The organism is Pseudogemmobacter sonorensis (assembly GCF_042762395.1).
Taxonomy (GTDB): Bacteria; Pseudomonadota; Alphaproteobacteria; order Rhodobacterales; family Rhodobacteraceae; genus Pseudogemmobacter; species Pseudogemmobacter sonorensis.
The window spans coordinates 1-51,684 of sequence record NZ_JBEFZE010000029.1 but is presented as its reverse complement, the minus strand read 5'-3'; the positions used below and the strand labels follow the sequence as shown (position 1 = coordinate 51,684).

Here is a 51,684-nt window from a genome sequence, read left to right as displayed (position 1 = left end):
CTCGACCGTGAGCGTTACGGCAAGGGCGCAACGGTCGAGCATATGCAGACCTTGCTTCAGGCCATCGCACTTTGAGCCGCGACGATAGCGCGGGCACGGGTCAGTATATCGCCTGAGAACGCGGCTTCCGCCTGCGCCAGTTCACGGTCAAGCCGGTCGAATATTGGCGCATAAACGGCATCGTTAAGAACTAGCAGGGCAACCGTGGCATGAGCCGCCCGGAGCCTGTCCAGATCGGATTTCATGCCACGGGTCATGGTCAGAAGGCCACGCCGTTCCTTGCGGCCTCGGCAGCGTCTGCCTCCTTAACCTCAGCGGCGGTAGCAGGCCGTGCCGCGCTCAGCTTGTCGAACTGCTTGGCTTGGGCCGGGGTGGCATCGAACACCGACTTGGGCAGCACAATCACGTCATCGGGCAACACGATCTGATGCTTTGCGTAGAGTTTCGCCATTGTCTGGATCTCCTCAGAAGCCGCTCAGGCGGACGGCGACGGTTGCGGTCGAGGCGGCGGCAGCGGCGACAGCCACGCCCAGCTTGGTGTTGTCGGTGGCGGCAGCGGCGACAGCCACGCTCAGCTTGGTGTTGTCGGTGGCGGTGCTGGTTGCCAGTTCGGCTTCGTCGTCCCAATAGACAGCGGCACCGACAGCGAAGGTATTCGCCGCAACTTTCGGAAGTTCGAACACACCGACAGTTGCCACATCCACGGGGGCGCCGCTGGCCGCGTCACCCGATGCAATGCCGACGATAGCGCCCGCAATCACGGGGAAGCCCGATTCGACAGCAGCCGGGGCGGGAATGGTGAGCGTGTCACCCTTCTGGATATAGTTCTTCATCTCAGAGACCTTTCGAGGATTGCACACGGATCAGCGACAGCCGCCCGCGTTGCAGGGTTGCGATTTCGGAGTCGATCGCGGCGATTGCCCGCTCGATCTCGGATTGCGACCGATAGGTGACTTCCTCGCCATTCTGGTCGCGCACAGTGCGGACGCCCGAGAACCGGGTACCCGTGCCGAAGGCGAGAAACAGAACGAGGAAACTCGCGGTCGCGCCGGTGACGAAGGCCAGCGCCCGCGCAGCGCCATAGCGTGCGCCCGTCATCGCGCCGATGATGTTGACCGGCCCCGGCGTCGCGGATGCAGCCAGCGCAAAGCCGGACATGGCCAGAAGCGTCTCGAACGGCGGCATGGGTCAGCGCAGCAGCGGCAGCCGGCCGCAAATCCGGTCCACGGCCTTACGGGGACCGCCGAGCAGGATCGCTTGCGGCGCGTGATCGGCCAACGGCGCGGCCGCGATGCGGGCGGTGTAGTCCGCATAATCCCGCGCCTCGAACGCGGAGCGCATATAGGCGAGCCGGATCGGCAGGTCTGCGGCGGCAAGGAACAAGGCGGGCAGATCGGCGGCAGGCGCACCGAGAACCGGCAGGGCAACGCTGGTGATGCCGGATAGCGTCACGCCGTCCTGCGTGAGGGTCGCGGCCCCCACCAGCTCGGGGCGCAACTGGCCGAGGCTCATGCCGAGAACGGCGGCGAAATTGGTCTTGAGTCCTATGGGCAGGTCTTCGGCGAGGATAATGACGGGCTTGAACGACATGGAGAACGATCCTTTCTTCGGAACGCTCTGACATGGCTCGACCCTATCGGGATTGGATCAAATTGACCTTTCAGTGCCGAACCAGCGCGCCCGGCGTCACGCCGTAATGGCGGCGAAACTGCCGGATGAGATGCGCCTGATCGCAGAAGCCGGCCGCAATGGCTGCCTCTGCGGCGGGCGTGCCGTCCAACAGCATCCGGCGTGCGTGATCCACACGGACTTGCACGATATGGGCGTGGGGCGTCAGGCCGGTCGCGCGTTTGACGCTGCGGATCAGGTAGGACACGTTCAAGCCAGCCTCGCCCGCCAGCTCGGCGAGGGTCAGCGCCTCGCCGGCTTCAACCCCGGCCATGATCCGCGCCCTGACCAGCCTGACGGCGGCCGGCTCCCGGCCTGCCGCGCGCAGCTCGGCCCCGCCATAGTGGGTGAATGCCTGAACCAGAACGTCATGGGCGGCTTCTTCGACGGCGATCTGCCAATCCGCCGCTGCTTGGCTGTTGAGGCGGTGGGCCAGCGCGGCAAGGGCGTGCGTTACCTTCAACCCCCGGTCCTGCGGTGCGATAGCGGAAAACCCGCGCAGATGCCGCAAGCCGAGAATCGCGCGCACCGCGCTCTCGGAAGCATAGAGCATATTGTAGCGCACCCGGCCGGCAGCGGCATGGCCGGTGTGGGGTTCCTCGGGGTTCATGAGCGACAGCGATCCCGCCGGCAGAACCATGCTCTCGCCCCGGCAGACATAGCCGCCCGCGCCTTCGGCGATTGCGCCGATGGCGAAGCCCTCATGCGCGTGGCGTCCGAAAGTTTGGGTGCTGAACGCGGCCTCGAAAAGTTCGATGCCGTAATGCCAGCCAAGATGATGATAGAGATTTCGCTGCATGTTGAAGGATTAATACCGAGGCGCGGGATATAGGAAGACAGGCCGGAGGTTCTTTGTGTCACTCTGGCTGTATCTTTATCGGATAGTGCAACAGCAACCGATAACCGCCGCGCATCATCTTGATCCCATGCGCGACCAGGCGGCGGGCCTTGTTCTTGCGCGGATCGTTCTCGAAATCCTCCTTGGTGCCGCGAAAGCCGAGCAGGACTTCGGCAATGGTTCGGTAGCTCTCGCCGCGCAGCCGGGCGTCGAGCGCGCGCAGGGACAGGATATGCCATTGCCGGAGCTGGGCGGGAACGGCACGGAAATCAGGGCCGGGCGCGCGGCCGTTTAGGGATCGCCAGAAACGGCGCGCGGCGTGAGCGCGAAGCTCCAGAAAGGAATCCATCGGCAGGGTGACGGCATAGAAAGCTGCTGCATCCGGCACCGCCTCGGGCAGCCAGAATTGATGTCCAACGCCATCCACCTGCCAGATGTCATGCCAGCCATCGGAAGCGCGGCGCAGGTCGAGTCCGTCGAGATGCGCCAGCGTCAATATCGGCTCGGTGCCGCCATCCATGCGACCAACCGGCGACAGCATCACGGCTTGGGGTTGAAGGCTCGGCGTCCAGATTGGCGATTGCCGGTCAGGCGGCGCGTCGGGGTCGCATGGGAAATCGCAACCCCCAGCGATCCGCGAACGCTTCAAGGTCGCGGTCGGGCGGCCCTCCGGTCAGTGCGATGGTCTGGAACTCGTGACGATAATCGTCATTGCGGCGCAAATATTCCCAAGCGAAACCAGCGGCCGGAATGTGCTTCGCATGCCCGTAAGCCGCCGGTGAGCGCCAGTTGATGCGTAGCATGGCGTCTCCTCCCCATTGCGGGCGATGCAAGGCAAAGCCCGAACAGGGAGCATCCGAGACTAGGGAAAACTGCGGTAGCTACATCAAAGGTATAACTGACGTTCGTAACCCAATAAATCTCTTGGTTATTTTCTTCTTAACAGCGTTGTCGATATATGGCGAACACCTTGCCCGCAAGTAGCGGGCAAGGTGATCTGGCTTTCATCTGTTGGAAAACACATGCACCTCGCCGTGCGCCGTCTCGATGGTGAAAAGGTCGCCGCCCATCTCGGCGTCGCGCGCCATCGCGTTCCAATCGACATAGTAGCGCAGCGCCTCGGGGATCGTGACGCTTTCGGTGGTCAGTTCCTCCATATAGTGGGCAAGGCTGGCGAACTGACCATGATAGCAGTCCTCCAAGGTGGATTCGGCTTGGCCCATGTCGCCGATAGGCCTTGTTGCGCCATTCGGATTGAGGCGGCAGGTCTCCCCTTCCCGGCTATCTTCAGCGCATTCGGACAGTCTCGGGCGTGCCGAGGGATGTGAAGCGGTTCATGTGGAGCAGGTGAACGCCATTGGTTCGAGAGAACCCGCGACCCGATGCGGATCTGAACCTCTGCATCCTGCCTGTCGAAGTCTCTGGCCATGATGCGCTCGCCGAGGGGTTCGAGGCATCTCATCCTGGCCTCCACGCGGTTTCGTCGATGATATCCGGACCATTTCTTCCAGTTGGCCCGCCCGAAGCGCTTGCAGGCGCGCAGGGCCTCGTTGCGGGCCTGCAGGCCGGGATCGTGGCCCTTCCAGTCCCGGGCATTGCGTCGTGGCGGTATGATGCCATCGGCGGTGACACTGCCGATCCGCTCTTGCATCGGGATCTGCGCCAGCAGGTCGGGCGGAACGGGCGCATCGCCGATGCGGTTGCTGGTCATCTCGACGGCGCGCACCTCGAGCGTTTCAGCATCGATACCGATGGGGATCTTGCGCCATTGCCTGCGGCGGCTGGCTCCGTGCTTGCGGACCGGCCACTCGCCTTCGCCCGAGAACTGGATCCCCGTGCTGTCCATCAGCAGATGCAGCGGCCCGGGCGCGGCACGATACGGGATCTGCACCTTCAGGTGCTTCTGTCGGCGGCAGAGTGTCCGTGTAATCCGGCACCGGCCAGTCGAGCCCGCTCAGAGCCCGCAGGCTCTCCACAAACCCCGTCGTTTGACGGAGCGGCAGCCCGAACAGCACCTTGATCGAGAGGCAGAACTGTATGGCTGCTGCCGAGAACCTCTCAGGATGACCCACCTTGCCGTTCGGGGCCACAGACCATGACATCTGCAGGTCAAGCCATACCAGCAGCAAGCCGCGGCGCTTCAGAGCCTGGCCGTAGCTGGACCAGTTCGTCGTGCGGAAAAGGGGGACGGCCTTGCTCATATGCCTATCCCAAACCCCTGACCCAAAAACATGATTCCGCAAGTCAGAGGGATAGCGCAACAAAACGCGGTGCGCGGGGGGGGTGGCTCCATTGCCTCATGAAATCAGGCATGCAGCAGTCTGTCAGATGATCCAATCCATGCGCTCGGCGCTTGCGGAGGCCGGACGCGTTTCCGTCAAACGGAAGACATACATCTGTTTCACGCCCGTTGCGTGGAAGAATTCCATCGGCGGAAACGGGCCGGAGAGAAATATTGTCACTGGCCCGTTGCATCGCCGGTGTTTACACCTTTCCCGAACGACAGTTTCAGGAAAGCTGAAAATGGCACCCGACGACTTTGCTCCTTCTTCCGAACTTCTCGCCTCCGGCCCGTTGGGGCAGGCTGACCAAAGCCATGCCCTCGACACCCATGCCGCCGAGCCGATCCCGGCGGCGGCGCGGGCCGAGATCGAGCGGCTGCTGCTTTCGGGCGATCTGTTCCGCTACACCGCGCCCAAGGATGCGCCGGTCGCGCTGCTTGAGACGGAATTCGCCGAATTGATGGGGTCGCGCTATGCGCTGGCGGTCTCGTCCTGCTCGGCGGCGCTCTTCCTCTCGCTGAAGGCGCTGGACCTGCCCGAGGGCGCGAAAGTGTTGATCCCGGCCTTCACCTTCGCCGCCGTCCCCTCGGCGGTGGTCCATGCGGGCTGCGTGCCCGAGCTGGTCGAGGTCGGTGAGGATTACCGCGTCGATATCGCCGATTTCAGGGCCCGGCTGCCCGGCGCCGCGGCGGTGATCATCAGCCATATGCGCGGCCACACCTCGGACATGGATGCGATCATGGCGCTTTGCGACGCCGCCGGGGTGCCGGTGGTCGAGGATGCGGCGCATTCGCTGGGCACGCTCTGGCATGGCCGCAAGATCGGCACCATCGGGCGGGTGGGCTGCTTCAGCTTCCAGTCCTACAAGATGGTCAACGCGGGCGAGGGCGGCATCCTGGTCACCGACGATCCCGAGATCGCCGCCCGCGCCGTGATCATGTCCGGCGCCTATGAGGAGAACTGGAAGAAGCACCCCGGGCTTCAGAACAGTTTCTGCAACTGGCAGAACCGGCTGCCGCTTTACAATCTGAGGATGCAGAACCTGTCGGCGGCGGTGATCCGGCCGCAACTTCCCCTGGTCGCGGAGAGGGTGGCGCGCGGGCGGGCGGGGCATGACCATGTCGCGGCGCGGCTGAACGGCTCGGCGCTGCTGTCGGTGCCCGCGCCGCTGGCGCCCGAGGAGCGCGCGCCAGATTCGATCCAGTTCAACCTTGTCGGCGGCTGGAGTGATGCCGAGGCCCGCGCCTTTCAGCGCGCGGCCAAGGCGCGCGGCGTCTCGGTCCAGGTCTTCGGGCTGAGCGAGGGCAATGCGCGGGCCTATTGGAACTGGCGGTTCCTGGGCGATCTGCCCGACCTGCCGCGCACGCGGGCGATGCTGATGCGGGCCTGCGACGTGCGCCTGCCCACGCGGCTGAGCCGCGAGGAGCTGGATTTCATCGCCGATGCCATCCTCGCCGCGGTGGCGGATGTGAGATAGGCTCAGGCCAGCCGCATCGCGTCCTTCAGCCAGGGCCAGTCCTCCAGCGTGGGGGCAAGGATTTCCTGCCCGATCAGCCCGCGCAGATGCCCGGCGATCCGTCCGCGCAGCGCGCGGTCCAGGCCGGGGCGCGCCGAAAGCGAGAGGCTGCGCCCGAAGGGGGCGAAGGGCAGGGGGGCGACCGTGACCCTGTCGCGGAAGCGCCGCGCGCGGTGCAGCGCCAGCGGCGGCAGGATCGCCCAGCCCGCGCCCTCGGCCACCAGCGCCAGGATGGCGTGATAGCTGTCAAGCTCGAAGAGCCCGGGCCGGGCCGTTGGCGGGGCAGGGGGGCTCAGGCGCGACAGATGGGCCTCGATCTGGCGGCCCATCAGCAGCCGGGCGGAATGGCGGATCAGCGGCAGGTCCATCCCATCGGATCCCTGGGGGCGGATGGCCAGGAAGGGCTCGGTCAGCAGCGGGTGGCTGTCGCGGGGCTCGGCGGCCTGGGGTTCGGGGACGGGCTCGCCCGGAAGGTCGGCCGCGACCACCAGATCCAGCGCCCCGGCCTCCAACTGGTCGATCAGCCGGTGCGAGGGGCCGGTTTCCAGCAGAAAGCGGCAATCGGGCAGGTCGGCGGCCAGCCGCGTCAGCAGGGCCGGGGTCACATCGGCCTCGAAATCCTCGATCATGCCAAGCCGCAGGGTGCGCAGACCGGGCTTTCCGGCCAGCGAAAGCTCGGCCCGCGCCTCTTCGGCGGCGTTGAGCATGGTCTGGGCGTGGCGGCGGAACATCCGGCCCTCGGGCGTCAGCCGCACCGGGCGGCTGGCGCGATCGAAGAGCACCGTCCCGAGCGCGCCCTCCAGCGCCGAGATCTGCTGGCTGACCGTCGAGGGGCTGACGCCGAGCCGCCGCGCCGCCGCCGAGAGCGAGCCCTCGGCGGCGGCGGCAAGGAAGGTCTCGATCCCCCACAGGGTGACGCGGCCTTCCCCGGCGCCCTCGGTCATGGCTCAGAGCTTGGAGAGCTTGGCCTGAAGCTCGGCCAGTTGTTTCTTGATATCGGCGATGTCGTCCGATTTCTCGCCCTCGCTTTCGGGCGGCGCGGGGGTGGTGGTGGCGCCGGGCCAGCCCGGAACCCCGCCCATCAGGGTCTTGAGGAAAGCCTCCTGCTGCTTGCGCAGCGCATCGAACCCCGGCATCGTCGCCATCGGATTTGGCAGATGCGAGAAATTCTCGACCATCTTGGCCTGGCTTTCGCGCAGCATCTCGAAGGACGAGGCCAGGAACTGCGGCATCACCGACTGCATCCCGGTGGCGTAGGAGCGCACCAGATCGGTCAGCACATTGACCGGCAGGACGTTTTCGCCCTTCGATTCGTGCTCGGCCACGATCTGCAGCAGATATTGCCGGGTGAGGTCGTCGCCGCTCTTGAGATCGACGATCTGCACCTCGCGGCCCTTGCGGATGAAACCCGCGATATCCTCAAGCGTCACATAGTCCGAGGTCTCGGTATTGTAGAGACGGCGGCTGGCGTAACGCTTGATCAGCAGCGGCTTGTCGGTATCGGACATCTGCGGCCTCTCCCCCCTTAAGTTGCGCGTAGGAGAAAGCTTAGGCGAGGGCCGCGCGCAAAAGCAAGCGCGGCATGGCGGGCGCGGCAAGCGCGCGGCGTGGGCGGGGCGGGGGAAACGCCCGGGCGGGCTTGCAGCCCGACCGAAGGGGGACCTCGGGGGGCTTCGGGGGGCGGTGACGAAAAAGGGCGGGCCCGTGAAACGGACCCGCCCGGTCTTGACCACATGCGGCCGATCCCGTGGGAGGAGGAAAGGTCGGCGCATCGGGGCAAGGCCTTGAATGCGTTCCTGAAACCCGTGCCCTTTGAAAAGCTGTCACCCAGGGTCCGGCAGCCGCCGGATCCGCCCGGCCCGGGAAACGGGGCCGGGGCGGGGGTCGTGCGAGGGGTCGGTTGCACCGGGGGGGGGGCGGTCGCGCCCGCGGCGGGCGGGCGCCCGTTCCGCATCCCTTACTTGGTTGCGGCGGCGGCCTTTTTCGCGACCGAGGTCACTTCGCTGGTGGCCTTCTTCACCGCGGCGGTGGCGTCTTCCGACACTTCCTTGCCGGCGGCCAGCAGCAGTTCGACCGTTTCCATCTGCACCTTCTTCGCGACTTCGGCGAAGGCGGCGAGGTTTTCAGCCGCCAGCTCGGCCGAGGCCGAGGCGTAGTCCGAGAAAGCCTTGGTGTAATCGGCGGGCTCGGTCTTGGCCTTGGAGATGTCCGACAGTTTCGCCAGCGTGTCCTTGGTCCATTTCGACGAGATTTCGGTCGATTTCTCGGCGGCTTCCAGCGCGACCTTGGTGAATTTCTCGCCGAAGGCGGCCTGGGTCTTGAAGGCGTTCTGAAGCGCGGCGCCATCGACCGGGAACGAGGCCAGCACGTCCTGGAAAACTTTGGTGAAATCGGGGGTCTTGGTCATTTCGTATTCTCCTGCATCCGGGGTGTGCCCGTTTCCTGAGCATTATATACATGCTGCAGTGCAGCATTTCAAGAGGTAATTTCTGCGTTGCAGCATGATGCGCGCGGGCGGGGCCGAGCCCGAACCCTTTCGGGCGCCGGGTCGTGGGGCACGTCGCGGCCCGGGCCACGAGGCGGGCTGCGGGCTGGGGCGCAAGTCTCTGAACTTCAACCTAAAGGCGAAAGTCGGTGCCGCTTGGGGCCTGGCCCCGCCGAGGGCCTCCCGGCAGGCCATCCGGCCGCGACGGGGGAAGCGCGCGCCTGCCAGGGGCGGCCTGGTTCCGCCGTCCCCGACGCCCGCGCTTCGATCACCTGCGCCCGCCGCCGCGACCTCGGCGAATCAGCCCTGCTCGGTCACATAGCCGCCGGGGGCCGGGGCGAGGGCGGGCAGCGGCCCCTCGCCGGGGATGCGGGCCGCGACCTTCGGGCCCGAGGCCTTGGCCAGCCATTCGGCCCAGCGGGGCCACCAGCTTCCGGCGGTGAATTCCGCGCCCTCGCGCCAGGCGTCGGGCGCGCCCTCGACCGGGGCGGCGCTGATGTAATGGCCATATTTGCCCTTGGACGGCGGATTGACGATCCCGGCGATATGGCCCGATTGCGACAGGACGAAGGTCTTCTGCTTCGATCCCATCTGGCGGATGCCGTTGAAGCTGCTTTTCCAGGCGGCGATATGGTCGGTCTCGCAGGCGACGGCGAAGATCGGCAGCTTGATGTCGCGCAGCGCCACCGGCGCGCCGAAGACCTTGAACGCGCCCTTGGAAAAACCGTCGTCGCTGCACAAGCCGCGCAGGTATTCCATCGTCATCCGGGCGGGCAGGTTGGTGGAATCGCCGTTCCAGTAGAGCAGGTCGAAGGCGGGCGGCGCCTCGCCCAGCATGTAGCTGCGGATCGCGGGCGAATAGATCAGGTCGTTCGAGCGCAGGAACGAGAAGGTGCGCTGCATGAAGAGCTTCGACAGGATGCCGTCCTGGGCGACCTGCCGTTCGATCCCGCCGAGGAAATCCTCGTCGAGGAAGACGCCCACCTCGCCCGGATCCGAGAAATCGGTCAGCGTGGTCAGGAAGGTCGCGGTCTTGACCGATTTGTCGCCCGCCTTTTCCAGATGCGCCAGCGTCAGCCCCAGCGTGGTGCCCGCGATGCAATAGCCGGTGGCGTTGATCTGGGGCGCGCCGGTGATGCGCCGGGCCTCGGCCATGGCGCGCATGAAGCCGTCGCGGATATAGTCGTCCATTCCCACTTCGGCATAGGAGGCGTCGGGGTTCGCCCAGGAGACGACGAAAAGGGTGAAGCCCTGGTCCACGATCCATTTGATCAGCGAATTCTGCGGCTTGAGGTCGAGGATGTAGAACTTGTTGATCCAGGGCGGAAAGATCACCAGCGGAATCTTGTGCACCTTGTCGGTGGTGGGCGCATATTGGATCAATTCGATCAGGCGGTTGCGGTAGACCACCGATCCGGGGGTGGTGGCGAGGTTGCCGCCCACCGAAAAGGCGTTCCTGTCGGCCAGCGTGACCATCATCTCGCCGTCGTTCGCCTCCAGGTCGCGTACCAGGTTCTCAAGCCCCTGGACCAGGCTTTCGCCATCGGTTTCGACCGCGCGCTCCAGCGCATCGGGGTTGGTGCCGAGGAAATTCGTCGGCGAGAACATGTCGACGATCTGGCGGGTGAAATAATCCACCCGCTTGCGGTCGTCGGGGCCAAGCACCTCCATGTCGCCGACGGCGGTGGTGATGGCCTCGGCGTTCAACTGGTATTGCTGCTTGAGATAGTTGAAGAAGGGATGGCTTTCCCACAGCGGGTTCGAGAACCGGCGGTCCTGGGGCCCGGGGTCGGGGGGGGCCTTGAACTCGCCCCGGGCCAGCATCTGCTGGGCCTCGACGTAATGTTTCAGAGATTTGCCCCAGTAATTCACCTGATGCTCGATCACCCGGCCCGGGTCGCGCATCATCTCGGCCAGATAGGCGGCGGCGGCCTTGAGATAGACCTCGGACGAGGGGCCTTGCAGCGCGGCGGCATGGGCGCGCCTGCGCGCCAGCGCCGAGGTGAGGCGGGTGGACAACTCCTCCATGCGGGCCAGATTGGCGTTCAATCGTTCGCTGCGCTCGGCAGAGACCAGATCTTCCCTTTTTTCTGTAGTTGTCATGCGAAATTTTCCCCCCTAATCTTGCTGCCGTGCAGCATGAAGCCGTCTTCCGTTCCGGGAGGGGGCCGCGACACGGGTGCCGGGTTCCTCCGGGTTCAGGAGATGCTTTATGAAGTATATGGCCACCTACGATCTGATGGAAAGCGTCCGCAACACGAATGAGTGGCTGGGCGCCTCGGCCAGGGCCTTTGCGAGCTATCCGCTGTTCTCGCTTTCGATGAATCCCATGCTGCCCCTGATCGCCGCCTGGGGCGAGGTGACCGAGCGCAGCTTCGGCCGCATGGTCGCCAAGCCCGACTGGGGCATCCGCTCGATCGTCGGCCCCGAGGGGCAGGACCATCTGGTCGACGAGAAGATCGTGGTCGAGAAGCCCTTCGGAAATCTGGTGAAGTTCGAGGTGCGGCGGCGTGCGCCGATGGCGCGCAAGATCCTGGTGGTGGCGCCGATGTCGGGCCATTACGCGACGCTCCTGCGCTCGACCGTGGCCTCGTTGATGCCGGATGCCGACATCTATGTCACCGACTGGCACAATGCGCGCGACATTCCCGTCAGCGCGGGCAAGTTCGATGTCGAGGATTACACGCTTTACGTCGTGGATTTCCTGCGCCACCTGGGCCCCGACACCCATGTCGTCGCGGTCTGCCAGCCGGTGCCGCTGGTGCTGGCCGCCACCGCCTATCTGGCGGGCGAGGATCCCGAGGCCCAGCCCCGCACGCTGACCCTGATGGGCGGGCCGGTCGATCCCGATGCGGCGGCGACCGAGGTCACCGATTTCGGTAACCGCGTCACCATGGGGCAGTTGGAGCATCTGGCGATCCAGCGCGTCGGGTTCAAATACAAGGGCGCGGGCCGTCTGGTCTATCCGGGGCTGGCGCAGCTTGCGGGCTTCATCTCGATGAATGCCGAGCGCCATGCCAAGGCCTTCTCGGACCAGATCTTCAAGGTCGCCCAGGGCGAAGCCGGGGACCATGACGCCCACAACCGCTTCTACGACGAATATCTGGCGGTGATGGACATGACGGCGGAATTCTATCTCTCCACCGTCGAGCGGATCTTCAAGAACCGCGAGATCGCCAGGAACGAATTCACCGTGGCCGGAAAGCGCGTCGATATCGGCGCGATCACCTCGGTCGCGGTGAAGATCGTCGAGGGCGAGAAGGACGATATCTCGGCCCCCGGCCAGTGCCTGGCGGCGCTGGACCTGCTGACCGGCCTGCCGCCCGAGAAGAAGGCCCAGCATCTGGAGCCGGGCGCGGGCCATTACGGCATTTTCGCGGGCAAGGCCTGGCGGGTGAACATCCGCCCGCTGGTGCTGGACTTCATCGACGCCAATTCCGCGCCCCCCGCCAAGGCGTCTCCGGGCAAGGAGCCTGCGGTCAAGGCACCTAGGGGCGGCAAGCCTGCGGCGCCGATCCGGCTGGCTTCGGGCTGAAGGGGCGCGCCGGATCGGCTTCGGATCGGCCCGGATCGGCGTTGTGCGGCGGCGGTTGGCCGGGGAAGCCTCCGGCGGGGATATTTTTGCCAAGATGAAAGGGCGGGGTCGGGTTCCCCGGGGGCTGTTTCGCGTGGCGCGGCGTCACTTCAGCAGCATCGGGCCCGCGAGGAAGCGGCGCAGCGCGTCGTTGACGGTTTCGGGCTGTTCCAGTTGCGGCTGGTGGCCCGCATCCTCGATCACCTGCAACTGGCCGAAGGGCATCAGGCCCGCCAGGAATTCGGCGCGGCGCAGCGGCACCAGCAGGTCGGACCGTCCGGCCAGGATCAGGGCGGGCAGCTTGATCCGGCGCAGGGTTTTTTGTTGGTCGGGGCGGCGCTGCAGCGCGCGGGTCTGGCGCAGGTAGCTGTCCTGCCCGAGGCCGAGCCCCATGTCGAGGGCGAGGGCGCTGACCTCTTCGCGCCAGGGCGTAGGGGCGAGGCAATGTTCGGGCCATTCGGTGGCCAGCGCCTCGGCCAGTCGGCCCGCGCGGGCGGCGACGAGGCGGGTCTCGCGGTCGGCTGCGGCGGCGGGGGGCTCGGACAGCGGATCGGTCGCGATCAGGGCGATGCGGGTGATCCGCTCCGGCATCCGGCGCAGCAGGTCGATCGCCACCGCGCCGCCCAGGCTGTGGCCGAGCAGTGCGAATTTTTCCGGCAGGGCGGGGAGGAGGCCTGCGCTGATCGCCTCGACCGTGTCCTCGGCCCGGGTGGCCATCGGCAGCAGCACGGCGCGGTCGCGGCCCAGATCGACGATCTGGGGCATGAAGCCGCGCGCATCGGCCATGAAGCCGGGCAGGATCACCAGCGGGTCGGGGGGGATCCGGGTCATGGCCTGCCCCCGTTGTTTTGGGCCCCGTTGTTTTGGGTCCCGTCGTTTCGGCTCCGGTCGCCGCGGGCCCCATCGCTGCGGGCCCAGTCGTTGCGAGCCCAGTCGAGGATGAGGGCGATCACCGCCTCGGTCTGGCCGGGCGAGAACACGTCGCCCGCGATGACATGCGCCAGCGCGTCGTCGCCCGCGGTCATGCGGCGTTCCTCGATGCGCAGGGGGCCACCCCAATGGGCGGTGACCTCTGCCGCCGCCTCGGGCGAGATCACCCGGTCGTCGGGAGACAGGATCACCAGAAGCGGCATGCCCGCGCGGGTGTAATCCTGGGCCCGCGCCTCGCGCATCAGGGCGGCGAGGGGGAAGAGCGCGGCGGTCGGGATGCGGGTGGTCCAGTAGCGGGCATGATCGGCGTTGACGGGCGCGACCTCGCGGTGGCGGCCGAGGAGGAAGGGCGCCCAGCTTGACGCGAGCGGCAGGTCAAGGAGCGTGCCGAGGGGCGCGCGCAGGTCGAGGGCGGGCGAGACCAGCACCAGCCCCGCCATGTCGCGCGACAGTTCCGGGTCGGTCGCGGCGATGGCGGCCAGCGCGCCGCCCATGGAGCTGGCGATCACGATCACCTGGCCGCCGATGCGGCGCCCGATCGCCATGGCCTCGGCCATATCTTCGACCCAGTCGCCTGCCTCGACCCGGGCCAGCGCCTCGGGCGGGCGGCCATGGCCTGCGAGGCGGGTGTAGTAGAGATTGGCGCCCAGGGCCTTGGCCACCTCGTCGGGGACGGGGCGGATCTCTTCGGCGCTGGCCGAGAAGCCGTGGATATAGACCACCGAAAGCGGGGTTTTCGCGCCGCGTGCGCCCGCCCACTGGATGCGTTTGGCCGCGCCGGGGCGAAGATCGGCATATTGCTGTTCGGAGACTTCGAGCCAGACCTCCGGGTCGTCGCCCAGGACGCTGTCGTCGAAGGCGATCTGGCGGTCGACGCCCGGGCGCGGCGCGAAGGCGAGAAGCGCGGCCAGGGCTGCGGCGATCAGAACGGCCGGGATCAGCGCCGCGCGCATCGTTCAGACCGGCTCCGCCAGGGTGTCGGGGGGCAGTTCGTCCAGCGTCGCGGCCAGCAGGGCCAGGCATTCGGGCGAGGAGAAGCGGTGGTCCGCGCCCTTGACCAGCGTCAGGCGGATGTCGGGCCCTTCGGCATGGTCCAGAAGCCGCAGCGCGACCGATGGCGGCACGTCGGTATCCGCGGTGCCCTGCAGGAAGCGGGCCGGGAAGGGAAGGCCAAGCGGGCTTTCCAGCACCAGGTTTTGTGCGCCGTCCTCGAACAGGCGGCGGGTGAAGATATAGGGCTGGTCGGCGTAATCCGAGGCGATCTCGACCCGGCCGGTGGCGGTGACCTCGTCGCGCTCTGCCGGGGTGAGTTCCTCCTGCCAGGTGCGGGCGGTGAAATCGGGGGCGGCGGCGATCCCGACCAGCCCCGCCACCCGTTCGGGCCGCGCTCGCGCCAGAAGAAGCGCGATCCAGCCCCCCATCGAGGAGCCGACGAGGATCTGCGGGCCCCGGGTCTCGGCCTCGATCACGGCGCGGGCATCCGCCGCCCAATCGCCGATGGCGCCCTCTTCGAACGCGCCCGAGGACTGGCCGTGGCCGGAATAGTCGAAGCGCAGGAAGGCGCGGCCCCGGGCGCGGGCCCAATCCTCAAGAAACAGGGCCTTGGTGCCGGTCATGTCGGATTTGAACCCGCCGAGGAAGACGATTCCCGGCTTGGCATCCCCGGCCCGCCCCGGCAGCCGGTGATAGGCGAGGCGGCGCCCTTCGGGCGAGGTGAGGAAGCTGGGCATCTGCTCGGTCCTTTGGCGGGCGCTATTGCTGCGCCCGCGAAGCCTAGCAGAGACGCCTTGTGCCCGCCAGCATCGCGCGGCCCGGTGGGGCGGGAAATCCATGGCGCGCGGATCGGGCGGAGCGCAAAACCGCGTGAGCGGGCGGCCGGATCGCCGATGCGCCACGGGGCGCGGGTGCAAGAAGCGCCACAGGGTGCGGGGCAAAGTGCCGCCGGCGCTTGACCTCGGCGCGCAAGGGGGGCATCTGGCGGGCACCCAACCCGCAACCGGGCGCTCCGTGGGCGCCAGATCGACGAGGAGCAGGCCGATGGCCCAGATTTCCCTTACATTTCCCGATGGCAATATCCGCAGCTACGAGGCCGGGGTGACCGCGGCCGAGGTGGCGGCCTCGATCGCGCCCTCGCTGGCCAAGGCGGCGATCTCGGCGCAGATCGACGGCGCGCATTGGGATCTGGCCTGGCCGATCACCCGCGACGCGAAGATCGCGATCAACACGATGAAGGACGAGGCTCCGGCGCTGGAGCTGATCCGCCACGACCTCGCCCATATCATGGCGCGCGCGGTGCAAGAGATCTGGCCGGATGTGAAGGTGACCATCGGCCCGGTCCGCGACCAGGGCTGGTTCTACGACTTTGACCGCGCCGAGCCCTTCACGCCCGAGGATCTGGGCCGGATCGAGGCGCGGATGAAGCAGATCATCAACGCCCGCGACCCCGTCCGCACCGAGGTCTGGGACCGCGCCCGCGCGATCCGGTTCTACGAGGACAAGAACGAGCCCTTCAAGGTCGAGCTGATCAACCGCATCCCCGAGGGCGAGGATCTGCGGATGTACTGGCATGGCGATTGGCAGGACCTGTGCCGGGGGCCGCATCTGCAGCACACCGGCCAGGTGCCCGCCGACGCCTTCAAGCTGACCCATGTGGCCGGCGCCTATTGGCTGGGCGACGCCTCGCGCCCGATGCTGCAACGGATCTACGGTCTGGCCTTCCGCAGCCGCGACGATCTCAAGGCCCATCTGACCATGCTGGAAGAGGCCGCGAAACGCGATCACCGCAGGCTGGGGCGCGAGATGGACCTGTTCCACATCCAGGAAGAGGCGCCGGGCATGGTGTTCTGGCACCCCAACGGCTGGCAGATCTGGCGCGGGCTTGAGGATTTCATGCGCGGCCGCCTGCGCCAGGCCGGCTATCAGGAGATCCGCACCCCCCAGGTGGTGGACCGGGTGCTGTGGGAACGCTCGGGCCATTGGGAGGCCTATCGCGAGAACATGTTCATCGTCGAGGTCGACGAGGAGGGCGCGCGCGAAAAGCGGATCAATGCGCTGAAGCCGATGAACTGCCCCTGCCATGTGCAGGTCTTCAACCAGGGCCTGAAAAGCTATCGCGACCTGCCGTTGCGACTCGCGGAATTCGGCTCCTGCCACCGTTACGAATCGTCGGGCTCGATGCATGGGCTGATGCGGGTGCGCGGCTTTACCCAGGACGACGCCCATATCTTCTGCACCGAGGACCAGATCGAATCGGAATGCGCGGGCTTCATCGCGCTGCTCTCGGGGGTCTACCGCGATCTCGGTTTCGAGAAATTCGACATCAAGCTTTCCACCCGGCCCGAGGTGCGCGTCGGCTCGGACGAGATCTGGGACAAGGCCGAGACCGCGCTGCAGCAGGCCATCGAAAAGCTGGGCCTGCCCTATGAGGTGAACCCCGGCGACGGCGCCTTCTACGGGCCCAAGCTGGATTTCAAGCTGACCGACGCCATCGGCCGCGAATGGCAATGCGGCACCTTCCAGTGCGATTTCAACCTGCCGGTGCGGCTTGAGGCGGAATTTGTCGGCGAAGACGGGATGAAACGCCCGCCGGTCATGCTGCACCGCGCGATTCTTGGGTCTTTCGAAAGGTTTATCGGCATTCTCATCGAGAATTACGCCGGAAAGCTGCCGTTCTGGCTGGCACCGCGCCAGGTGGTCGTGGCTTCGATCGTCTCGGATGCCGATGGCTATGTGCAAGAGGTCGTGGCGCTGTTGCAAAAGGCCGGGGTGCGCGCCGAGGCCGACATCCGTAACGAAAAAATCAACTACAAGGTGCGCGAGCATTCGCTGGGCAAGGTGCCGGTGATCCTTGCCATCGGCCTGAAGGAGGTCGAGGAGCGCAGCGTCTCGGTCCGTCGCCTGGGCGAGACCCGGACCCAGACCGTCTCGCTGGACGAGGCGGTGGCGACCTTCGGCTTCGACGCGCTGCCGCCTTCGGCCTGAGCGCGCCCGGACCATGGGCGGCAGGGCTGCCGCCCATGCGCGATCCGGCGCCCGATCCCGGGGCAGGGCGGCGCGGAATCGGGCGCAAGATCCGCCCGATTCCACGCGCCTTGCGCCATGCGGCTTGATTTTCATCGAAGCCGTGGCATCCTGACCCGTAGTAACGACAGACTATCTGACTGCCTCTCGCGAACGAAAGGCCGGAAGACTGGCGGCTACGCCCGGGTGCAATTCCGCGCCCTGGGGGTTCGGATGGGAGAGACGGGAATGCCGACGGGCACCGTAAAATGGTTCAATGCGACGAAGGGCTATGGTTTCATCGCCCCCGATGACGGCGGTAAGGACGTGTTCGTCCATATCTCGGCGGTGGAACGGGCGGGCCTGAAGGGCCTGAACGACAATCAGAAGATCGGCTATGAGCTTCAGTCGGGCCGCGACGGCCGGGCCTCGGCTTCGGATCTGAAACTGCTTTGAGGCGCCTGCCTTAGGGCGCGTCCCGGGCGCGTCCGGGGGGGCTGCGGGCGGGGCCGCCCGGCTGATCGGCCCGACCGGCATGTCGTCTGCGCAGATGCGGCCTTGCCGGGGTGCCTTCCGCGCGCCCCGGCGGGTCTTCGTGACCGGGCGGGGGCTGTGTGTCCGGGCCTCGTTTTCCGCGTTCCGGCGTGACCGGGAGCGCCGCGACTGGGAGCGATCTGGGGCCTGTCGCGACTGGGGGCGCCGCGATTGGGGGGCGCCGCGATTGGAGCGATCTGAACCTGGGGCGTCCTGACCCGGCCGCCTCTCAGGATGACGAGTCTACGGCCCTTGCGGTCTTCCGCCTTTGCAGGGACACCCCCGCCTTGCTGGAGCGGGGCAGGCTTTCCCGATCCGATGGTTCGTGCGGGGCCGGGAATGCCGAACCGGGCAAGCCATGCGGGGGCGTGACGGGGCGGGGGAATGGCGGGCGGCGCGCCCGGCCCGCGCCCTTCCGGCGTCTCGCCCGTGTTCCCTCGCGGCCGAAAAATTCAGAGCAGGGTGTTCTGCACCTTTTCGTCCCAGCCCAGATACCAGCTCTCGCCATCGCGGATCACCGGGCGCTTCATCACCGTGGGCTGGGCCTTGATCTGATCCTCGGGCTCCGAGGCCTTCAGGAAATCGCTGAAGCCGCGATAGCTGGTCGACTGGCGGTTCACCGCGCGCTCGCCGAATTCGGCGACGATCTCGGCGATTTCGGCTTCGGTCAGCGGCTCGGCGCGGATGTCGCGGAAGCGGACCTCGCGCCCGGCGGCGGCGAGGGATTTGAGCGCCTTCTTGCAGGTGTCGCAGGTTGGAATGCCGTAAAGGATCATCGTCGGTTCTTTCTTCTCGGGTCGCGGGTTCTGTCCGGGGCGGTTCGAGCCAGGGTGGTTCGGGCCAGGGCGGTTCGGGCCGGGGCCGTCGGGCGGGCCCCGTTCGGGCCCGAACGTCCGGCGCGGCTCAGCGGCAGTCCACCCGCACGGCCAGCAGGATATCGGGGACCCCGTTCTCGACCACCAGATCCGCCCCGGGACCGGGTTCGGCCAGTTCCGCCACCCGTCCCTGCGCGGCGCAAAGCGGCGCGACCGCGCGCAGGCTGGTCGGGCCGTCGGTGTAGCCGGGCTCGAACAGCACGGCATAGCGATGCGCGGAAAGCTTCAGCACATGGCGCAGGTAGCGGGCATAGGGGCCGCTGGCGGCGCGGGTCGTCTCGCCATTCGGGGCGAAGGGCTCAATGATGACCTGCGCGGGGACCGGCGCGGCAAGGCCGATCAGGGCCGCGAGCGCGAGCGCGGCGGTCCGGGTGGCGTGAGAGGGGCGAAAGGCGGGGGCAAGGCTGGGGGCAGAAATGCGCGACATGTCCGGGAACTCCGCTGTGATGGGGCAAGGATAGCCGCCCCGGTCCCGGCGCGAAAGGGCCAAAGCCCCGCCGCGCCCCGCCTCCGCCGCGCCCGGCCCCCGCCCGCCGATGCGATGCGCGGCAGGTCCGAAGCTGGCAGGGCGTGCGAGGAGGGGCAGGGGAGGACGGGCACGCGAGGAGGGGCGACTGATCCATGCCTCGACAAGGCGAGGACCGGGCCGCCGAAACCGGAACGAGACGCGCGGGGGGGGGCACCCACCCGTCGCTACGCAATTCCGTCCCACCTGCCGCTCCACCCCGCCGTTCCCACCAACCCCGCGGACAAGCCTCGCCCCCCGCGGCTTTACAATCGCGACCGAGTCGGGATAGGCACGGGCGCAGGCCGAAGACCATCGGGGCGACGAGGCCCCTCTCGGCATGGATCGGGGCGTGGCGCAGTCTGGTAGCGCGACGGTTTTGGGTACCGTAGGTCGTAGGTTCGAATCCTATCGCCCCGACCAATGCTCAAGTGGTTTTGGAGTGATCCGTTTTGCTGGTTGTTTCGCAAAACCTTTAACGATCCCTTCTTGGTGCTTGCCAGGTTCTCGGCAATTCCATCCGACATCTTTGGCTGGCGCGGAAGGCATGTCCTCGAAGGCGAAGCGATGGGGCGGCCCGAGCGGGTTCGTCTGGGCTCGCACCGCTGGCATGTCACGCTTGCCGCTGCGCTCCATCACCTTTTCGACCTGCCGACCCGACACCATGTCGCGCATCAGATCGACCTGCGCCCGCGCCTGCGCGCGTGGATCGCCTTGCAACGGGATGAGAACCGACGATTTTGGCTGCAGGCCGCCGCATCGACAAGAACCGCGCCGGGCAATCCATTTCACGGCTCGTCCTCCTTGCGCAGTGATCCATGTCGGATAGGGAGGTCCGAGGCGCCAGTGTTCACCCGGCTCTCAGCTTGGACGGGAGAAACGATACCGCCCATTCCCAGCCCTTGATACGCAAGATTCGCTTGCCCTCCCGCCCGTGTTGGCATCGTCTTGCCTGCGGGGCGGGGTGATGATCGCCAAGGGAGAGGCAAGGGCGGATCGGGAAACCACCCGAGCCGACTTGCCTTTGCAGGATGCCGTTGTTCCTATGGGGGAATTTCTTGAGGTGAAGATGCAACTCGACAAAGCCATTCAGATCGCAGTTCTGGCGCATGCGGGCCAGATTGACAGGGCAGGGCAGCCCTACATTCTTCACCCTTTGCGAGTCATGCTGGCGGCATCGTCACATGACGAGAGGATCGTCGCGATTTTGCATGACGTGGTGGAGGACAGCGACTGGAGTATCGAGCGTCTGCGCGCGGAAGGGCTGACCGAGGTCCAGGCGCATGCGCTTGACGCGGTGACGAAGCGCGAGGGTGAGGATTACCCTCAGTTCATCGAACGCGGCGCATCCGACCCGTTGGGGCGCGCTGTGAAGATCCTCGATCTGCGCGACAACAGCGACAGGACACGGATCGAAGATCCTTCCCCGAAGCATTTGGCAAGGTTCGAAAAGTATCGGCAGGCCCTGGCCCAACTGGGCGCATGAGGTCGGCCGCTCGCCGCCCGGCCTGACGATACGCGGCATGCCGGTTTGCAGGCAGACAGAGTGACCCGACATGGCTCTCGTCCGAGCCTCCTCGAATATACCCTTCTCGGACATGCCCGTGGCCGTCTGCCGAAAATTGCCGACAATATGGCCGATTTCATCCCCCGGGCGGTCGCCACAAACCGACCCCGGGGGAAGAGCGCCCGGCGACCAATGATCCGGCAGCGTTCAAGAAACGGCTTGTCCATGCCCCGCATGACTATTTTTGGGATCAGCGGGATGAGGATACCCATGCCACCCTGGCCGAGGATGTTCGCCGCATAGAGGCTGAAGACGCCGAGAAGCAGGGGGCGGCCCTGCGGGCGGACTGCGCCAAACGACTGGAACAGCGGCATATCTACGGGATGGAAGTTGACGGCTGCATCCGCAGCCCCGATGCGGCCTGGGTCGATTTCAGTGAACTGAACCGGCGGATTTCCCGCCTTGACCACGCCCTCGATGAAACCGACCGCCACTGGATTTGCGGCCTGACAGTCTCGCCGCCATGACGCGCATGGAGTTGATAAATATCACGCCGGACCGCGTGCAACGACCGGGGCTGATTACAGAATCGTCGACAGGGCCATGGCCGTCGCGGTCGCCGTCAGGGCGGCATAGCCAAAGGCGAAGCTTATAGCGCGCATCGTCATCGTCAGTCTCCCTTCTCTTTTCGTTCACAGTCACAACGCGGGGGGGGCGCCCCGGTTCCCGTCCGCCTCGCAGGGGCCTTGCCCGTGCGCGGTGCGATCTGCCAATCAGCACCAGCCGGGGCCATCTGATCGGCATCGACGCGGTGCCCATGGCCCCGGGGGCATGGCCGATGCCACGCCGCCCGAAACGAGCAGACGGCGGTCGAGATCATATCCATGCAGCGCGCGGCCCGGATCGCAGCGTGAGGCCCGGATCCGCGCCGTCGAGATCGCGCGGGCTGAGCAGTCCAGCGATCTGCGGGTGATCCACCCCGGTATCGGCGGGATCGAACCCGTTGGAAAAGTCGCAGCCCAGGCCCCGGACCCGCGCGGCGGCCCATGCCACGGCCGCAAAGATCCGCCGCATCAGGGCCTGGGCGCGCCGCGATTGATCCGCCCCGGGGCTATTCCGGCGGGTGCCGGGTTGCCGCTCCCAGACCCGTCAGGGCCAAGGGCGGTGAGAGCCAAGAGCCGTGAGGGCCGGGGCCGTTGCATCGCCTCGGGCCGGATCGTCCGCCCGGGTTACCCGCGCGCAAGGGGGATTGCGCGATGATCCCGACCGCTCCGGCCCGCGCGGCCCGGACCGTCAGGAGAAAGCCCATGCGTGAGATCACCGAGATCATCCTTCATTGCACCGCGACCCGTCCCGACTGGTGGGCCGGGCGCACGAGCGCCGAGAAGCTGGCCGAGGTCCGGCGCTGGCATGTCACCGGCAACGGCTGGCGCGACATCGGCTATCATTACCTGATCGACCGCGACGGCACCGTGGTCCCGGGGCGCCCGCTGGAGCAGACCGGCGCCCATGTGGCGGGGCGCAACACCGGAACCATCGGGATCAGCCTCTTCGGCGGGCATGGCTCGGCCGCGAGCGACGCGTTTTCGGACCATTTCACGCCGGAGCAGGACCGGGCGCTGCGGGCGCTGGTCCAGGATCTGCGGCGGCGGTTTCCGGCGGTCGCCAGGGTCAGCGGGCACAACCAGTATGCCGCCAAGGCCTGCCCGGGGTTCTCGGTGCCGCAATGGATCGCCGGGCCCGCCCAGGCATCCGCGCCGACATCTGGGCCGACGCCCGTGGCCGCCGCACCGGCGGGGCAGGCCTTCGGCTGGCTGTTCGGCCTGCTGGCGCGGCTGTTCGGGGCCCGGACTTGAGGGCCGAGGGGCCGGAGCGGCGGCGCGCCAGATGTGCGCCGGTCACATCGCCGTGGGGCCAGTGGCTTGACACGCAGCCGGGGCTTGGCGGCGGGGCTGGCGCGGCCTAGGCTGTGCCCGGGCCCGTCCTGCCGCCGCAGGCCCGCCCGGATGGAGTGTTCGATGCGTCTTCTGCCCGCCCGTCTTCTGCCGAGCCTCGCCACCGGCCTTCTGCTTGGCCTCGCCGCCCTGCCGCAGGTCCCGGCGCCCGCGCGGGCCGAGGCGCCCGCCGCCGCGCGGGGGGCCGAGGTCGGCGAACTCGTGCGGCTCCTGCAGGTCGAGGCCCTGTTCGAGGTGATTTCCGAAGAGGGCCACGCTTACGGCGCCGATATCGAGGCGGCGATGTTCCCCGGGCGCGGCAGCCTGCCCTGGGCGCGCGAACTGGCGCGGATCTACGATCCCCGCGCCATGGCCGCGGATTTCGCCGAGGCGCTGGCGCAGGCGCTCGGTCAGGACCAGGCCACCATCGCCGCGGCCGAGGCGTTCTTCGCCTCGGAGGCCGGGCGCCGCATCACCGGGCTTGAGGTCGAGGCCCGCCGCCTCATGGTCGGCGACGACGCGCGCGAGGCGGCCGAGGTCGCCGCCGAGAAGATGACCGCGACCCGCGACCCGCTCCTGCGCCGGATCCGCCGCCTGATCGAGACGGGCGATCTGGTCGAGCAGAACGTGGCGGGCTCGCTGACCGGGTTCTTCGCCTTCAACGAGGGCATGGAGGCCGCGCTGCCCGCCGCGCTTCGCCGCCCGGCCGAGGATCTGATGGCCCAGGTCCGCGCGCAGGAGGGGCAGAGCCGCGTCGACACCACCAACTGGCTGGTGGCCTATATGGCGCTGGCCTATGCGCCGCTTGCCGAGACGGAACTGGACGCGCTGATCGACTTCACCGGGTCCGAGGCGGGGCAGGCGCTGAATGCGGCGCTTTTTCAGGCCTTCGACGCGGTGCTCACGCCCCGGCTGCGGGCGCTTGGCTTCGCGGCGGGCCAGACCATGACGGCGATGGATATCTGAGCCGGGGCCGCCCGGCCCCGGGGCGGCATGCGGCTTGACGCGGGCCGCGAATGGCCTCATAAGCGCGCATCCCACCCCGAGTAGCGACTCGCGGGTGGGTCTTTTCTTGAATGACGTCCCTGACGGGGCGCGCTGTCCGAGGCGGGGACCACCCCGGCAATGCCGCGCAAGCGGGGCCGCAGGACGCGGATGAACGAAGGAAGACGGAACATGACCTTTGCGGTCCTCAAGACCGGCGGCAAGCAATACAAGGTGCAGGCGGGTGACGTGCTGCGCGTTGAAAAGCTTGACGCGGTGGCTGGCGACAAGATCCAGTTCAACGAAATCCTCGTGGTGGATGCCACGGTGGGCGCGCCCCTCGTGGCCGGTGCCGCCGTGCAGGCCGAAGTGATCGACCAGATCAAGGGGCCGAAGACCATCTCGTATCACAAGCGCCGCCGGAAGCATTCCTCGCAGCGCACCCGCGGCCACCGCCAGCAACTGACGCTGGTGCGCGTGACCGAGGTTCTCGCCTCGGGCGCGGAAGCGACCGGCGTGAAAGCCGCCGTGGGCACCGCCGCCGCCCGTCTGGCCGCCCATGAGGCGCCCGGCGCGGCCAAGGACGAGGCTCCGGCCGAGAAACCGAAGCGCGCCCGCAAGCCGGCCGCCGCCGAAGCGTAAGGAGTAGCACCCCATGGCACATAAAAAGGCAGGCGGTTCGTCCCGCAACGGTCGCGACTCGGCCGGTCGTCGTCTTGGCGTCAAGCTCTATGGTGGCCAGTCGGTCATCCCGGGCAACATCATCGTGCGCCAGCGCGGCACAACCTGGTTCCCGGGTGAGGGCGTCGGCATGGGCACCGATCACACCATCTTCGCCAAGGTCGAAGGCAAGGTGTCGTTCAAGAAGGGGCTCAAGGGCCGCACCTTCATTTCGGTGCTTCCGACCACCGAGGCCGCCGAATAAGCCGAACCGTCACGTTTGACTGATAGACGGGGGGTCGGCGAAAGCACCGGCCCCCCGCTTCCCTTTCCAAGGGGCAGCCTCAGGGGGCCGGGCCGCGCGAAGGCGGGGCCGGGACCCGCCGCAACCCGGCGCCGCGACGGTCGCGGCGCAGACTGCAGCGATGGAGTGCCCCATGCCGCCCGATCCGGCGCGCAAGCCCTTTTCACCCCTGTCCTTCCCCCGCGCGGCGCGTGTCGCGCCCTGCTCCGGCGTCTGCGCATCGGCCCGGTGGCGAAAGCCCCTGCGAAAGCCCCTGCGGACGACCGGCGGAACCCTTCGGGGGGGCACCTGTCGCCGCGGGCTTTCCGCGCCTTTGGCCGGGAGCGCCGCGCTTTCATCCCGATTGGCCGCGAGATCACCTGAAAGACGCGGTAAAACCGCAGGAAAACTATTGGAAAACCGGGGTTTCGTCCCCACATGCGCTTTGACGGAGGAAAGCCATGGATCTTGAGACAATTGCCCCCGACTTGGGCTCCCCCGACCCGGGCCAGGTCGCTGTCGGCCAGATCGCTGCGGGGCGTTTCGTCCTGCGGCCCGTGCGTCCCTCGGACGCCGGGCTGATCGCGCATCACGCCGCCGACCGCCGGGTGGCCGAGGCGACGCAGAACATCCCCCATCCCTTTCCCCCCGGCGCCGCCGAGGCCTTCGTCGCCCGGGCGATGCAACATGAGCGTCCCGGCTCGGTCTGGGTGATGGATGGCTCGGCTTCGGGCCTGTCCGAGCTTCTCGGCGTGATCAGCCTCAAGCCGATGGAGGTGAAGGAGGGCCGCTCCGGTCAGTCCGAGGTCGCCTATTGGGTGGCGCCCGCGCTTTGGAACACCGGCATCGCCTCCGAGGCGGTGCGGGCGCTGATCGCGGCCAACCCCCTGAAGGATTGCACCTATTTCGCCGAGGTGTTCCAGGACAACCCGGGTTCGGCGCGGGTCCTGACCAATGCGGGCTTCCAGTATCTGGGCGATGCCGAGGCATTCTCGGTGGCGCGCGGCGCGCGGGTGCCGACCTGGACCTATATCCGCAAGCTGCATCCGTGAGCGAGCGCGGGCCGGGGGGGCCGTCTCCGAAAGCGCCGCCCGGCGAGGGGCGGTCGGCGTCGCGGGATCGGCGGGCCGAGGTGGCGGCTGCGGGCGGATGGCGCATCCGCCCCGCCGGGCCGCAGGATTGCGAGTCCATCGCCGCGATCTACAACCATGCCGTCCGGCACACGACCGCGATCTGGAACGAGGTCACCGTCGATGCCGCCAACCGTCGCGATTGGCTGGCCGCCCGGGTCGCGGCGGGCTTTCCCGTGCTGGTGGCCGAACGGCCCGATGCGCTTGGCGCCTGCGCTGCCGACACCGGACCGGCAGCCGCCGCGCCGCAGGCGTCGGTCGGCCCGATACCGGATCCTCGGCCCCCGGGCTCCGGCCCGGTCGTGGCGGGCTATGCCGCCTTCGGCCCATGGCGCGCCTTCGACGGCTATCGCGCCACGGTCGAACATTCGGTCTATGTCGATCCGGCCTTCCGGGGCCGGGGTCTTGCCCGCGCGCTGATGCAGGCGCTGATCGCCGAGGCCCGCGCCCAGGGCCGCCATGTGATGGTGGCGGCGATCGAGGCCGGGAACGCGCCCTCGATCGCGCTGCACCGCAGCCTCGGCTTCGGACATGAGGCGCTGATGCCCGAGGTCGGGCAGAAATTCGGCCGCTGGCTGGACCTTCTGTTCATGGAACTGCGGCTGGACGACCGCGAGGCCCCCTGACCGGGCGCCCGCGCTTGCGCCCGACCCGCGCCGGGCACATATCTGGGCCTCAGACAGCCCGGGGAGCCCCCGGGCAGGGGGAGAGCGCGATGACCTTCCGTTTCGACAATTCCTGGCTGCGCGACCTGCCCGGCACCTTCGTCCGGGTCGCCCCCGATCCCGCGCCCGCGCCGGAGCTCGTGGTGCTGAACCGGCCGCTGGCGCTTGATCTGGGGCTGGATGCGGGGCTTCTTGCGCGCGAGGGCGCGGGCTGGTTTTCCGGCGCCGCGCTGCCCCCGGGCGCCGATCCGGCGGCGCTGGCCTATGCCGGGCATCAATTCGGCGGCTTCTCGCCGGTGCTGGGCGACGGGCGGGCGCATCTTCTGGGCGAATTCCTGACCCCGGACGGGCGACGCTTCGATCTGCAACTGAAGGGCTCGGGCCGGACGCCGTTTTCGCGTGGGGGCGACGGCAAGGCGGTGCTGGGGCCGATGCTGCGCGAATTCCTGATTTCCGAGGCGATGGCGGCGCTTGGCGTGCCGACGACCCGGTCGCTGGCCGTCACCCTGACCGGCGAGACGGTGATCCGCGACGGGCGGAGGCGGAGGGGCGCGGTGCTGGCGCGGCTGGCCGCCAGCCATATCCGCATCGGCAGTTTCCAGTTCCTTTCCGCGCGCGGCGACGGCGACGGGCTGCTTGCGCTGGCCGAATATGCCATCGCCCGCCATTACCCCGAACTCGCCGGGCGGGAAGTGCCGGGGCTGGCCTTCTTCGACGCGGTGGTGGCGCGGCAGGCCAGGCTGGTGGCGCAATGGATGGGCCTTGGCTTCATCCATGGCGTGATGAACACCGACAATATGGCGATCTCGGGCGAGACCATCGACTACGGCCCCTGCGCCTTCATGGAGGGCTTCGCCCCCGGCACGGTGTTTTCCTCGATCGACCGCCAGGGGCGCTATGCCTGGGCCAACCAGCCGCTGATCCTTGGCTGGAACCTGGCGCGGCTGGCCGAGACGCTGCTGCCGCTGTTCGATCCCGATGGCGCGAAGGCGGTGGATCTGGCCAACCGTCGCCTTGAGGGGGTCGCGGCGCTTTACCGCGCCGAATGGCTGGGGGTGATGGGCGGGAAACTCGGGCTGGCCGCCCCGAATCCGCAGGACGGGGCGCTGGTCGACGACCTGCTGGCGGCGCTGCCCGGGGTGGACTGGACGCTGGCCTTCCACCATCTGGCGCGGGCCGCCGAGGGGGACGAGGCGCCGCTGCGCGGGCTTTTCGCAGGTTCGCCCGCAGCGGATTTCACCGCGATGGCGGCCTGGCTGCCCCGCTGGCGCGCCCGGCTGGACGCGGGATCGGCGGCGCGGATGGCTGCCGTCAATCCGGCGGTGATCGCGCGCAACCACCGGGTCGAGGCCGCGCTGGAGGCCGCCGAGGCGGGCGATATGGCGCCCTTCGAGGCACTTTGGGCCGCGCTTCGCCAGCCTTTCGTCGAAAATCCCGAATTCATGGCGCCCGCGCCTGCGGATTTCGGACCCTATATGACATTCTGCGGCACCTGACATAGGATGGGCAGGTCCCGTCCGCAAAGCGGAGCCCAGCAATGAATGCCAGATCGGAAATCCATGACCGGCTTGCGGCCTCGCTGCGCGAGGCGCGCCGCGCGCGCGGGCTCTCGCTTGACGCGGTGGCGAAACTCTCGGGCGTCTCGCGCAGCATGGTCAGCCAGATCGAGCGTGGCGAAAGCTCGCCCACGGTGGCGACGCTGTGGAACCTGACCCAGGCGCTCCAGGTCGATTTCGCCGGGCTTCTGGAAGGGCGCGAGCGGCCGGGGATCGAGGTGGTGCGCGGCGCCGCCGCCCCGGTGATCGCCCGCGAAGGGGTGCGGGTGCGCATCCTGTCCCCCGCCGAATCGGTCGGCGACCATGAGGTCTACGACCTGGATTTCGGCGCGGGCGCGCGGATGATCTCGGAGCCGCACGGGCCGGGCTGCCGCGAGCATCTGACCGTGATCGAGGGGCGGCTGCGGGTGATCTCGGGCGAGGAGATCGAAGAGCTGGGCCCCGGCGATGTCGCGCGCTATCCCGCCGACCGCAACCATGAGATCGCGGCCATCGCGGGGGCGGCGCGGGCGATCCTGATCGTGCAGGACAGCTAGGCCTCGGGGTTTTCCGTTATATCGGACATTGATCCGCGATATTGACAAGCGCCTCCGCGCCATGGCACTCTGCCCGCACCGGATCGGAGGTGCGAAATGACGGATTCTGCCTTTCTGACCCATGTCGGCGGGCTTCTGGACGGGATCCGCGCCGAGGGTCTTTGGAAGACCGAGCGCGAGATCGAGGGGCCGCAGGGCACCTGGATCCAGGCCGGGGGGCGGCGGATGCTGAACCTTTGTGCCAACAACTACCTTGGCCTCGCCGACGACCCGCGCCTGATCGCGGCGGCGAAAGCGGCGATGGACGGCCATGGCTACGGCATGGCCAGCGTGCGCTTCATCTGCGGCACCCAGGACCTGCACCGCCGACTTGAGCGGCGGCTGGCGGATTACCTGGGCCAGCAGGATTCGATCCTTTTCGCCGCCTGTTTCGACGCCAACGGCGCCGTGTTCGAGCCGCTTCTGGGCCCCGAGGATGCGGTGGTGTCCGACAGCCTCAACCATGCCAGCATCATCGACGGCATCCGGCTGTCGAAGGCCCGGCGCTACCGCTATGCCAATGGCGACCTGACCGATCTTGAGGCGCAACTGCGCAAGGCCCGGGACGAGGGCGCCCGCCACATCCTGATCGCGACCGACGGCGTCTTTTCGATGGACGGCTATTTCGCCCCGCTGGAGGGCGTGCGGGCGCTGGCCGACAGGTTTGGCGCGCTTCTGATGGTGGACGATTGCCATGCGACCGGATTCGTCGGCCCCCAGGGCCGGGGGACCGGCGCGCGGGCGGGCGTGCGGGTGGATATCCTGACCGGCACCCTGGGCAAGGCGCTTGGCGGCGCGCTTGGCGGCTATGTCGCCGGGCCGCAGCCGGTGGTCGACCTCTTGCGCCAGCGCGCGCGGCCCTATCTGTTCTCGAACGCGCTGCCGCCTGCGGTGGTGGGGGCGGGGCTGGCCGCGCTCGACCTTGTCGAGGCGGCGGACGATCTGCGCGCCGCGCTTGAGGCCAATGCCGCCTATTGGCGCGAGGGGCTGGGGCGGCTTGGCTTCCGGCTTTTGCCCGGCGCGCATCCCATCGTGCCGGTCATGCTGGGGGATGCGGTGCTGGCGCAGAGGATGGCGCAGGCGCTTGGCGCGCGCGGCGTGCATGTCGCGGGGTTCTTCTTCCCGGTCGTGCCCAAGGGCCAGGCCCGCATCCGCACCCAGATGAACGCGCGGCTGACGCGCGAGGATCTGGATTTCGCGCTGGAGGCCTTCGCTTCGGCGGGGCGCGAGCTGGAGGTGATCTGAGATGCGCTGTCTGGTGAAGGCCAAGCCCGCCGAGGGGCTGTGGATCGAAGAGCGTCCCGTCCCTGAAATCGGCCCCGAGGATGTGCTGATCCGCATCCGCAAGACCGGGATCTGCGGCACCGACGTCCATATCTGGAACTGGGACGACTGGGCCGCGCGCACGGTGCCGGTGGGGCTGGTGACCGGCCATGAATTCGCGGGCGAGATCGTCGCGATCGGGCGCGAGGTGATCGGGCTCTCGGTCGGCCAGCGTTGCTCGGGCGAGGGGCATCTGATCGGCAAGCAGTCGCGCCAGAGCCGCTCGGGCCGCTTTCACCTCGACCCCGAGACGCGCGGGATCGGCGTGAACGAACAGGGCGCTTTCGCCGAATTCCTGCGGCTTCCAGCCTTCAACGTGGTGCCGCTGCCCGATTCGATCCCCGACGAGATCGGCGCGATCCTCGACCCGCTGGGCAATGCCGTCCACACCGCGCTTTCCTTCGACCTGATCGGCGAGGATGTGCTGGTGACCGGCGCGGGCCCGATCGGGATCATGGCGGCGGCGGTGGCGCGCCATGTCGGCGCGCGCCATGTCGTGGTGACCGATGTGAACGAGGACCGGCTGGCGCTGGCCGCCGAGGTCGCCGATGTGGTGCCGGTGAATGTCGCGCGCGAGGATCTGGCCGAGGTGAAATCGCGCCTGAAGCTTGCCCAGGGCTTCGATGTCGGGCTTGAGATGTCCGGCAATGCCGCCGCCTTCGAGCAGATGGTCGAGGCGATGGTGATGGGCGGGCGCATCGCCATGCTGGGGATCCCGCCGGGCCGCACCGCCGTCGACTGGAGCCGCATCGTCTTCAAGGCGCTGACGATCAAGGGCGTCTACGGCCGCGAGATCTTCGAGACCTGGTACAAGATGATCGCCATGCTGGAAAACGGGCTGGATATCTCGCGCGTGATCACCCACCGCTTCGCCGCCGGGGATTTCGAGGCGGGCTTTGCCGCGATGCGGGGCGGAAGCTCGGGCAAGGTGGTGCTGGACTGGGGCTGAGGCGCGCGCCGTCCGGGCGGGCCGTCTGTCCCTCGCCCACGTCTTTCGCTTTCGATGCCAGGTCGCTTTTGGTGCCAGGTCGCTTTTGGTGCCAGGCCGCGTTGGGTCGGCGGGCCGTCTGTGCCCGGTCTGGGCCCCGTGCGGGTTGCGCGGAACGTTTCCGAGGGCCGTTCATGCGGGCCGGGGCGGGCGTCAAGGCGCCGCTGCCGCAACCCTCCGCCCGGGGCCGGACGGGCAAGGGCGGGCCGCGATCCCGGCCTTGGGCCGACCGCGTTCCGCTGCCCCGGCTCTCGGTATGCTCCGGCGTAGCAAGGGGCAGAGCCTGTGCTCCGAAACGCCCTTCCTAAAAGGGGGGCCCAGGCCACGCAGCATGTCCACCTCTTCTCCAAGCAAGTCGGCTTGGTAGAACCCCGGCGCGAAGAAGGGGTGACCATCCCTTGCCGCCGCCATCGGGCCCCTGTCTTCCGGCGTGGCGCTTCGTTACTCTGCTCCGGCGTGCACCCCGGGGGGCGGCGCGGATGGGGCAGGGGATGGCGGACGGTGATCGGGTGATCGGTGTGGTGCTGGCGGGTGGGCAGGCCCGCCGGATGGGCGGGGCCGAGAAGGGGCTTCTTACGCTCGACGGGACGGGGACCAGGCTGATCGACCTGGTGCTCTCCCGGCTTGGGCCGCAATGCGAGGGGCTGGTGCTCAATGCCAATGGCGATCCGGCGCGGTTGGCGGGGCTAGGCCTGCCGGTGGTGCCCGACGACCTGCCGGATTTCCCGGGGCCGCTGGCGGGGGTGTTGGCGGGGATGGAGCATGCCGCGGGGCAGGGGGCCTCGCATATCCTGACCGCCGCCGCCGATACGCCCTTCCTGCCCCTGGACCTGCGCGCGCGGCTGGAGGCGGCGCTGGCCGCGATGCCGGGCGGGGCGCGGATCGCGCTGGCCGCGACCGGCGATCGCGATTTATCCGGGGCGATCCCCGGCGCGGAGGGGGCGGGAAAACGCGATCCGGTCGGCGCGGATCGGGGCGCTGTCGGGGCCGGTTCGGCCGCCCCGGGCCCGGGGCGGGCAGAGGCGCGTGGGGCGGAGCCGGATGGGCTTGAGAGGAGCGGGCCTGAGAGGGACGGGCCTGAGAAGGACGGGCCTGGGAGGGAGGAAGCCAAGCCGGGTGGGCCCAGGCCGGGCCGGGCCGGGCCGAAGCGATTCCCCGGCGCCGGGGCGCGGCTCGCCCCGCATCCGACCTTCGGCCTCTGGCCGGTCGCGCTGCGTCATGACCTGCGCGCGGCGCTTGCGCGTGGCGAGCGCCGGGTGCGGGCCTGGGCCGAGGGGCATGGCGTGGCGCTGGCCGCTTTCGCGCCGCATGGGTTCGATCCGTTCTTCAACGTCAACACCCCCGGAGATCTTGCGGAGGCGCGGCGGATCTTCGCGGCGCTTTCGGAGGCGAGAGCGAGGGCGGACGGCGCGGGGGCCGCAGGCTGAGACCCGCCTCCCCGGGGTGCGTCCGAGGAAGGGCCCGGGGCGCAAGCCGCGGTGACACATGCTTTCAGCGGCCCGGATTTTCGGGGGCGCAGGACCGGCGCGCGCAAGACGGAAGTCCGCAAGACGGGAATCCGCAAGACCGGCGCGGGGGCAGGCGCGGGGGGCAGCGGGCCCCAGATGAAATCTTCCCCCCGGAGGCCCCGGTTTGGGAATGGAGCCGGGCGGAGGCGGGGGGGTATGAACCGGGGCGATGATTGTCGACCTGCCCTGTGTCTTCTTGCCCGATCCCCTCTTGCCCGACGCTTTCCCGACCTGCGCCGTCCTCCCGAAGGCATTCCGCCGGGCGCCGGGGTGGCCGCCGCACGGGGCCGCAATCGGCAACGCCGCGGCGACAGGTCACCAAGCCTTCTCCATCCTCTCGCCCGCGCAGGATCCCGGCGCCTGCCCGGTTCCTGCACGACGGGGATTTCCAACCCCTAGGGCGGCCGATCTCCGAACCGCAGGCCCGCGCCCGCCATCGCAGACGCCGGGCCGCCCTCTCCCGAACCCGCGAAACCTTGCCCGCAACGCGCCGAAGACCCGATGGCAGCCAGGCGCGCGGTCCCCGCGACGCCCTCTCAGGTGGCTTGATGCCTCCCCGCTTGACAAGCGACGCGTCCGGGGTGCGATCTATGACCCGGACGCCGCCTCGCAAATCCCGCATGCCCCAGGCCCCGGCCCCGAGGAGAGCCATGAAAATCATCGACATGCGTTGCCGCCCGGCCTTCCTGCACGATTTCTTCGGCAAGACCCCCGGCAGCCCCGAATACGACCATGTCAAATGGATGAACGCCCGCGTCGGCACCCGCGGCGATCTTGAGCATTTCACCCGCTCGGCCACGCCCGAGGGCTTTCGCGCCGTGGTCGAGGCGGCCGGGCTGACCAAGGCGGTCGTCGTCGGCCGCCACACGCCGAAACAGCATTTCGCCAATGACGAGATCCACGCGATCACCGCCGGATCGGATCTGTTCGAGGGGATCGGCGCTGTCGATCCGGCCTCGCAGGGGCGGCAGGCGACGCTGGACGAGGCCGCGCGCGCCATCCGCGACCTGGGCCTCAAGGGGATCAATATCGAGCCGGGCTTCGCCGATCCCCCGCGCCACCCCGACGATCCGGTCTATTGGCCGCTTTACGAGCTTCTGACCGCGCTCGACGTGCCGCTCTATCTGATGAGCGGGCCGACCGTCCCGGATCCGCGCTACAACAATCCCGCCCCGGTGGCCAATGTGGCGCGGTTCTTCCCGAAGCTGAAGATCGTCGTTTGCCATGGCTACTGGCCGCGCGTGCACGAGATCGTCGGCATCGCCTTCCGGCAGGAAAATGTTTTCATCCTGCCGGATATGTACATGTTCCAGCCCGGCACCCAGATCCTGCTCGAAACCGCGAACGGGGTCTTGCAGGACCAGTTCCTGTTCGGCACCTCATACCCGTTCCGGCCCATCGACCAGACCGTCGAGGATTTCGTTCGCCTCGGCTTCCGCGAGGATGTGCTGGAGAAACTGCTCTATCAAAATGCCGCGCGGCTGCTGAAGCTGTAGCCCCCGCGCGGCGCGAGGGATCCCGCCATGGCGCCTGACATCTGCAACCCCGTCCCCGTCGTCATCGTCGGCGGCGGGCTTTCGGGGGCGACGGTCGCCTTCCATCTGGCGCGCGCGCGGCCCGAGGGGGCGCCGCCGGTCGTGCTGGTCGAGCCGAGGGCCGAGCCCGGGCGCGGCCTTGCCTATTCGACCCCCGCGCCCGAGCATCGGCTGAACGTGCCCGACCTGCGCATGACCTTGCGCACCGACCGGCCCGACGATTTCCGCCGCTGGCTTTGCGATCCCGGCGCTCCGGCGCTGCCGCCGGGATCGGCCACGCTTTCGGGCGATCTTTTCGTGCCGCGCGCGGTGTTCGGCGCCTATGTCGGGGCAAGGCTGGCGCCGCTGCTGGCCTCGGGGCGGATCGTGCATGTCAGGGACCGGGCGGTTTCGGCCCGGCGCGGCGCCTCGGGGTTCGAGGTCGGGCTTGCGGGCGGCGGCGCGGTCCGGGGGGCGCGGCTGGTGCTCGCGGTCTCGCATCCGCCGCCGGGCCTGCCGGGGGAGCTGGCGGGGCTGGCGGGCGATCCGGCGCTGGTCCCCGACCCTTATGCGCCGGGCGCGCTGGCGGGGATCGGCGTTGACGAGCGGGCCCTGGTGCTGGGATCGGGGCTGACCGGGGCCGATATCGTCGCCAGTTTCGAGGCGCGCGGCCATCGCGGCCCCGTCACCATGCTTTCGCGCCACGGTCGCCGCTCGCAGCCCCATGGGCGGGGGCAGGCGGCGACGGCCGAGGATTTCAGCCTTTCGCCCGAGACGACGGCCCGGGGGCTGTTGCGGCGCATCCGGGCGGCGCTGGCGCGGGATGCGGCGGCGGGGCTGAGCTGGCACGCGGTCTTCGACCGGCTGCGCCTCCAGGGGCCGACGATCTGGGCCGCGCTGCCGCTCGCCGAGCGCGCGCGGCTGGTGCGCCATCTGCGCGGGCTTTGGGACGTCCACCGCTTTCGCATCGCGCCCCAGACCCATGAGGCGGTCGAGCGGATGCTGGTCCGCCGTCGGCTGCGGCTGGTCGCGGGGCGGATCACCGGGGTCCGGCGCGGGCCCGCCGGGATCGAGATCGCCTTGCGCCTGCGCGGCGAGGGCGAGGCGCTGACGCTGGCGTGTGACCGCGTGGTGCTGGCCACCGGCCCCGGCCATCGCGGGGTGATCGCGGGCAATCCGGTGCTGGCCGATCTGGCGGGGCAAGGGCTTTTGCGCGCGGATCCGCTGCGGCTGGGGCTGGACACCGATGCCGCGGGCGCGGCGCTGGACGCCACGGGCCGGGCGCAGGAGGATCTTCTGGTGGCGGGCCCCCTGGCGCGTGCCGCCGTGGGCGAGCTGATGGGCCTGCCCGAGGTGACCGCTTTCGCCGAGCGCGTTGTGGCGCGGCTGCTGGCGGCGGGTTGAGCGGGCGGGCCGGACGGCACGGGCTCTGGCGTCGGCCGAGGGGGTATGCGGGTGGGTGCCAGGGGCCGCGGATGCTGCCGGTCCGATAGTGACATCGGTTGCGCAGGCGTCGAGGGAATCGTGCCGCCGCGAGGGGGGCGGGAATCGCGCATTGATCTCGGCTGGGCGGACCCACGGGCGGAAGTCGGTCGGGGCGGAAGTCGGTCGGGGGGCGGAAGCCGGTTGGGGGCGCCCTTGTTCCGGCGATGATTTCGACTGATCGGGGCGCGCGATGCGGGCCGGGCGGATGCTGGTCGAGGGGCGAAGCGGGGCCGGTGGGCGCGTAAGGGTGTTGCGACGGGGGCGGGGCGGGCGCGCGCGGCATGCACCCTGGCGAAACCCGGGTCGGCCATGCTGGGCCTCTCTTCGGTTTCCCGATGTCAGATGAGGCCCTTCATGCGCGATTCCTTTCCTGCCGTGCCGCTTGCGGCGGCTTCTCCCCATGCCTGGCCGACCCTTCCCGGCCGCGCGATCTTCCGCGCGGGTAGATGCGGCGGCGTGCGGAGGGGGTTGTGATGCGGCTCATTCCCGACTGGCGCCGGGCCTGGCGCTACCACTCCACCCAATCCATGGCGGTGCTGGCGGTGCTGCCGCTGGTCTGGATCGAGATCCCGCCCGATCTGAAATCCCACATCCCCGGGGCGCTCATGCCCTGGATCCTCAGCGCGGTGGCGCTGGCGGGGATCCTGGGGCGGCTGCGCGATCAGGGTGGCGCGGATATGGGCGAGGGGCCCGGCCCCGGTCGCGCCGGGGCGGCGCGGGGACGGGGGCGATGATCGCGCGGCTGAAGCTATGGGCTCTCGCGGCCTGCGCGGCGCTGGCCGCGCTGACGGTGGCCTTCCTGCGCGGACGGGCCTTGGCGGCGGCGCGCGCCCGGGCCGAGGCGAGGGCCGAGTCCGCGCGAGCGGCGCTGGACACCACAAGGAGATACGGCGATGCGAAAGAGGCTTCCCATGATGCTGGTTCTGGCGATTGGCATGAGCGGCTGCGGCGCGGGAAATGACCTGGCAAGCGACGCGGGGCTTTGCCTTGCGGCGCGCCCGGACGTGGCCGCGCTGCGCCGCGCGCTGCTGGCCCATCCCGAAACTCCGGCCGCGGTGGGCGAGGCCGGGGCGGATCTGGTGATCGGGATCGAGGGCGCCTGCGGCTGATTGGGGGCGGCGGCCCCCCGGGTTGCGCCCGCTGCCGCTCCACCGCCCTGCCGACGCTCCTCTCCGCCGTCTTCTGGCTGCTGCCCTGGGGGGGGGGGGGGCCTTCCGTTGCCCCCAGGCGACTGTCGGCCGCTGATTTCCGGTCGTCGGTTCCAGAGGACTGCCTTGCTACCGTCTCCCCTTGGCCGCCGCGGCCCACCGTTTCCCGGCTGTTGCCCTGGGGCGCCCCGCTTCCCCTGTTCCCCCGGCCGCTGTCGGCCGCCGATTTCTTGCCATAGGTTCCAGGGGACTGCCCTGCTTCCTTCTCCCCTTGGCCACCGCCGCCCGCTGTCTCCCGGTCAGCGGCCCTGGAGAGCGCCCAGCCTTTGTTGTTCCCCGGTCGCTGATTTCCGGCCATCGGCTCCGGGGGGCCGCCTTGCTTCCGTCGCCACCGGGCTGTTGCTGTCTGTTTCCCCGGCCGTCAGTCCCGGGAGGCGTCCTTCTTACGCTGACGGCTGTCTTCCCGTTGGCGACCTGAGGGGAAGTCCCGCCTCCGTTACCACTCGGCCGCTGATGTCATTGGCGGCGGAAGGGCCGGTCCTCGGCTCCCGGAGCTTTGTCATCCCGATCCCGGACGACCCCGACCCTTCGCCTCTTGGGCGGGCAGAGCCGAGAACCCCGGCCGGTTCCCCGAACCCAACCCCCGGCATCCGCGATGCATCGAACGCGCACGCGGCCCCGAACCCGCACCCCCATCTCCCCCCACATGCCACCCGGAACCTGCGCAAAACCCCGGTTTCGCCCGGCCCGCGTGCCGATCACGCGGGTTTGCGGCATGGGTTCGCTTGAGGTGGGCGGGGTTTCGCTGTATCGGCAGGCCAATCCTTGGAAAGCCCGCCGCCATGAAATTCCTCGACCTTGCCAAAGTATACATCCGCTCCGGCGGCGGCGGCGCGGGCTGCGTCTCGTTCCGGCGCGAGAAATTCATCGAATTCGGCGGGCCCGACGGCGGCGACGGCGGTCATGGCGGCTCGGTCTGGGTCGAGGCGGTTCCGGGGCTCAACACCCTGATCGACTACCGCTACCAGCAGCATTTCTTCGCCCGCTCGGGCCAGCCCGGCATGGGCAGCCAGCGCACCGGCAAATCGGGCGAGGATATCGTCCTGAAAGTGCCGCTGGGCACCGAGATCCTCGATGAGGACGAGGAAACCGTCCTGGCCGACCTGACCGAGGTCGGACAGCGCGTGCGCCTGGCCGAGGGCGGCAACGGCGGCTGGGGCAACCTGCGGTTCAAATCCTCGACCAATCGCGCGCCCGCCCGCGCCAATCCCGGCCAGCCGGGGGTGGAGCGCACGATCTGGCTGCGGCTGAAGCTGATCGCCGATGCCGGGCTGGTGGGCTTGCCCAATGCCGGGAAATCGACCTTCCTTTCGGCGGTGTCGAACGCGCGCCCCAAGATCGCGGATTACCCGTTCACCACGCTGATCCCCAATCTGGGCGTGGTCGGGATCGACGGCCATGAATTCGTCATGGCCGACATCCCCGGCCTGATCGAGGGCGCGAGCGAGGGGCGCGGCCTTGGCACCCAGTTCCTGGCCCATGTCGAACGCTGCAGGGTGCTGCTGCATCTGGTCGACGGCACCTCGTCGAGCGTGACGAAGGACTATCGCACCATCGTCGCCGAGCTTGAGGCCTATTCAGATATTCTGGGCGACAAGCCCCGGATCCTGGCGCTGAACAAGACCGATGCGATGGAGCCGCGCCAGATCTCGGACCGGCGGCGGGCGCTGGAAAAGGCCAGCGGCGGGCCGGTGCATGTGATCTCGGGCGCGGCCGGGAAGGGCCTGCCCGAGGTGCTGCGCGCGCTTTACGCCGAGATCCGGGGCGCGGATCCCGAAGAGGAGAGCGGGCCGTGGCAACCCTGAGCGGAGCGGCCCTGGACGGTGCCGGGGCGGAGGGTGCGGGGGCGGGCGGATCGCGGGTCCCCGACATCCGCGCGGCGCGCAGGCTGGTGGTCAAGATCGGCTCGGCCCTGCTGGTCGACCGTCAAAGCGGGCTGCGCCAGGCCTGGCTTTCGGCGCTGGCGCTGGATGTGGCCGAGGCCAAGACCCGCGGGACCGAGGTGGTTCTGGTGTCCTCGGGCTCGATCGCGCTTGGCCGGATGGTGCTGGGCCTGCCCTCGGGCGCGCTGACGCTGGAGCAGAGCCAGGCGGCGGCGGCCGTGGGCCAGATCCGGCTGGCCCGCGCCTATGAGGAGGTGCTGGCCCCGCACGGGATCACCACCGCCCAGGTGCTGATGACGCTTTCCGATACCGAGGACCGGCGGCGCTACCTGAACGGGCGCGCCACGATGGAGACGCTTCTGGGCCTGCATGTCGTGCCGATCGTGAACGAGAACGACACCGTGGCGACCGACGAGATCCGCTTTGGCGACAACGACCGGCTGGCGGCCTCGATCGCGGTGACGGCGGGGGCGGATCAGCTGGTGCTGCTGTCCGACGTGGACGGGTTCTATTCGGCCAATCCGAAGGAGGATCCGCTGGCGCGGCGCTTCGACCTGGTCGAGCGGATCACGCCCGAGATCGAGGCCATGGCGGGGGATCCGGTCTCGGGCCTGTCGAAGGGGGGCATGAAGACCAAGCTTCTGGCCGCCAAGACCGCCGTCGCCGGGGGCTGCGCCATGGCGATCATGGAGGGATCGGTGCTGCGGCCCCTGAAGGCGCTGGCCGAGGGCGCGGCGCGGACCTGGTTCGTGCCCGAGGGCGATCCGCAGGCGGCGCGCAAGCGCTGGATCGCGGCGATGAAGCCGAAGGGCGAACTGGTGCTGGATGCGGGCGCGGTGGCGGCCTTGCGCGCGGGCAAGAGCCTGCTCCCCGCCGGGGTGACCCGGGTCGGCGGCAAGTTCGGCCGTGGCGAGCCGGTGGCGATCGTCGCGCCCGATGGCGTGGTTCTGGGCAAGGGGCTGGTGCGCTATACTTCGGTCGAGGCGCGCGCCATCGCGGGCCACCGCTCGGGCGAGATCGAGGCGATCCTGGGCTATCAGGGCCGGGCGGCGCTGGTGCATCGCGACGATATGGTGGTTTGAGGTATTGTGGTTCGAGGCATGGTGGTTCGAGGGTGGGCGCCCCCGGGGGCGCTGCCCCCGGACCCCCGGGATATTTCGGCCAAGATGAAAGGGTTGGGCATGGACGGACAGTTTGCTGACATGATGGCCGGGATCGGCGCGCGGGCGCGGGCGGCGGCGGCGGAACTGGCCTGTGCCTCGTCCGAGCGCAAGGCGGCGGCGCTGGTCTCGGCCGCCTCGGCGATCTGGGAGAACCGGGTCGCGATCATGGATGCCAATTCCATGGATTGCGCGGCGGGCGAGGAAAAGGGGCTGACGCCCGCCATGCTGGACCGGCTGCGGCTGGACGAGGGGCGGGTGCGCGGCATCGTCGACAGCCTGCGCGCCATTGCCGAGCGGCGCGATCCGGTCGGGCGGGTGCTGGCGCAATGGGAGCGTCCGAACGGGTTGCAGATCCGCCGCGTGGCGACGCCCCTGGGCGTGATCGGGGTGATCTACGAAAGCCGTCCCAATGTCACCGCAGATGCGGGGGCGCTGGCGCTGAAATCCGGCAATGCGGTGATCCTGCGCGGGGGGTCGGAGAGCTTCCATTCCTCGGAGGCGATCCACGATTGCATGTTGCAGGGGCTGCGGGCGGCGGGCCTGCCCGAGGCGGCGATCCAGCTTGTGCCGACGCGCGACCGGGCCATGGTCTCGGCCATGCTGGCGGCGGTGGAATGGATCGACGTCATCGTGCCGCGCGGCGGCAAGGGGCTGGTCGGTCTGGTGCAGAAGGAGGCGCGGGTGCCGGTCTTCGCCCATCTGGAGGGGATCTGCCATGTCTATGCCGACCGCGATGCCGATCTGGAGAAGGCGCGCCGCGTCGTCCTGAACGCCAAGACCCGGCGGACGGGGATCTGCGGCTCGGCCGAATGCCTGCTGATCGACTGGCAGTTCTATACCCGGCATGGCGCGGTGCTGATCGAGGATCTGCTGAAGGCGGGGGTCGAGGTGCGGACCGAGGGCGAGCTTCTGAAGGTGCCGGGCACGGTCAGGGCGGCGCCCGAGGATTTCGGGCGCGAGTTCCTGGACATGATCATCGCGGCGAAGCTGGTCGACGGGGTGGACGAGGCGATCGCCCATATCCGCCGCTACGGCAGCCAGCATACCGAGGCGATCCTGACCGAGAATGACGCGGCGGCGGAGCGGTTCTTCACCCGGCTCGACAGTGCGATCCTGTTGCGCAACGCCTCGACCCAGTTCGCCGATGGCGGTGAGTTCGGCATGGGGGCCGAGATCGGCATCGCCACCGGCAAGCTGCATGCGCGCGGGCCGGTGGGGGCCGAGCAATTGTGCAGTTTCAAGTATCTGGTGACCGGGGACGGCACGATTCGCGATTGAGGCGAGGTGGGGTGGAACGGCGAGGAGGGGGCGCCGCCCCCTCGGCGTCTTTGGCGCCTCACCCCCGGGATATTTCTGCAAAGAAGAATGGGCTGGGTCCCGCGGTCGGGGGTTTTGCGCTTGCGGCGGGGGCTTTGGGCGGGGCGCGCGGAATCCGGCTTGCGCGCGGCGCGCGGTGGCGCTTGGTTTGGAGGGCCGGGGGAGGTCCGCGATTCCGCTTGGGGGTTGCGGCGCTCGGCTGGATGAGCCCCCGAAGGAGACCCGCATGCCCGTGAAGAACCGCTTTGCCGAACTGCTGCCCGAAATCACCGCCTGGCGGCGCGATTTCCACGCGCATCCCGAATTGCTGTTCGACGTGCATCGCACCGCGGCGAGGGTCGCGGAACTGTGCCGGGCCTTCGGCTGCGACGAGGTGGTCGAGGGCGTGGGCCGCACCGGCGTCGTCGCGGTGATCCGGGGGAGGAGCGACCGCTCGGGCCGGGCCATCGGCTTGCGCGCGGATATGGATGCGCTGCCGATCGTCGAGCAGACCGGGCGGGACTATGCCTCGAAAAGCCCGGGGCGGATGCATGCCTGCGGCCATGACGGCCATACCGCGATGCTGCTGGGGGCGGCGAAATACCTGGCCGAGACGCGCAATTTCGACGGCCGCGTGGTCTTGCTGTTCCAGCCCGCCGAAGAGGGCGGCGGCGGCGGGCGCGAGATGGTCGAGGCGGGCGCGCTGGAGCGCTGGAACGTGTCCGAGGTCTACGGCATGCACAACCAGCCCGGCCTGCCGGTCGGGCATTTCGCGATCCGCCCCGGCCCGCTGATGGCCGCAGCCGACCAGTTCGAGATCCGCGTGACCGGCAAGGGCGGCCATGCCGCCAAGCCGCATGAGACGGTGGATCCGATGGTGATCTCGGCCCAGATCATCCTGGGGCTTCAGACCATCGCCAGCCGCATCGTCGATCCTCTGAAACAGGTGGTGGTCTCGGTCTGCACCATCACCTCGGACAGTCCGGCGCATAACGTGATCCCGCAGGTGGTGGTAATGAAGGGCACGGTGCGCAGCTTCGACAAGGCGGTGCGCGCGCTGGCCGAAGAGAAGGTGAAGGCGATCGTCTCGGGCATTGCCGGGACCTTCGGGGCCAGCGGCGAGGTGATCTGGCATCCCGGCTATCCCGCAACGGTGAATGCGGCCGAGAACACGGGTTTCGCGCTGGAGGTGGCGCGGGGAATCGCGGGCGAGGCGGCGGTGATCGACGATATCGCGCCGCAGATGGGGGCCGAGGATTTCAGCTACATGCTCGAAGCCCGCCCGGGGGCCTATATCTTCGTCGGTAATGGCGAGACGGCGAGCGTCCATCACCCGGCCTATGATTTCGACGATGATGCGATCCCCTTCGGGGCGAGCTGGTTCGCGGGCATGGTCGAGGCGCGGCTGCCTGCGGGGTGAGGCGGCTTTCGACTTGAGCCGGGGGCTGTCTCGCCTGGGGCTCGACCTTGGGCGGGGGGCGGGAGCGGGGGCTCGCGTTGGCGGAGCCCGCTTTCCTTGCGGCCCGGCCTGGGGGCGCTTCGGTCCAGGTTCCCGGCGGCAGGGTGGTCCTGTTTCGGCGGCTTGAGGGATGATCCCGTCGGCGCGGCGGGTGTCTCTGTGGCTGGGGTTCTTTGTCCCGGCGGGGGCTGGCGGTCAGGGCCCTTGCCGTAGGGGCGGGGACTCCTGGGGGCTCGGCCGGGGGGGATCTCTTGTGCGGTCTTGGGCCTGGTCGGGCCCGGGTCAAGCCTCCGCGCCTGCCCATGCTCAAGATTGGGCCCAAACCCGGCGCGAGTGGCCCGCGTCGAGCCTGGCCCCGGGCAGGGTTCCGGCGTTTGATCGGGGCCAAGGATGGGGGCGGTGGCATCTCCACATCCGCCGGGGCGATGTGGAGATGCCGCGGCGAGGGCAGGGCGGGGAAGGGGCGTTGCCTGCGCCCCCCTTCGTCCCCATATTGGCCGGAAGGGCCCGTGCGTGCCCCTTCCATGTCAGGCCCAGGCCTGCCTCCTCCGGCCCCATTCTTGCATCAGGAGCCATCCGATGACCGCTGATACGCCTTCCCCCGCCGCCCGGACCCGAGACCGGGAGCGCGCCATCCTTGCCGGAGGCTGCTTCTGGGGCATGCAGCAGTTGATCCGCCGCCTGCCTGGCGTGATCTCGACCCGCGTCGGCTACAGCGGGGGCGATGTGCCTCATGCCACCTATCGCAACCACGGCAATCACGCCGAGGCGATCGAGGTGGTCTTCGACCCGACCCGGCTGTCCTACCGCGCGCTTCTGGAGTTCTTCTTCCAGATCCACGACCCGACCACGCCCGACCGGCAGGGCAACGACCTGGGCCCCTCATACCGCTCGGCGATCTTCTGGCTGACGCCCGCGCAGCGGGTGGTGGCGATAGACACCATCGCCGATGTCGATGCCTCGGGGCTGTGGCCGGGCAGGGTGGTGACCGAACTCGCCGAGGCGAGCGACTTCTGGCAGGCCGAGCCCGAGCATCAGGATTACCTGGAGCGGATCCCGAACGGCTATACCTGCCATTTCCTGCGGCCCGGCTGGGTGTTGCCGCGCCGCTCGGGCGAATAGGGGGGGCGGATCTGCGGTCCCCTGGGCCTGGTCCGGGTGGGCTGTCGGCGCATGCTGCTGCGCAGCATATGCAGGGCAGATCTGCGACAATGCGGAGTTGACCCCGAGCGTCGCGCGGAGGATCCTCTCCTTCCGTGCAACAGGACGGTCACGCTTGAGTGACGGCCCCGGGGCGCGGGACACCGCCGTGGGAACGCGGCCCATGAGAATGTGGCCCGTGAAGGCATGGGCGCTGAAAGCATGGCCCCTGAAAGCACAGGCCGCGAGAGCGCCGCGATGAGAGCAAGGCCCGCATGAACGATGCCCATCCTGTGCAGGCCGCCTCGCTGGTTGTGGGCGCGCGAAGTTGCCGTGGCTCCGGCGCGACGGGGCCTTTGCCGCAGAGTCGGCGGCTCTTGCGGCAGGGCCGGGTCTTGGCGGCAGAGCCCGGGGGCCTTGCGGCCGGAAGTGTCCACGCGGATCCGGTGCCGAGGCGATGCGCAAGCCGGACCCGCCGCGCGGATCGCCTGTGCCGCTCGTCTTGGGGCCGTCCCAGTGCCTGCCTTGAGGCTTCGATCCCGGTGAATTCGTCTCCTTGCCATCGGGCCCCACGCGCCTGCCGCCCCAAGACACCGCCCTCTCCGGGGCCTTTCCCTGTCGGATCATGAGCCGCATCCTCGATCCATCAGGGGTGCGACCTGCCCGAACCCGTTCCCAGTCCACAGTCTGTATCCGTTCCGAAAGGCCAGCCGCCATGCCCGCCCTGTCGCCCCCGATCTCGCAACCGCCGGGCCTCGATACATCCGCCTTCCTGGCGCTGATGCTGGTCTCGACGCTGCCCACCCCGGCCCAGATGCTGCGGCTTTCGCTGCGGGGCTCGGCCATGATGGCCGAGGCGCAGGCGGTGGTGGCGATGCGGATGCTGGGCCTGATGGGGTTCTGGCCGGTCGCGCCGGACGAGAATGCGCTGATGGTGGTCGAGAAGCTTGCCGCCCTGCATGAGGCCCAGGCGGCCATGATGCGGGCTGCGCTGAAAGGCGGTTCCGCCGCCACCCTGGCCGAGGCCGGGTTGCGCCCGCTGCGTCGGCGCACCCGCGCCAATGCCGAGCGACTGTCGCGGCGCTGTCCCGCCCTCGTCGGCGGCTGAGCCCGCGCGTCCCGCCCCTCTCCGGCCCCCGGCCACGGGGCCTATCCGCTTCCCGAGGCCGATCCGGCGCTTTGCCGGTGCGATGGAGACTTTCCCGAACCGCATGACCCGCGCCGAAGTTCCGCCGCCCCGCTTTCGGATCCGGCCGCCGAAGACCGACCCGGCCCGGGCATTCCCAGAATTCCTAGTGGAATCAATCCTGCGCCGCGATATCCGGCCGAGGCGCACCGGTCTGGCCGGAGATCGCCGCTTCGTCCCGGAACCGGCCCGAACGCGCTGCCCGCAGGATACGAAAATCGGGGTTGCGCTTCCCGGCGAGGCCGGATACATCCGCGCCCATAGACGACCCCCAAAGCGCGGAGAGGTGCCGGAGTGGTCGATCGGGGCGGTCTCGAAAACCGTTGTGGGTTTGCGCCCACCGTGGGTTCGAATCCCACCCTCTCCGCCACTTCAGTCCGCCTCTGGGCACGCCAATCGCCGCCGATTGCCGCACTTGGCCCGCGATAAGCGTCCTCAGCAGTTCCGTCTTCGATCCCATGATGCGAATTGCGTCGTCCGCGACCTCGACACGCTGCGCCAGCGCGCGCAGGTGATCCCGCCGATAGCCGCCCAAATTGCCCCGGATGCGCTCGCGTGCGCTCTGCGCAAAGCCCCGGATCATCGCGGGGCTGATCGCGTTGTGGCCGGGGCTGTCGAGCAGCGCCTGCGCCCGGTCGGCATCGACCCTCGCCTGATCGCGGAGAACCTTGAGGCCGGCAATCCGTTCCTTGAGCGCCGGGTCGTCCAGATCGGCGACACCCGCCTCGATGGCGTCGTAGAGCCGTTTGAGGCGTAGTTCCGATTCGGTCGCTCGCCGCTGCAATTCGGCAATGTGGTCGCGGCGGCGGTGGGCCTGATCGGAGCGACGGCCGAGGATGCTGCCAAGCAGGTTCTCCAGCCGATTGGGATCGAGCAGCCGTTCCTCGATATGGCTGACCACCATGTTGTCGAGCTTGTCCATGGGAATCGCCCGGCCCTTGCAGCCGGTCTCGCCCTGCCGCGCCCGGATCGAGCAGGCGTAGTAGCGATAGCGCCCACCCTTGCCGGTGCGGATCGTCATGGCCCCACCGCAATTGCCGCAATAGCAGATGCCGGTCAGCAGCGTCGGCCCGATGACGACGCGCGCGGGCAGCTCGGTCTTGGGGTTGCGGGCCTGTAGGAGCTTCTGCACCGCCTCGAACGTCTCGCCGTCGATGATCGGCGGAACCGCAACGACAACGGTGTCGTCGGGTGATTGCGCGTCATTGTGCTTGCTGCGCTTTCCCCACTCGTGCTCGCCGATGTAGGTGCGGCGGGTCAGGACGCGATGGACCTGCCCGATCCCCCAACGCCCGCCGTCGCGGGTGAAGATGCCCTTGCCGTTGAGATGCTTGACGATGGCCTTGACGCCCATCTGGCCGCTGTCGCCGTCGCCTTCCAGCGCGAGGCGAAAGATCAGGCGGATGGTGTCGGCGTGCAGTGGGTCGATTTCCAGCTTCTTCTTGGTCTTCGTTCCGCGCTGTTCCGCCGCCACGACGCGATAGCCGACCGGCGGCAGCGAGCCATTCCAGAAGCCCTGCCGCGCATTCTCCTTGAGCGCGCGCGTGACGTGTTTGCCGTTTTCCTTGGACTGATATTCGTCGAAGAGAGACATAATCCGGCGCATCATGTCGTGGATCGGATCATCGCCAAGCTCCTGCGTGATCGAGACAAGGCGGACGCGGTTCTTTGCCAGCTTCCGATAGTAGTATTCCATGTCGAAGGCGTCGCGGAAGAAGCGCGAGAAGCTGTGAACCAGCACAACGTCGAAGGGTGCCGGCTTGCTGGTGCCCGCCTCGATCATCCGTTGAAACTCGGGCCGGCGATCGTTGGTGGCGGTATTGCCCGGCTCGACGAAGATTTCGACCAGCTCGTAACCGCGCGCCGCGCACCAGGCTTCGCCCTGCTTGCGCTGGTCGGGGATCGACACGGCATGTTCGGCCTGCCGGGGCGTGGAGACGCGCAGATAGAGGGCGGCCCGCTGGGTGACGTTGGGATTGTGGACGTTCATTTGCGGCTTCCTTTCGCCTTCCGGCGCTCGATCAGGGGCAGGACCAGTTCCACGCGGTCGCAAACGACCTTCGGCACCAGCTTGAGCCCCTTGCCCTTCTCCATGCGGACCAGACCGTAGCCGGCCATGGCCTTGAGGGTGCGCGACAGGTTGGGTGTCGCCCGGCCGGTGATCCGGGACAGTTCATCAAGGGATTGCGGTTCCTGTTCGTGGATGATGCGCAGCAATGCGCGATTGCTGGCCGACAGGAGCCGGGCGAAGGATTCCATGGACGCGAACCAGACCTTCGGATCGCCGGGCGCGGGCTTTTCCTCGCCTCTGGCGATCCGCATGGTTCGGGCTTTCATTTCATCGGGCTCGGCGATCCCGACTCGCAATGTCGTCATGGCAATGACCGATCATGGTTCATGGCCTTTCATTATCATCAAGCGATAAGTTTTTCAAGCCCGGAGGCAGATCGAGCGAGCCGAACATCTCGTCGAAAACATCGGCGAACCAGCGCTCGAACACCTGAATCTCGGCCTCGGTGATCGGCACGTCCTCGGGCCAGTCGTCGATGACGGGCAGCCTTTCCACATCGAAGACATGGGGCGGGCTTCCGCGCGGCGGGCTGAGGCGCGGTGCGGGTTCGTCGTCATAGTCATAGAGATCGTCGGGAAGAGATTTCGGGATCGGCTGTCGCGGACGCCCCTTCCGGGCGTTACGGCGCTTGACACTCATGGAATCCTCCATTTGGTTCGCTGGTCTCAGGCGAACCATGGAGGGGGATCGGCGGCCTGTAGCGTGCCGCATTTGCGCCTATGCGCTGGCGGCACCCCTTGGTGAGAATGACGCAAAGAGCCCATGCGGACGATCGGAGGAAGGCGGTTGACGGAGCGGTAAACCTCTGCTTTTCATGTCGAAATGAAACACGTCGATCACATCGTCACACTCTGGTGGCTGCCCGACTCATAGGGCGGTCAGGATATTTTGATTTCATGGCCGCCGCGTAGGCGGCCTTTTGTTTGTCCACTACGCGGCTTCCCCTATGCAGGAAAGTCGGTATGGACCCAACATTGTTCACCACCATTCTAGCGCCCCTCGGCATCTATGCTCTGGCTGTTCCTATGCCGGGACCCGGGTTCATCGTCATATCCCGGGCGAGCATCGCACAGGGTCCCGCACATGGGGCCGCTGCGGCTTTTGGCACGACCGCAAGCGTATCAGTCTATGCTCTTGCGACCGCCTTGGGAATCTCGGCCCTCTTGGTCGCACTGCCGTGGCTTTCCAGCGCGATACAAATCGCGGGCGGTGCCTACCTTGTATGGATGGGGATCGCGCTGCTGCGTACCAGTCTTGCCCCGAGTAACCTGCCCGGCAGGGTGTCGGGCGCATCGGCGGAATCCAGGGAAAGTCTCCGCAAGACGTTCCGTCGGGGGCTTCTCGTGGGGCTGGGCAACCCCAAGATGGCCGCGTTCTTTCTAGGACTTCTTGCGCCCGCTATGGCCGGGGATCTGTCGCTGACCGCGCGACTGCTTGTTTTGGGCTGCGTGATCCTGATCGACCTTATCTACCATCAGAGTCTGGCATGGATCGCAGCAAAGGGGCGCGGAATGGCCGGTCATACAGGCAAGTGGTTCGACGTCATCGTGGGCGGCAGTATGGTCGCTTTCGGCGGATTTATGATTGCACGATCCTTTGGAAAGTCATGATTGGCGCGAACGACGCTTCGTCCCTCATCGCAGTCATTTAGCTCGAAGTTTGTCCCGGATTCCGCCGAGCCTTCGCAAACCCCCGGTCCGTGGCGATGAACCGTTCAAGCATGGGCACGATCAGCCTGACTGGATCGGCGACGGGCTGGCCGCTCTCGCTGGCCAGCACCTCGGCATAGGCGACCAGATCGCGGTGAAGTGGCGCTGGCAGTTCCACCGTCACTTTGACGGGCTTGTCGTCAGGAAGCGGGCCGAGTTTCAGCTTGGTCATGGTCAACCTCCTGCCGGCTCGAATACGAGGTCGCGGGTGACGATGATCCTGACCGGGAAGCCCGGCCGGACGGTCAGCGTGGGCGCAACCTGCAACTGGCGCTGCACGATCTGCTGGCCTGCCTGATTGATGGTGTCCTGCGCTCCGTCACGGATGGCACGGATCAGACGATCCTCGTCGCTGGTCGCCAGCTCCGCGCCGATGCCAAGCAAGGTGGACAGCCCTGCGGCCTTCATCAAATCCCACCAGTGATAATCGACGCCATCCTCAAGGCCGGCATAGCCGCTGGCGTCCGCGCCCGGCAGGCGTTCGAGGACGATGGAGCGTCCGCCCGGCAGGATCAAGCGATTCCACACCAGCAATACCCTGCGCTGGCCGAAGGTCACGCCATCATCGTATTGACCGATGATGCGCGTTCCCTGCGGGATCAGCAGCAGCGAGCCGGTCGGGCTGTCATAGACGTTCTCGGTGACTTGGGCCGTGATCTGGCCCGGAAGGTCGGAACGGATGCCGGTTATCAATGCAGCCGGGATCACGGCTCCGGCTTGAAGGATGTAGGGCGATGCCGGCGGCGTGACGCGATCCGGCGCGACGGTCTGCCGGTCCACCGGCCCGTTGAGAAAGGCCGCGCGGCGATCCTGTGTCGCGGGCTGTCCGCCGAGGCCGAGACCGGCAAGGCCGGGCATGGCCGTTCCTGCCTGTGCTGCCGTGCGCGGGCCGGACTGGAAGAACACGTTGCTCAAGCGGGCGGCTTCTTCCTCGGCCCTGCGGCGTTCTTCTTCGGGATCGACGGCGGGCGTCGTGATGGCCGGCGTTACAATGGGCTGTCCCCGATTCTGCGCGTCGAGGATCGGGCGGCCAAGGTCGCCGGGCAGCGCGGGGCCGAGCACCGGGCCGGTATAGTCGCGTGGCAGGCCGGACAGCCCATCCGCCGTGGGCCGATTCTCGGTCGAATAGAGTTCCTGCCCGCCTGTGCCGCCATCGCGGGTCTGGAGCGCGTAGATCAGCGCGCCGCCGATGCCGAGAAGCGCGACAGCGCCAACGCCTGCCAGCATCTTGCGGGACAGGCGGGTGACGCGGGGCGGTTCGGCGCGCAACCGCATGGGTGCGGCGGTTTCGGTGATGGTGTTATCTGTCATGACGGGGAGTCTCCGGTCGCGCTGGCGGGCTGCGCGGCCGCCTGCGTCGGGTTGATGCGGACGATCCTGACGACCTTCTGGCGGTTGCCGCTGCCAAGGCGCAGTTCGGCCGCGCCGAACAGGCGATCCACGATCAGGGTGTTCTGGTGGACGCGGCTGTTGACGATCTGCGGCTCGCCATCGGAGCCGAGCACGAAGATCGGCGGCATCTCGCCCTGCACGATCCCGGCCGGGAAGACGACATAGACGCGGCGGCCGTCATCGAAGACGGAGATGGGCCGCCATGGCGGGCCGTCTCCCTGAAGCCCGTAGCGATAGTTCCGCGCCGCCTCGGTCGGGATCACGGGTGCGGCCGGAACTGTCTGGCGCTGGCCAGCCGGCGGCGCGGGATAGGCCCAGGCGACGGCCGGCATGTAGAGCGCGTCGCGGGCGCGCAGCTCGATCATGTAGATACGCCTGTCGGTGGTGACGACAAGGTTGGTCGAGATGTCCGGCCGAGTCGGCTTCACCAGCACATGCACGCGCCGGGTCGCGCCGCTGCCGCTTTCGGTGTCGCCGATGATCCAGCGAGCGGTGTCGCCGGCCGCGATCGGCCCCGCGCCGGTCAGGCTCTCGCCCGGCTCCAGCGCGATCGTCGTGATCTGCCCGACTGCGGCATAGACTTGATAGAGCGCGCCTTCCGACCACGGATAAATCTGGATGGCGTTGTGGTAGCCCTCGCGGCGTGGTTCGACGCGGGCGGCGGCGTTGGCGTTCTCGACGCGGCCGGTCGGCGTGGCGGCGGCGGTGCCGCCGCGCGCCACGGTCCAGGCCGGCGGCACATGCAACGGCCGGGGCGTGTCGTCGGTTGCCGCCGTCTGCACAACGGGCAGCGGCGGCACATCGGCGTCGTAGCTCCATTGCGGCGTCCGATTGGTGGCACAACCTGCCAGCACGGTTGCGGAGAGCAGCAAAGCCGCCAGTGCGGGTTTACGGAGAAACGTAGTTTCGCGGCCGGAATCCTGCCTGGGGAGAAGTTTGGTCATTGGCCCATCTCCCTCGACCACGAAATTGCGTTGATGTAGATACCGAGCGGGTTGGCGCGCAGGCGCTCGGCGTCGCGCGGCGGCTGGATCACGATGGTCAGGATCGCGGTCCAGCGCTCGGTCGTGGCAAGCTGGCCGTTCTCGTAGTGGCGTTCCGTCCACGCGATGCGGAAGGAATCCGGCGAGGCCCGGATGACGCTCGACACCTCGACGGCGATCTGCTGACGGCCGACACGGGTGAACGGGTCATTGGCCCGCGCATAGTCGTTCAATGCCGCCGCGCCCCGGTCGGTGGTGAACTCGTAGGCGCGAAGCCAGTTCTGGCGGACGATGATGGCGTCGGCCGGGATGGCGCGCACCTGCTCGATGAAACGCCCAAGGTGCCAAGCCACTTGCGGATCGGTCGGGCGGAAATCGGCAACGGCCGGCGAGACGGTCTGCGCCTGGCCGAGATTGTCCACTTGCACCACCCACGGCACGACCGTCCCGCGCGCTGACTGCCAGACCAGCGCGGAAGCGAAGCCGGCCGACAGGATCAACGAACCGAAGGCCATCAGCCTCCAGTTCTTCGCCTGCACGCGAGATGAGCCGATGCGCTCGTCCCAATCCTGCGCGGCTTTTTGATAGGGCGTCTCGGGTTGTGGGGTCTTGCCGTAATGGGCGGCTGGTCTTTTGAAGAGGCTCATGAGCGGTCGCTTTCGGAAAGGTTGATGGAGGAGCCGGAGCCATGGCTGTCGCCGGAGCGCACTGCATGGGCGGCCATGGTCGTGCCGTGGCTCATCGCCTGAGAGCGCTGCATGCGCTGCGCCCAGGCGGGCGGATTGCCGGTCGGGGACGATGTGGCGGCCGGGGCCGCGCCTGCGCCGCCGACCGTGCCCATGGAGGACGTGCCGCCACCAGCGGCGAAGCCAGCGC

At 68.4% G+C, this 51,684-nt stretch carries 54 protein-coding genes, 2 tRNA genes and 3 pseudogenes; 30 read left to right on the top strand and 29 right to left on the bottom strand.

Annotated elements, in window-relative coordinates; genetic code table 11:
* Nucleotides 1-56: 56 nt before the first annotated feature.
* The 10 genes and pseudogenes from ABNX41_RS17050 to ABNX41_RS17005 form a co-directional block, all read right to left on the bottom strand.
* Entirely contained in the window at nt 57-245 is a 189-nt protein-coding gene (locus tag ABNX41_RS17050) for a hypothetical protein (RefSeq protein WP_438670912.1), read from the bottom strand.
* Nucleotides 246-259: 14 nt separating this feature from the next.
* A complete protein-coding gene (locus ABNX41_RS17045) occupies nt 260-451 on the bottom strand; it encodes a hypothetical protein (RefSeq protein ID WP_438670911.1) in 192 nt (63 codons plus the stop codon).
* Between the two features lie 13 nt (nt 452-464).
* Nucleotides 465-833 (bottom strand): DUF2190 family protein, encoded by a 369-nt coding sequence (locus ABNX41_RS17040; protein ID WP_438670910.1) that lies wholly within the window; start codon nt 831-833, stop codon nt 465-467.
* A gap of 1 nt (nt 834) precedes the next feature.
* Nucleotides 835-1,185 (bottom strand): phage head-tail joining protein, encoded by a 351-nt coding sequence (locus tag ABNX41_RS17035; protein WP_438670909.1) that lies wholly within the window; start codon nt 1,183-1,185, stop codon nt 835-837.
* 3 nt (nt 1,186-1,188) lie between these two features.
* Nucleotides 1,189-1,590 (bottom strand): DUF2000 domain-containing protein, encoded by a 402-nt coding sequence (locus ABNX41_RS17030; protein WP_438670908.1) that lies wholly within the window; start codon nt 1,588-1,590, stop codon nt 1,189-1,191.
* 70 nt (nt 1,591-1,660) lie between these two features.
* A complete protein-coding gene (locus ABNX41_RS17025) occupies nt 1,661-2,467 on the bottom strand; it encodes an AraC family transcriptional regulator (RefSeq protein ID WP_438670907.1) in 807 nt (268 codons plus the stop codon).
* Nucleotides 2,468-2,525: 58 nt separating this feature from the next.
* Nucleotides 2,526-3,026, bottom strand: a complete 501-nt coding sequence (locus tag ABNX41_RS17020; RefSeq protein ID WP_438670906.1) for a DUF2285 domain-containing protein — start codon at nt 3,024-3,026, stop codon at nt 2,526-2,528.
* A gap of 67 nt (nt 3,027-3,093) precedes the next feature.
* Nucleotides 3,094-3,309, bottom strand: a complete 216-nt coding sequence (locus ABNX41_RS17015) for a transcriptional regulator domain-containing protein (RefSeq protein WP_438670905.1) — start codon at nt 3,307-3,309, stop codon at nt 3,094-3,096.
* 201 nt (nt 3,310-3,510) lie between these two features.
* Nucleotides 3,511-3,729 carry an antirestriction protein ArdA gene (locus ABNX41_RS17010; RefSeq protein WP_438670904.1) on the bottom strand — a complete coding sequence of 73 codons (219 nt, stop codon included), beginning with the start codon at nt 3,727-3,729 and terminating at the stop codon, nt 3,511-3,513.
* Between the two features lie 64 nt (nt 3,730-3,793).
* A pseudogene (locus ABNX41_RS17005) lies at nt 3,794-4,707 on the bottom strand (IS5 family transposase).
* Between the two features lie 322 nt (nt 4,708-5,029).
* Here ABNX41_RS17005 and ABNX41_RS17000 point away from each other — a divergent pair.
* Nucleotides 5,030-6,265, top strand: coding sequence for a DegT/DnrJ/EryC1/StrS family aminotransferase (locus ABNX41_RS17000; RefSeq protein WP_438670903.1), 1,236 nt, complete (start codon nt 5,030-5,032; stop codon nt 6,263-6,265).
* Nucleotides 6,266-6,267: 2 nt separating this feature from the next.
* Here the strand turns inward: ABNX41_RS17000 and ABNX41_RS16995 are convergent, their stop codons facing one another.
* From ABNX41_RS16995 to ABNX41_RS16980, 4 genes are all read right to left on the bottom strand, one after another.
* Nucleotides 6,268-7,248 (bottom strand): LysR family transcriptional regulator, encoded by a 981-nt coding sequence (locus tag ABNX41_RS16995; RefSeq protein ID WP_438670902.1) that lies wholly within the window; start codon nt 7,246-7,248, stop codon nt 6,268-6,270.
* 3 nt (nt 7,249-7,251) lie between these two features.
* Nucleotides 7,252-7,812: a polyhydroxyalkanoate synthesis repressor PhaR gene (gene phaR, locus ABNX41_RS16990; RefSeq protein ID WP_438670901.1), complete on the bottom strand. Its 561-nt coding sequence runs from the start codon at nt 7,810-7,812 to the stop codon at nt 7,252-7,254.
* 449 nt (nt 7,813-8,261) lie between these two features.
* Nucleotides 8,262-8,711, bottom strand: a complete 450-nt coding sequence (locus ABNX41_RS16985) for a phasin family protein (RefSeq protein ID WP_438670900.1) — start codon at nt 8,709-8,711, stop codon at nt 8,262-8,264.
* Between the two features lie 378 nt (nt 8,712-9,089).
* A complete protein-coding gene (locus ABNX41_RS16980; protein ID WP_438670899.1) occupies nt 9,090-10,892 on the bottom strand; it encodes a PHA/PHB synthase family protein in 1,803 nt (600 codons plus the stop codon).
* Nucleotides 10,893-11,001: 109 nt separating this feature from the next.
* Between ABNX41_RS16980 and phaZ the strand changes: the two genes are divergently transcribed.
* On the top strand, nt 11,002-12,324 hold the full coding sequence (phaZ, locus tag ABNX41_RS16975; RefSeq protein WP_438670898.1) for a polyhydroxyalkanoate depolymerase: 1,323 nt from the start codon (nt 11,002-11,004) through the stop codon (nt 12,322-12,324).
* Nucleotides 12,325-12,468: 144 nt separating this feature from the next.
* On the opposite strand, the gene ABNX41_RS16970 is transcribed toward phaZ, so the two are convergent.
* The 3 genes from ABNX41_RS16970 to ABNX41_RS16960 are packed head-to-tail and all read right to left on the bottom strand — an operon-like array spanning nt 12,469 to nt 15,023.
* Nucleotides 12,469-13,194, bottom strand: coding sequence for an alpha/beta fold hydrolase (locus ABNX41_RS16970; protein WP_438670897.1), 726 nt, complete (start codon nt 13,192-13,194; stop codon nt 12,469-12,471).
* A complete protein-coding gene (locus tag ABNX41_RS16965) occupies nt 13,191-14,246 on the bottom strand; it encodes an alpha/beta hydrolase (RefSeq protein ID WP_438670896.1) in 1,056 nt (351 codons plus the stop codon). Before ABNX41_RS16965 ends, ABNX41_RS16970 begins: the two co-directional genes overlap by 4 nt.
* Before the next feature lie 3 nt (nt 14,247-14,249).
* Nucleotides 14,250-15,023, bottom strand: coding sequence for an alpha/beta fold hydrolase (locus tag ABNX41_RS16960; protein WP_438670895.1), 774 nt, complete (start codon nt 15,021-15,023; stop codon nt 14,250-14,252).
* Nucleotides 15,024-15,330: 307 nt separating this feature from the next.
* On the opposite strand from ABNX41_RS16960, the gene thrS reads away from it, so the two are divergent.
* Together thrS and ABNX41_RS16950 are read left to right on the top strand one after the other, a co-directional pair.
* Nucleotides 15,331-17,274: a threonine--tRNA ligase gene (thrS, locus tag ABNX41_RS16955; RefSeq protein WP_438670894.1), complete on the top strand. Its 1,944-nt coding sequence runs from the start codon at nt 15,331-15,333 to the stop codon at nt 17,272-17,274.
* Between the two features lie 267 nt (nt 17,275-17,541).
* A complete protein-coding gene (locus ABNX41_RS16950) occupies nt 17,542-17,748 on the top strand; it encodes a cold-shock protein (RefSeq protein ID WP_189634377.1) in 207 nt (68 codons plus the stop codon).
* Between the two features lie 530 nt (nt 17,749-18,278).
* Here ABNX41_RS16950 and ABNX41_RS16945 read toward each other — a convergent pair.
* Both ABNX41_RS16945 and ABNX41_RS16940 read right to left on the bottom strand, forming a co-directional pair.
* Complete coding sequence (locus ABNX41_RS16945) at nt 18,279-18,602, bottom strand: arsenate reductase family protein (RefSeq protein ID WP_438670893.1); 324 nt, start codon at nt 18,600-18,602, stop codon at nt 18,279-18,281.
* Between the two features lie 127 nt (nt 18,603-18,729).
* Nucleotides 18,730-19,128: a hypothetical protein gene (locus tag ABNX41_RS16940; RefSeq protein WP_438670892.1), complete on the bottom strand. Its 399-nt coding sequence runs from the start codon at nt 19,126-19,128 to the stop codon at nt 18,730-18,732.
* A 424-nt stretch (nt 19,129-19,552) separates the two neighbouring features.
* Here ABNX41_RS16940 and ABNX41_RS16935 point away from each other — a divergent pair.
* Nucleotides 19,553-19,629 (top strand) — tRNA-Pro (locus ABNX41_RS16935).
* Here the strand turns inward: ABNX41_RS16935 and ABNX41_RS16930 are convergent.
* The gene (locus ABNX41_RS16930) at nt 19,615-19,998 is read right to left on the bottom strand and encodes a hypothetical protein (RefSeq protein ID WP_438670891.1); all 384 of its coding nucleotides are present in this window, start codon (nt 19,996-19,998) and stop codon (nt 19,615-19,617) included. The two genes, ABNX41_RS16935 and ABNX41_RS16930, sit on opposite strands and share 15 nt — an antisense overlap.
* Nucleotides 19,999-20,173: 175 nt before the next feature.
* Between ABNX41_RS16930 and ABNX41_RS16925 the strand changes: the two genes are divergently transcribed.
* Nucleotides 20,174-20,692 carry a hypothetical protein gene (locus tag ABNX41_RS16925; RefSeq protein ID WP_438670890.1) on the top strand — a complete coding sequence of 173 codons (519 nt, stop codon included), beginning with the start codon at nt 20,174-20,176 and terminating at the stop codon, nt 20,690-20,692.
* An 897-nt stretch (nt 20,693-21,589) separates the two neighbouring features.
* Here ABNX41_RS16925 and ABNX41_RS16920 read toward each other — a convergent pair.
* Nucleotides 21,590-21,766, bottom strand: a complete 177-nt coding sequence (locus tag ABNX41_RS16920) for a hypothetical protein (RefSeq protein ID WP_438670889.1) — start codon at nt 21,764-21,766, stop codon at nt 21,590-21,592.
* A gap of 254 nt (nt 21,767-22,020) precedes the next feature.
* Here ABNX41_RS16920 and ABNX41_RS16915 point away from each other — a divergent pair, with 254 nt between their 5' ends.
* From ABNX41_RS16915 to ABNX41_RS16805, 23 genes are all read left to right on the top strand, one after another.
* Nucleotides 22,021-22,569: an N-acetylmuramoyl-L-alanine amidase gene (locus tag ABNX41_RS16915; protein ID WP_438670888.1), complete on the top strand. Its 549-nt coding sequence runs from the start codon at nt 22,021-22,023 to the stop codon at nt 22,567-22,569.
* A 162-nt stretch (nt 22,570-22,731) separates the two neighbouring features.
* Entirely contained in the window at nt 22,732-23,613 is an 882-nt protein-coding gene (locus ABNX41_RS16910; RefSeq protein ID WP_438670887.1) for a hypothetical protein, read from the top strand.
* A 210-nt stretch (nt 23,614-23,823) separates the two neighbouring features.
* Nucleotides 23,824-24,273 carry a 50S ribosomal protein L21 gene (rplU, locus tag ABNX41_RS16905; RefSeq protein ID WP_438670886.1) on the top strand — a complete coding sequence of 150 codons (450 nt, stop codon included), beginning with the start codon at nt 23,824-23,826 and terminating at the stop codon, nt 24,271-24,273.
* Between the two features lie 13 nt (nt 24,274-24,286).
* Nucleotides 24,287-24,556, top strand: coding sequence for a 50S ribosomal protein L27 (gene rpmA, locus ABNX41_RS16900; protein ID WP_438670885.1), 270 nt, complete (start codon nt 24,287-24,289; stop codon nt 24,554-24,556).
* Nucleotides 24,557-25,035: 479 nt separating this feature from the next.
* Entirely contained in the window at nt 25,036-25,626 is a 591-nt protein-coding gene (locus tag ABNX41_RS16895; RefSeq protein WP_438670884.1) for a GNAT family N-acetyltransferase, read from the top strand.
* Nucleotides 25,627-25,706: 80 nt separating this feature from the next.
* On the top strand, nt 25,707-26,330 hold the full coding sequence (locus ABNX41_RS16890; protein ID WP_438670883.1) for a GNAT family N-acetyltransferase: 624 nt from the start codon (nt 25,707-25,709) through the stop codon (nt 26,328-26,330).
* Nucleotides 26,331-26,419: 89 nt separating this feature from the next.
* Complete coding sequence (locus tag ABNX41_RS16885) at nt 26,420-27,865, top strand: protein adenylyltransferase SelO (protein ID WP_438670882.1); 1,446 nt, start codon at nt 26,420-26,422, stop codon at nt 27,863-27,865.
* 41 nt (nt 27,866-27,906) lie between these two features.
* Nucleotides 27,907-28,461, top strand: coding sequence for a helix-turn-helix domain-containing protein (locus ABNX41_RS16880; protein ID WP_438670881.1), 555 nt, complete (start codon nt 27,907-27,909; stop codon nt 28,459-28,461).
* Nucleotides 28,462-28,557: 96 nt separating this feature from the next.
* On the top strand, nt 28,558-29,745 hold the full coding sequence (locus ABNX41_RS16875; RefSeq protein WP_438670880.1) for a glycine C-acetyltransferase: 1,188 nt from the start codon (nt 28,558-28,560) through the stop codon (nt 29,743-29,745).
* A gap of 1 nt (nt 29,746) precedes the next feature.
* Nucleotides 29,747-30,772 carry an L-threonine 3-dehydrogenase gene (tdh, locus tag ABNX41_RS16870; RefSeq protein ID WP_438670879.1) on the top strand — a complete coding sequence of 342 codons (1,026 nt, stop codon included), beginning with the start codon at nt 29,747-29,749 and terminating at the stop codon, nt 30,770-30,772.
* Between the two features lie 530 nt (nt 30,773-31,302).
* Nucleotides 31,303-32,238 carry a molybdenum cofactor guanylyltransferase gene (mobA, locus tag ABNX41_RS16865; protein ID WP_438670878.1) on the top strand — a complete coding sequence of 312 codons (936 nt, stop codon included), beginning with the start codon at nt 31,303-31,305 and terminating at the stop codon, nt 32,236-32,238.
* A 731-nt stretch (nt 32,239-32,969) separates the two neighbouring features.
* Nucleotides 32,970-33,815, top strand: coding sequence for an amidohydrolase family protein (locus ABNX41_RS16860; RefSeq protein WP_438670877.1), 846 nt, complete (start codon nt 32,970-32,972; stop codon nt 33,813-33,815).
* A gap of 27 nt (nt 33,816-33,842) precedes the next feature.
* On the top strand, nt 33,843-35,237 hold the full coding sequence (locus tag ABNX41_RS16855; RefSeq protein ID WP_438670876.1) for an FAD/NAD(P)-binding protein: 1,395 nt from the start codon (nt 33,843-33,845) through the stop codon (nt 35,235-35,237).
* Nucleotides 35,238-35,791: 554 nt separating this feature from the next.
* Nucleotides 35,792-36,052 (top strand): DUF7940 domain-containing protein, encoded by a 261-nt coding sequence (locus ABNX41_RS16850; RefSeq protein ID WP_438670875.1) that lies wholly within the window; start codon nt 35,792-35,794, stop codon nt 36,050-36,052.
* 159 nt (nt 36,053-36,211) lie between these two features.
* Nucleotides 36,212-36,427, top strand: a complete 216-nt coding sequence (locus ABNX41_RS16845; protein WP_438670874.1) for a hypothetical protein — start codon at nt 36,212-36,214, stop codon at nt 36,425-36,427.
* Between the two features lie 881 nt (nt 36,428-37,308).
* On the top strand, nt 37,309-38,331 hold the full coding sequence (gene obgE, locus ABNX41_RS16840) for a GTPase ObgE (protein ID WP_438670873.1): 1,023 nt from the start codon (nt 37,309-37,311) through the stop codon (nt 38,329-38,331).
* A 65-nt stretch (nt 38,332-38,396) separates the two neighbouring features.
* Nucleotides 38,397-39,491, top strand: a complete 1,095-nt coding sequence (proB, locus tag ABNX41_RS16835; RefSeq protein ID WP_438670913.1) for a glutamate 5-kinase — start codon at nt 38,397-38,399, stop codon at nt 39,489-39,491.
* Between the two features lie 99 nt (nt 39,492-39,590).
* Nucleotides 39,591-40,850, top strand: a complete 1,260-nt coding sequence (locus ABNX41_RS16830; protein ID WP_438670872.1) for a glutamate-5-semialdehyde dehydrogenase — start codon at nt 39,591-39,593, stop codon at nt 40,848-40,850.
* A gap of 265 nt (nt 40,851-41,115) precedes the next feature.
* Nucleotides 41,116-42,288 carry a M20 aminoacylase family protein gene (locus ABNX41_RS16825; RefSeq protein ID WP_438670871.1) on the top strand — a complete coding sequence of 391 codons (1,173 nt, stop codon included), beginning with the start codon at nt 41,116-41,118 and terminating at the stop codon, nt 42,286-42,288.
* 618 nt (nt 42,289-42,906) lie between these two features.
* Nucleotides 42,907-43,449, top strand: coding sequence for a peptide-methionine (S)-S-oxide reductase MsrA (gene msrA / locus ABNX41_RS16820; RefSeq protein ID WP_438670870.1), 543 nt, complete (start codon nt 42,907-42,909; stop codon nt 43,447-43,449).
* A gap of 733 nt (nt 43,450-44,182) precedes the next feature.
* Nucleotides 44,183-44,575: an antibiotic ABC transporter gene (locus ABNX41_RS16815; protein ID WP_438670869.1), complete on the top strand. Its 393-nt coding sequence runs from the start codon at nt 44,183-44,185 to the stop codon at nt 44,573-44,575.
* Nucleotides 44,576-44,933: 358 nt separating this feature from the next.
* Nucleotides 44,934-45,023: transfer RNA gene (locus ABNX41_RS16810), tRNA-Ser, on the top strand.
* Between the two features lie 45 nt (nt 45,024-45,068).
* Nucleotides 45,069-45,410 (top strand): hypothetical protein, encoded by a 342-nt coding sequence (locus tag ABNX41_RS16805; RefSeq protein ID WP_438670868.1) that lies wholly within the window; start codon nt 45,069-45,071, stop codon nt 45,408-45,410.
* A 141-nt stretch (nt 45,411-45,551) separates the two neighbouring features.
* Here ABNX41_RS16805 and ABNX41_RS16800 read toward each other — a convergent pair.
* The 3 genes and pseudogenes from ABNX41_RS16800 to ABNX41_RS16790 all read right to left on the bottom strand — a co-directional run.
* Nucleotides 45,552-46,643, bottom strand: a pseudogene (locus ABNX41_RS16800) (recombinase family protein); the annotation flags it as partial.
* Nucleotides 46,640-46,912: an HVO_A0114 family putative DNA-binding protein gene (locus ABNX41_RS16795; protein ID WP_438670867.1), complete on the bottom strand. Its 273-nt coding sequence runs from the start codon at nt 46,910-46,912 to the stop codon at nt 46,640-46,642. The gene ABNX41_RS16795 and the pseudogene ABNX41_RS16800, both read right to left, overlap by 4 nt.
* Before the next feature lie 136 nt (nt 46,913-47,048).
* On the bottom strand, nt 47,049-47,363 hold the full coding sequence (locus ABNX41_RS16790; protein WP_438670866.1) for a hypothetical protein: 315 nt from the start codon (nt 47,361-47,363) through the stop codon (nt 47,049-47,051).
* Nucleotides 47,364-47,686: 323 nt separating this feature from the next.
* Between ABNX41_RS16790 and ABNX41_RS16785 the strand changes: the two genes are divergently transcribed.
* Nucleotides 47,687-48,334 carry a LysE family translocator gene (locus ABNX41_RS16785; protein WP_438670865.1) on the top strand — a complete coding sequence of 216 codons (648 nt, stop codon included), beginning with the start codon at nt 47,687-47,689 and terminating at the stop codon, nt 48,332-48,334.
* A 37-nt stretch (nt 48,335-48,371) separates the two neighbouring features.
* Here the strand turns inward: ABNX41_RS16785 and ABNX41_RS16780 are convergent, their stop codons facing one another.
* The 5 genes and pseudogenes from ABNX41_RS16780 to ABNX41_RS16760 form a co-directional block, all read right to left on the bottom strand.
* A complete protein-coding gene (locus tag ABNX41_RS16780; protein WP_438670864.1) occupies nt 48,372-48,605 on the bottom strand; it encodes a DUF2274 domain-containing protein in 234 nt (77 codons plus the stop codon).
* A gap of 2 nt (nt 48,606-48,607) precedes the next feature.
* Nucleotides 48,608-49,744 carry a TraB/TrbI/VirB10 family type IV secretion system protein gene (locus ABNX41_RS16775; RefSeq protein WP_438670863.1) on the bottom strand — a complete coding sequence of 379 codons (1,137 nt, stop codon included), beginning with the start codon at nt 49,742-49,744 and terminating at the stop codon, nt 48,608-48,610.
* Nucleotides 49,741-50,769, bottom strand: coding sequence for a P-type conjugative transfer protein TrbG (gene trbG, locus ABNX41_RS16770; RefSeq protein WP_438670862.1), 1,029 nt, complete (start codon nt 50,767-50,769; stop codon nt 49,741-49,743). Before trbG ends, ABNX41_RS16775 begins: the two co-directional genes overlap by 4 nt.
* Complete coding sequence (gene trbF, locus ABNX41_RS16765) at nt 50,766-51,455, bottom strand: conjugal transfer protein TrbF (RefSeq protein WP_438670861.1); 690 nt, start codon at nt 51,453-51,455, stop codon at nt 50,766-50,768. The genes trbG and trbF overlap by 4 nt, the downstream gene beginning before the upstream one ends.
* Nucleotides 51,452-51,684 (bottom strand): annotated as a pseudogene (locus tag ABNX41_RS16760) (P-type conjugative transfer protein TrbL); the annotation flags it as partial. The pseudogene ABNX41_RS16760 and the gene trbF, both read right to left, overlap by 4 nt.

Excerpts from the sequence above, each read along its gene's own strand:
- phaZ (WP_438670898.1), top strand. The coding sequence starts at position 11,002 with ATGAAGTATATGGCCACCTACGATCTGATGGAAAGCGTCCGCAACACG.
- ABNX41_RS16775 (WP_438670863.1), bottom strand. The coding sequence starts at position 49,744 with ATGACAGATAACACCATCACCGAAACCGCCGCACCCATGCGGTTGCGC.
- ABNX41_RS16795 (WP_438670867.1), bottom strand. The coding sequence starts at position 46,912 with ATGGAATCCTTCGCCCGGCTCCTGTCGGCCAGCAATCGCGCATTGCTG.
- ABNX41_RS16960 (WP_438670895.1), bottom strand. The coding sequence starts at position 15,023 with ATGCCCAGCTTCCTCACCTCGCCCGAAGGGCGCCGCCTCGCCTATCAC.
- msrA (WP_438670870.1), top strand. The coding sequence starts at position 42,907 with ATGACCGCTGATACGCCTTCCCCCGCCGCCCGGACCCGAGACCGGGAG.
- ABNX41_RS17025 (WP_438670907.1), bottom strand. The coding sequence starts at position 2,467 with ATGCAGCGAAATCTCTATCATCATCTTGGCTGGCATTACGGCATCGAA.
- ABNX41_RS16815 (WP_438670869.1), top strand. The coding sequence starts at position 44,183 with ATGCCCGCCCTGTCGCCCCCGATCTCGCAACCGCCGGGCCTCGATACA.
- ABNX41_RS16945 (WP_438670893.1), bottom strand. The coding sequence starts at position 18,602 with ATGATCCTTTACGGCATTCCAACCTGCGACACCTGCAAGAAGGCGCTC.
- rplU (WP_438670886.1), top strand. The coding sequence starts at position 23,824 with ATGACCTTTGCGGTCCTCAAGACCGGCGGCAAGCAATACAAGGTGCAG.
- ABNX41_RS16915 (WP_438670888.1), top strand. The coding sequence starts at position 22,021 with ATGCGTGAGATCACCGAGATCATCCTTCATTGCACCGCGACCCGTCCC.
- ABNX41_RS17020 (WP_438670906.1), bottom strand. The coding sequence starts at position 3,026 with ATGGATGGCGGCACCGAGCCGATATTGACGCTGGCGCATCTCGACGGA.
- trbG (WP_438670862.1), bottom strand. The coding sequence starts at position 50,769 with ATGACCAAACTTCTCCCCAGGCAGGATTCCGGCCGCGAAACTACGTTT.
- ABNX41_RS17030 (WP_438670908.1), bottom strand. The coding sequence starts at position 1,590 with ATGTCGTTCAAGCCCGTCATTATCCTCGCCGAAGACCTGCCCATAGGA.
- ABNX41_RS17050 (WP_438670912.1), bottom strand. The coding sequence starts at position 245 with ATGAAATCCGATCTGGACAGGCTCCGGGCGGCTCATGCCACGGTTGCC.
- ABNX41_RS16910 (WP_438670887.1), top strand. The coding sequence starts at position 22,732 with ATGCGTCTTCTGCCCGCCCGTCTTCTGCCGAGCCTCGCCACCGGCCTT.
- ABNX41_RS16850 (WP_438670875.1), top strand. The coding sequence starts at position 35,792 with ATGCGGCTCATTCCCGACTGGCGCCGGGCCTGGCGCTACCACTCCACC.
- obgE (WP_438670873.1), top strand. The coding sequence starts at position 37,309 with ATGAAATTCCTCGACCTTGCCAAAGTATACATCCGCTCCGGCGGCGGC.
- ABNX41_RS17035 (WP_438670909.1), bottom strand. The coding sequence starts at position 1,185 with ATGCCGCCGTTCGAGACGCTTCTGGCCATGTCCGGCTTTGCGCTGGCT.
- ABNX41_RS16875 (WP_438670880.1), top strand. The coding sequence starts at position 28,558 with ATGACGGATTCTGCCTTTCTGACCCATGTCGGCGGGCTTCTGGACGGG.
- ABNX41_RS17000 (WP_438670903.1), top strand. The coding sequence starts at position 5,030 with ATGGCACCCGACGACTTTGCTCCTTCTTCCGAACTTCTCGCCTCCGGC.
- rpmA (WP_438670885.1), top strand. The coding sequence starts at position 24,287 with ATGGCACATAAAAAGGCAGGCGGTTCGTCCCGCAACGGTCGCGACTCG.
- ABNX41_RS16790 (WP_438670866.1), bottom strand. The coding sequence starts at position 47,363 with ATGAGTGTCAAGCGCCGTAACGCCCGGAAGGGGCGTCCGCGACAGCCG.
- ABNX41_RS16950 (WP_189634377.1), top strand. The coding sequence starts at position 17,542 with ATGCCGACGGGCACCGTAAAATGGTTCAATGCGACGAAGGGCTATGGT.
- ABNX41_RS16995 (WP_438670902.1), bottom strand. The coding sequence starts at position 7,248 with ATGACCGAGGGCGCCGGGGAAGGCCGCGTCACCCTGTGGGGGATCGAG.
- ABNX41_RS16985 (WP_438670900.1), bottom strand. The coding sequence starts at position 8,711 with ATGACCAAGACCCCCGATTTCACCAAAGTTTTCCAGGACGTGCTGGCC.
- ABNX41_RS16825 (WP_438670871.1), top strand. The coding sequence starts at position 41,116 with ATGCCCGTGAAGAACCGCTTTGCCGAACTGCTGCCCGAAATCACCGCC.
- ABNX41_RS16940 (WP_438670892.1), bottom strand. The coding sequence starts at position 19,128 with ATGTCGCGCATTTCTGCCCCCAGCCTTGCCCCCGCCTTTCGCCCCTCT.
- ABNX41_RS16885 (WP_438670882.1), top strand. The coding sequence starts at position 26,420 with ATGACCTTCCGTTTCGACAATTCCTGGCTGCGCGACCTGCCCGGCACC.
- ABNX41_RS16895 (WP_438670884.1), top strand. The coding sequence starts at position 25,036 with ATGGATCTTGAGACAATTGCCCCCGACTTGGGCTCCCCCGACCCGGGC.
- ABNX41_RS17040 (WP_438670910.1), bottom strand. The coding sequence starts at position 833 with ATGAAGAACTATATCCAGAAGGGTGACACGCTCACCATTCCCGCCCCG.
- ABNX41_RS16925 (WP_438670890.1), top strand. The coding sequence starts at position 20,174 with ATGATCGCCAAGGGAGAGGCAAGGGCGGATCGGGAAACCACCCGAGCC.
- ABNX41_RS16785 (WP_438670865.1), top strand. The coding sequence starts at position 47,687 with ATGGACCCAACATTGTTCACCACCATTCTAGCGCCCCTCGGCATCTAT.
- thrS (WP_438670894.1), top strand. The coding sequence starts at position 15,331 with ATGGCCCAGATTTCCCTTACATTTCCCGATGGCAATATCCGCAGCTAC.
- ABNX41_RS17010 (WP_438670904.1), bottom strand. The coding sequence starts at position 3,729 with ATGGGCCAAGCCGAATCCACCTTGGAGGACTGCTATCATGGTCAGTTC.
- ABNX41_RS16980 (WP_438670899.1), bottom strand. The coding sequence starts at position 10,892 with ATGACAACTACAGAAAAAAGGGAAGATCTGGTCTCTGCCGAGCGCAGC.
- ABNX41_RS16780 (WP_438670864.1), bottom strand. The coding sequence starts at position 48,605 with ATGACCAAGCTGAAACTCGGCCCGCTTCCTGACGACAAGCCCGTCAAA.
- ABNX41_RS16970 (WP_438670897.1), bottom strand. The coding sequence starts at position 13,194 with ATGACCCGGATCCCCCCCGACCCGCTGGTGATCCTGCCCGGCTTCATG.
- tdh (WP_438670879.1), top strand. The coding sequence starts at position 29,747 with ATGCGCTGTCTGGTGAAGGCCAAGCCCGCCGAGGGGCTGTGGATCGAA.
- trbF (WP_438670861.1), bottom strand. The coding sequence starts at position 51,455 with ATGAGCCTCTTCAAAAGACCAGCCGCCCATTACGGCAAGACCCCACAA.
- phaR (WP_438670901.1), bottom strand. The coding sequence starts at position 7,812 with ATGTCCGATACCGACAAGCCGCTGCTGATCAAGCGTTACGCCAGCCGC.
- mobA (WP_438670878.1), top strand. The coding sequence starts at position 31,303 with ATGGCGGACGGTGATCGGGTGATCGGTGTGGTGCTGGCGGGTGGGCAG.
- ABNX41_RS16845 (WP_438670874.1), top strand. The coding sequence starts at position 36,212 with ATGCGAAAGAGGCTTCCCATGATGCTGGTTCTGGCGATTGGCATGAGC.
- ABNX41_RS16860 (WP_438670877.1), top strand. The coding sequence starts at position 32,970 with ATGAAAATCATCGACATGCGTTGCCGCCCGGCCTTCCTGCACGATTTC.
- ABNX41_RS17045 (WP_438670911.1), bottom strand. The coding sequence starts at position 451 with ATGGCGAAACTCTACGCAAAGCATCAGATCGTGTTGCCCGATGACGTG.
- ABNX41_RS16965 (WP_438670896.1), bottom strand. The coding sequence starts at position 14,246 with ATGCGCGCGGCGCTGATCCCGGCCGTTCTGATCGCCGCAGCCCTGGCC.
- ABNX41_RS16855 (WP_438670876.1), top strand. The coding sequence starts at position 33,843 with ATGGCGCCTGACATCTGCAACCCCGTCCCCGTCGTCATCGTCGGCGGC.
- ABNX41_RS16830 (WP_438670872.1), top strand. The coding sequence starts at position 39,591 with ATGGACGGACAGTTTGCTGACATGATGGCCGGGATCGGCGCGCGGGCG.
- ABNX41_RS17015 (WP_438670905.1), bottom strand. The coding sequence starts at position 3,309 with ATGCTACGCATCAACTGGCGCTCACCGGCGGCTTACGGGCATGCGAAG.
- ABNX41_RS16880 (WP_438670881.1), top strand. The coding sequence starts at position 27,907 with ATGAATGCCAGATCGGAAATCCATGACCGGCTTGCGGCCTCGCTGCGC.